The 57671-nt window shown below is 46.8% G+C and carries 48 protein-coding genes; 24 read left to right on the forward strand and 24 right to left on the reverse strand.

Features of this window, described 5'->3' with window-relative positions; genetic code table 11:
- Window positions 1–18: 18 nt before the first annotated feature.
- The 6 genes from nusB (at window position 19) to GWR21_RS11025 (ending at window position 6605) form a co-directional block, all read left to right on the forward strand.
- Window positions 19–948 carry a transcription antitermination factor NusB gene (nusB, locus tag GWR21_RS11000; protein ID WP_162331794.1) on the forward strand — a complete coding sequence of 310 codons (930 nt, stop codon included), beginning with the start codon at window positions 19–21 and terminating at the stop codon, window positions 946–948.
- Between the two features lie 28 nt (window positions 949–976).
- A complete protein-coding gene (locus GWR21_RS11005) occupies window positions 977–1423 on the forward strand; it encodes a DUF1573 domain-containing protein (protein ID WP_162331795.1) in 447 nt (148 codons plus the stop codon).
- Window positions 1424–1468: 45 nt separating this feature from the next.
- Window positions 1469–1810 (forward strand): preprotein translocase subunit YajC, encoded by a 342-nt coding sequence (gene yajC, locus GWR21_RS11010; protein WP_238430299.1) that lies wholly within the window; start codon window positions 1469–1471, stop codon window positions 1808–1810.
- A gap of 69 nt (window positions 1811–1879) precedes the next feature.
- Window positions 1880–2473: a dephospho-CoA kinase gene (coaE, locus tag GWR21_RS11015; RefSeq protein WP_162331797.1), complete on the forward strand. Its 594-nt coding sequence runs from the start codon at window positions 1880–1882 to the stop codon at window positions 2471–2473.
- A 43-nt stretch (window positions 2474–2516) separates the two neighbouring features.
- Window positions 2517–5396 (forward strand): DEAD/DEAH box helicase, encoded by a 2880-nt coding sequence (locus tag GWR21_RS11020; RefSeq protein WP_162331798.1) that lies wholly within the window; start codon window positions 2517–2519, stop codon window positions 5394–5396.
- Between the two features lie 96 nt (window positions 5397–5492).
- The gene (locus GWR21_RS11025; protein WP_162331799.1) at window positions 5493–6605 is read left to right on the forward strand and encodes a glycoside hydrolase family 5 protein; all 1113 of its coding nucleotides are present in this window, start codon (window positions 5493–5495) and stop codon (window positions 6603–6605) included.
- Between the two features lie 304 nt (window positions 6606–6909).
- On the opposite strand, the gene secDF is transcribed toward GWR21_RS11025, so the two are convergent.
- Window positions 6910–10074 carry a protein translocase subunit SecDF gene (gene secDF, locus GWR21_RS11030; RefSeq protein WP_162331800.1) on the reverse strand — a complete coding sequence of 1055 codons (3165 nt, stop codon included), beginning with the start codon at window positions 10072–10074 and terminating at the stop codon, window positions 6910–6912.
- A 155-nt stretch (window positions 10075–10229) separates the two neighbouring features.
- On the opposite strand from secDF, the gene GWR21_RS11035 reads away from it, so the two are divergent.
- The 4 genes from GWR21_RS11035 to GWR21_RS11050 all read left to right on the forward strand — a co-directional run bounded on the left by GWR21_RS11035 (window position 10230) and on the right by GWR21_RS11050 (window position 14302).
- Window positions 10230–11507, forward strand: a complete 1278-nt coding sequence (locus GWR21_RS11035) for a serine hydrolase (RefSeq protein WP_162331801.1) — start codon at window positions 10230–10232, stop codon at window positions 11505–11507.
- Between the two features lie 38 nt (window positions 11508–11545).
- Window positions 11546–12262: a DUF4397 domain-containing protein gene (locus GWR21_RS11040; protein WP_162331802.1), complete on the forward strand. Its 717-nt coding sequence runs from the start codon at window positions 11546–11548 to the stop codon at window positions 12260–12262.
- Window positions 12263–12511: 249 nt separating this feature from the next.
- Window positions 12512–13651, forward strand: a complete 1140-nt coding sequence (locus GWR21_RS11045; RefSeq protein WP_238430301.1) for a pyridoxal phosphate-dependent aminotransferase — start codon at window positions 12512–12514, stop codon at window positions 13649–13651.
- A gap of 117 nt (window positions 13652–13768) precedes the next feature.
- Window positions 13769–14302 carry a DUF7935 family protein gene (locus GWR21_RS11050; protein WP_162331804.1) on the forward strand — a complete coding sequence of 178 codons (534 nt, stop codon included), beginning with the start codon at window positions 13769–13771 and terminating at the stop codon, window positions 14300–14302.
- Window positions 14303–14306: 4 nt separating this feature from the next.
- Here the strand turns inward: GWR21_RS11050 and GWR21_RS11055 are convergent, their stop codons facing one another.
- On the reverse strand, window positions 14307–15233 hold the full coding sequence (locus GWR21_RS11055; RefSeq protein WP_162331805.1) for a M23 family metallopeptidase: 927 nt from the start codon (window positions 15231–15233) through the stop codon (window positions 14307–14309).
- A 113-nt stretch (window positions 15234–15346) separates the two neighbouring features.
- Between GWR21_RS11055 and GWR21_RS11060 the strand changes: the two genes are divergently transcribed.
- Window positions 15347–16900, forward strand: coding sequence for an acyl-CoA mutase large subunit family protein (locus GWR21_RS11060; protein WP_162331806.1), 1554 nt, complete (start codon window positions 15347–15349; stop codon window positions 16898–16900).
- Between the two features lie 145 nt (window positions 16901–17045).
- Window positions 17046–17942 (forward strand): class I SAM-dependent methyltransferase, encoded by an 897-nt coding sequence (locus GWR21_RS11065; protein WP_162331807.1) that lies wholly within the window; start codon window positions 17046–17048, stop codon window positions 17940–17942.
- 264 nt (window positions 17943–18206) lie between these two features.
- Here the strand turns inward: GWR21_RS11065 and GWR21_RS11070 are convergent, their stop codons facing one another.
- The 8 genes from GWR21_RS11070 to GWR21_RS11105 form a co-directional block, all read right to left on the reverse strand.
- Window positions 18207–19034 (reverse strand): M57 family metalloprotease, encoded by an 828-nt coding sequence (locus tag GWR21_RS11070; protein ID WP_162331808.1) that lies wholly within the window; start codon window positions 19032–19034, stop codon window positions 18207–18209.
- A gap of 780 nt (window positions 19035–19814) precedes the next feature.
- Complete coding sequence (gene lpdA, locus GWR21_RS11075; RefSeq protein ID WP_162331809.1) at window positions 19815–21221, reverse strand: dihydrolipoyl dehydrogenase; 1407 nt, start codon at window positions 21219–21221, stop codon at window positions 19815–19817.
- A gap of 110 nt (window positions 21222–21331) precedes the next feature.
- Window positions 21332–22009 carry a LolA family protein gene (locus GWR21_RS11080; protein ID WP_162331810.1) on the reverse strand — a complete coding sequence of 226 codons (678 nt, stop codon included), beginning with the start codon at window positions 22007–22009 and terminating at the stop codon, window positions 21332–21334.
- 91 nt (window positions 22010–22100) lie between these two features.
- Window positions 22101–24755, reverse strand: coding sequence for an FtsK/SpoIIIE family DNA translocase (locus tag GWR21_RS11085; protein WP_162331811.1), 2655 nt, complete (start codon window positions 24753–24755; stop codon window positions 22101–22103).
- Between the two features lie 81 nt (window positions 24756–24836).
- Window positions 24837–26237 (reverse strand): alpha/beta hydrolase family protein, encoded by a 1401-nt coding sequence (locus GWR21_RS11090; RefSeq protein ID WP_162331812.1) that lies wholly within the window; start codon window positions 26235–26237, stop codon window positions 24837–24839.
- A 149-nt stretch (window positions 26238–26386) separates the two neighbouring features.
- The gene (locus GWR21_RS11095) at window positions 26387–26782 is read right to left on the reverse strand and encodes a DUF423 domain-containing protein (RefSeq protein WP_162331813.1); all 396 of its coding nucleotides are present in this window, start codon (window positions 26780–26782) and stop codon (window positions 26387–26389) included.
- 217 nt (window positions 26783–26999) lie between these two features.
- Window positions 27000–27512 (reverse strand): shikimate kinase, encoded by a 513-nt coding sequence (locus tag GWR21_RS11100; RefSeq protein WP_162331814.1) that lies wholly within the window; start codon window positions 27510–27512, stop codon window positions 27000–27002.
- Window positions 27513–27531: 19 nt separating this feature from the next.
- Entirely contained in the window at window positions 27532–28200 is a 669-nt protein-coding gene (locus tag GWR21_RS11105; RefSeq protein WP_162331815.1) for a 4'-phosphopantetheinyl transferase family protein, read from the reverse strand.
- Window positions 28201–28290: 90 nt separating this feature from the next.
- Between GWR21_RS11105 and dcd the strand changes: the two genes are divergently transcribed.
- A complete protein-coding gene (gene dcd, locus GWR21_RS11110) occupies window positions 28291–28827 on the forward strand; it encodes a dCTP deaminase (RefSeq protein WP_162331816.1) in 537 nt (178 codons plus the stop codon).
- Window positions 28828–29269: 442 nt separating this feature from the next.
- Here dcd and GWR21_RS11115 read toward each other — a convergent pair whose 3' ends face one another.
- The 5 genes from GWR21_RS11115 to GWR21_RS11135 form a co-directional block, all read right to left on the reverse strand.
- The gene (locus GWR21_RS11115; RefSeq protein WP_162331817.1) at window positions 29270–31243 is read right to left on the reverse strand and encodes a c-type cytochrome; all 1974 of its coding nucleotides are present in this window, start codon (window positions 31241–31243) and stop codon (window positions 29270–29272) included.
- A gap of 19 nt (window positions 31244–31262) precedes the next feature.
- Entirely contained in the window at window positions 31263–32711 is a 1449-nt protein-coding gene (locus tag GWR21_RS11120; RefSeq protein ID WP_162331818.1) for a 3-keto-disaccharide hydrolase, read from the reverse strand.
- A 382-nt stretch (window positions 32712–33093) separates the two neighbouring features.
- The gene (locus GWR21_RS11125; protein ID WP_162331819.1) at window positions 33094–34302 is read right to left on the reverse strand and encodes a multiheme c-type cytochrome; all 1209 of its coding nucleotides are present in this window, start codon (window positions 34300–34302) and stop codon (window positions 33094–33096) included.
- Between the two features lie 62 nt (window positions 34303–34364).
- Complete coding sequence (locus GWR21_RS11130; RefSeq protein WP_162331820.1) at window positions 34365–35477, reverse strand: AAA family ATPase; 1113 nt, start codon at window positions 35475–35477, stop codon at window positions 34365–34367.
- Window positions 35458–36171, reverse strand: a complete 714-nt coding sequence (locus GWR21_RS11135) for an RNA ligase family protein (RefSeq protein WP_162331821.1) — start codon at window positions 36169–36171, stop codon at window positions 35458–35460. The genes GWR21_RS11130 and GWR21_RS11135 overlap by 20 nt, the downstream gene beginning before the upstream one ends.
- Before the next feature lie 256 nt (window positions 36172–36427).
- Between GWR21_RS11135 and GWR21_RS11140 the strand changes: the two genes are divergently transcribed.
- Window positions 36428–37804, forward strand: coding sequence for a glucoamylase family protein (locus tag GWR21_RS11140; RefSeq protein ID WP_162331822.1), 1377 nt, complete (start codon window positions 36428–36430; stop codon window positions 37802–37804).
- Here the strand turns inward: GWR21_RS11140 and GWR21_RS11145 are convergent.
- A complete protein-coding gene (locus GWR21_RS11145; RefSeq protein WP_162331823.1) occupies window positions 37737–38921 on the reverse strand; it encodes an acyltransferase family protein in 1185 nt (394 codons plus the stop codon). The two genes, GWR21_RS11140 and GWR21_RS11145, sit on opposite strands and share 68 nt — an antisense overlap.
- Before the next feature lie 181 nt (window positions 38922–39102).
- Between GWR21_RS11145 and GWR21_RS11150 the strand changes: the two genes are divergently transcribed.
- Window positions 39103–39282, forward strand: a complete 180-nt coding sequence (locus GWR21_RS11150; protein WP_162331824.1) for a hypothetical protein — start codon at window positions 39103–39105, stop codon at window positions 39280–39282.
- 138 nt (window positions 39283–39420) lie between these two features.
- On the opposite strand, the gene GWR21_RS11155 is transcribed toward GWR21_RS11150, so the two are convergent.
- Entirely contained in the window at window positions 39421–40269 is an 849-nt protein-coding gene (locus tag GWR21_RS11155) for a 3-keto-disaccharide hydrolase (RefSeq protein WP_162331825.1), read from the reverse strand.
- Between the two features lie 147 nt (window positions 40270–40416).
- Here GWR21_RS11155 and GWR21_RS11160 point away from each other — a divergent pair, with 147 nt between their 5' ends.
- The 3 genes from GWR21_RS11160 (at window position 40417) to GWR21_RS11170 (ending at window position 42295) form a co-directional block, all read left to right on the forward strand.
- Window positions 40417–41055: a hypothetical protein gene (locus GWR21_RS11160; RefSeq protein ID WP_162331826.1), complete on the forward strand. Its 639-nt coding sequence runs from the start codon at window positions 40417–40419 to the stop codon at window positions 41053–41055.
- Window positions 41056–41196: 141 nt separating this feature from the next.
- Window positions 41197–41919 carry an SRPBCC family protein gene (locus GWR21_RS11165; protein WP_162331827.1) on the forward strand — a complete coding sequence of 241 codons (723 nt, stop codon included), beginning with the start codon at window positions 41197–41199 and terminating at the stop codon, window positions 41917–41919.
- Between the two features lie 61 nt (window positions 41920–41980).
- A complete protein-coding gene (locus GWR21_RS11170; RefSeq protein WP_162331828.1) occupies window positions 41981–42295 on the forward strand; it encodes a YtxH domain-containing protein in 315 nt (104 codons plus the stop codon).
- An 89-nt stretch (window positions 42296–42384) separates the two neighbouring features.
- On the opposite strand, the gene GWR21_RS11175 is transcribed toward GWR21_RS11170, so the two are convergent.
- On the reverse strand, window positions 42385–43626 hold the full coding sequence (locus tag GWR21_RS11175) for a TlpA disulfide reductase family protein (RefSeq protein WP_162331829.1): 1242 nt from the start codon (window positions 43624–43626) through the stop codon (window positions 42385–42387).
- A gap of 74 nt (window positions 43627–43700) precedes the next feature.
- Entirely contained in the window at window positions 43701–44060 is a 360-nt protein-coding gene (locus tag GWR21_RS11180) for a VOC family protein (RefSeq protein ID WP_162331830.1), read from the reverse strand.
- A gap of 224 nt (window positions 44061–44284) precedes the next feature.
- Between GWR21_RS11180 and GWR21_RS11185 the strand changes: the two genes are divergently transcribed.
- The 3 genes from GWR21_RS11185 (at window position 44285) to GWR21_RS11195 (ending at window position 46674) form a co-directional block, all read left to right on the forward strand.
- Entirely contained in the window at window positions 44285–45127 is an 843-nt protein-coding gene (locus GWR21_RS11185) for an alpha/beta fold hydrolase (RefSeq protein ID WP_162331831.1), read from the forward strand.
- A 201-nt stretch (window positions 45128–45328) separates the two neighbouring features.
- Complete coding sequence (locus GWR21_RS11190) at window positions 45329–45790, forward strand: carboxymuconolactone decarboxylase family protein (protein WP_162331832.1); 462 nt, start codon at window positions 45329–45331, stop codon at window positions 45788–45790.
- A 41-nt stretch (window positions 45791–45831) separates the two neighbouring features.
- Window positions 45832–46674 (forward strand): sigma-70 family RNA polymerase sigma factor, encoded by an 843-nt coding sequence (locus tag GWR21_RS11195; RefSeq protein WP_162331833.1) that lies wholly within the window; start codon window positions 45832–45834, stop codon window positions 46672–46674.
- A gap of 133 nt (window positions 46675–46807) precedes the next feature.
- Here the strand turns inward: GWR21_RS11195 and GWR21_RS11200 are convergent, their stop codons facing one another.
- The gene (locus GWR21_RS11200; RefSeq protein WP_162331834.1) at window positions 46808–47485 is read right to left on the reverse strand and encodes a YggS family pyridoxal phosphate-dependent enzyme; all 678 of its coding nucleotides are present in this window, start codon (window positions 47483–47485) and stop codon (window positions 46808–46810) included.
- A gap of 125 nt (window positions 47486–47610) precedes the next feature.
- Window positions 47611–48750, reverse strand: coding sequence for an acyl-CoA dehydrogenase (locus tag GWR21_RS11205; RefSeq protein WP_162331835.1), 1140 nt, complete (start codon window positions 48748–48750; stop codon window positions 47611–47613).
- A gap of 255 nt (window positions 48751–49005) precedes the next feature.
- On the opposite strand from GWR21_RS11205, the gene GWR21_RS11210 reads away from it, so the two are divergent.
- Window positions 49006–49953: an arginase gene (locus GWR21_RS11210; protein WP_162331836.1), complete on the forward strand. Its 948-nt coding sequence runs from the start codon at window positions 49006–49008 to the stop codon at window positions 49951–49953.
- Window positions 49954–50121: 168 nt separating this feature from the next.
- Here the strand turns inward: GWR21_RS11210 and GWR21_RS11215 are convergent, their stop codons facing one another.
- Together GWR21_RS11215 and GWR21_RS11220 are read right to left on the reverse strand one after the other, a co-directional pair.
- Window positions 50122–52731, reverse strand: a complete 2610-nt coding sequence (locus tag GWR21_RS11215) for an MGH1-like glycoside hydrolase domain-containing protein (protein ID WP_162331837.1) — start codon at window positions 52729–52731, stop codon at window positions 50122–50124.
- 3 nt (window positions 52732–52734) lie between these two features.
- Window positions 52735–53820, reverse strand: coding sequence for a DUF3810 domain-containing protein (locus GWR21_RS11220; RefSeq protein ID WP_162331838.1), 1086 nt, complete (start codon window positions 53818–53820; stop codon window positions 52735–52737).
- A 34-nt stretch (window positions 53821–53854) separates the two neighbouring features.
- On the opposite strand from GWR21_RS11220, the gene GWR21_RS11225 reads away from it, so the two are divergent.
- Complete coding sequence (locus GWR21_RS11225) at window positions 53855–54718, forward strand: fructosamine kinase family protein (protein WP_262888497.1); 864 nt, start codon at window positions 53855–53857, stop codon at window positions 54716–54718.
- A 171-nt stretch (window positions 54719–54889) separates the two neighbouring features.
- Here the strand turns inward: GWR21_RS11225 and GWR21_RS11230 are convergent, their stop codons facing one another.
- Window positions 54890–56911 (reverse strand): ATP-binding protein, encoded by a 2022-nt coding sequence (locus GWR21_RS11230; protein WP_162331840.1) that lies wholly within the window; start codon window positions 56909–56911, stop codon window positions 54890–54892.
- A gap of 168 nt (window positions 56912–57079) precedes the next feature.
- Between GWR21_RS11230 and GWR21_RS11235 the strand changes: the two genes are divergently transcribed.
- Window positions 57080–57616 (forward strand): YceD family protein, encoded by a 537-nt coding sequence (locus GWR21_RS11235; protein ID WP_162331841.1) that lies wholly within the window; start codon window positions 57080–57082, stop codon window positions 57614–57616.
- Window positions 57617–57671: the final 55 nt, after the last annotated feature.

Below are 57671 nucleotides of genomic sequence, written 5' to 3' on the forward strand. Positions count from 1 at the left end.
ACAGTTCTTGATTATAAGATGATTAGCAGAAGAAATATCCGTGTGAAGGTCATGCAGACCCTCTATGCACTGGAAACAATGGAACCGGAAACCATTAAGCCGGGAACCGCTACCAGTTTACTGAACGAGAAGCTGGACCAGACAAGTCAGATCTTTACATACGTATTATACTGCCTGACCCAGGTAGCTCAGTATGCAGAGATCGACTCTCAGACCCGTGCATCCAAACACCTTCCCTCAGCTGCGGACCTGCAGGTAAATACCAAAATAGCGGGGAATGAATTTGTTTTCCAGATCATCAATGACAAAGGGTTTCAGGTAAACCTGGAACAATGGAAACTCAGGCATCTTCCTGAACAGGACCTGATGCGTAAACTGTACAACTCTCTCACAGCAACAGATATCTATCAGAAATATATCCAGGAGCCTTCCCGTACCAAACAGGGAGAAAAGGAGATCATGGAATATATCTATAAAGAGCTCCTCTTCAAAAACGAGCTGTTCCTTCAGCATATGGAAGATAGCTTCCTGCACTGGGGTGACGATGCCGAAATGATGGACCTCCTGGTAGCTAACTACATGCATAAACCGCATTTATTCAATTTCCTCCAGCTCATCAGCCGGGAGAAACTGGAATATGCACGTGAACTGCTGCTGACAGTGCTCGATAAGAAAGAATATTGCCTGGAACTGATCAAGCCGAAATTACAGAACTGGGATCCTGAACGTATCGCCGCAGTGGATATGTTATTAATGGAAATGGGAGTATGCGAATTCCTCTATTTCCCGACTATTCCTACCAAGGTGACTATCAACGAATATATCGACCTGGCAAAGGCGTACAGCACGCCTCAGAGCGGTCAGTTCGTCAACGGTATACTGGATAATATCCTGAAAGACCTCGATCAGGCCAATATGATAAAGAAGGTAGACCGTACAAAAAAATAGCTACTTTTGGGTCGAACCCGATACAATTATGAAAAAGATATTCTTTTATCTGATTGCCGGTAGCCTCCTCGCTGGCGCCTGCAACAGTTCAGATGCCAACAAAAGTGCCGGACAGGATACAACGACTGCGGCCACTGCTGCCAGTACAAAAGGTACACCTGTCATCACCTTTGATGAGATGACGCACAATTTTGGCAATATCACTGAAGGCGAAAGAGTAGAATACTCCTTCAAATTCACCAACACCGGAGACGGAGACCTGCTGATAACAGATGCTACCTCCTCCTGCGGTTGTACAGTGCCTGACTGGCCGAAAGAACCTATCAAACCTGGTAAAACCAGCTATATGAAAGTAGTGTTCAACAGCGCAGGTAAAGAAGGATATACTGAAAAGGAAATCACGATCCGGGCTAACACAAAGCCTGAACAGGTACAGGGACCAAAAATTCAGTGTACGATACTGAAACAGAAATAACAACAACTAAACAACTAAATACAACTTAATACGATGTACACTAACATGCTGAACGTTCTACTGATGGCGGGTGGTGGAGCAGGTGCTCAAGGCGGCGCTGGCTTCCAGTTCATATTTATCGGGGGTATGATCCTGGTAATGTGGTTATTCATGATCCGTCCTCAGACCAAGAAAGCAAAATTGCAGAAAGACTTCATCGGCGGTCTGCGTGAAGGCGATAAAATCGTTACCATCGCAGGTATCCACGGTAAAGTGAAAAAGATCAATGATAACAATACCCTGCAGATCGAAGTTAGTCCTGGTACCTACTTCACTGTTGAGCGCTCTGCTATCAGTATGGAATATACCCAGGCACAGCAGAAAGCAGCTGAAACTGCAGCAAAATAATGGCTGTCTTCCGACAGTGCGTCCCAAATTCCCTCGCGGAGTTTGGGATTTTTTTTGGAATTTGGCGGTATGTTAAAAATTGGTATCACAGGCGGTATAGGCTCAGGAAAAAGTACGGTTGCAAAGATCTTCGCACTACTCGGCGTGCCGGTGTATTATGCTGATGATGCAGCAAAAACGATCATGCAAACTGATAAGCTGCTGATTGAACAGGTGAAAAAGCATTTCGGTGCACAGATCTATGACGCAAACAATGTACTGGACCGCGCCGCATTGGGTAAGATCGTTTTTAACGATAAAGACAAGCTGGAGTTACTGAACTCCCTCGTCCACCCTGCCACCATCCGACATAGCGACGAATGGGCAGATCAGCAAACAGCCCCCTACGTCATCAAAGAAGCGGCCCTGCTCTTTGAATCCGGGTCTTTTCAGTACCTCGATAAATGTATCGGCGTATACGCCCCCCAGCCGCTACGCATCCACCGCGTCATGAAACGCGACAATATAGGCCGCGCCGATGTACTGGCCCGCATGCACAAACAGATTGACGACAATATCAAAATGAAGCTGTGCGATTATATTATCCGCAATGATGATCAGGAAATGGTTATCCCACAGGTACTCGCATTGCATCAGCAGCTGCTTACACTCGCAGCCTCCTAATCATCCCTTACCCATCACCCGATCATTATAACCATTCTATTACATGGGTAAAACCATTACACAAGGCAGTAACAATAAAAATAAAGTCACCCCTGTGCTGCTGCTCGAACTGCAGTCCAATCACCCTGAACCGGTGAAGATCAGCGCAGGTATGCTCAAAGAAGATGTAAGCGGACGTACCTGTCAGCGGGTACCGCTTAATGATAAAAAATCACTCGCTATTTTCAATACACTACCTGCTGGTGTGCAGCATCTGCTGCAACCCTGTACGCAGGAATCCATGGTATATAAAGAACTGCAGCTGAAAGAGAAATTCCGCGATCATCCGGTGAGATCGCTCACACAGCAGCAGTATGTGCATGAAGGTATGCAGCAATACCTCTATCACACACTTCAGCAATTGCGGCCACTGACGCCCGTATTGCCCTGGTATACCATGATCACCGACGACAGTATGCTGATGAAAAATACCCGTCCGGCTACTGTCAATAATTTCCCTCCCCTGCTTTCCTTCGAGCTGAAACGCTCCGCTACCGGCGCTTTACGCGTAGTGGCCATTGTAACGATCAATGGTCAGGTACAACCACTTACCAACTTCGAACATTACGGTTTTCTGCTGCGTAAGGAAGGTGAATTGTTCATCCTCCCTCCTGCTGCCGCTATCACACTGGAACAATTCCCCGGTGGTATAAAAGAAATTCCGGCAGGGGAAGAAGAACAGTTCATTGCCGATGTATTACCTGTATTAAGCACCCAATACACGGTCAATAAGAGCATCCTGTTACAAAAGGAAATACTGGATACTCCTCCCGCATGTAATATATGGCTGAGTGAACTGAATAAATCGTTCCTCGTACTCACACCACAATGGCAATATGGCGACTTCCATATCGAAGACAGCAAAGATCCCATCGTGCTGAAAACCGCCGGGGACGTGCAATACGAGATCAGGCGGGATATGGAAGCAGAGAAAGAAATGATCACCTTCATCCGTGGTCTGCATCCCCGCTTTGCGCAGCAGCGGAACGGCTATTTCTACCTGCCGTTCGCCGATGCCGAAAAAAGTCAGTGGCTGGTAAAGTGTTACCGTAAACTAACTGACCGCAACATAGGTGTGTACGGTATGGACCAGCTGAAGCACTTCCGCTACAATACCAGTATACCTGTTATGGATGTACGCTGGCACAGTGATGATAAAGATACTTTTGACCTGGAAATTGATGTGCGCTATGGCGATGTGCCAGTCGCACTGACCGATATTCAAAAAGCATTACAACACCGGCAACCACACCTCTTACTGAAAGACGGTACGATCGGTGTGATACCGGACGAATGGCTACATAAACAGGACCTTCTCTGGAAACTGGGACAGGTCAATAAAGACAGACTGAAACTGTCCCGTCTTCATTTCACCGTCGCCCAGGAAATGCTGGAAGCCAGAGAAACACCTGCGCAGGCACAGACACTGGAAAAACTGAAACGGCTACAAGCCCAGCCATCCGGGCAATTCCCGGTGCCTGCTGCTATTCAGGCACAACTCCGCAACTATCAGCAGGGTGGGTTTGAATGGATGTGCCTACTGGACGCGATGCGCTGGGGCGGATGCCTGGCCGATGATATGGGTCTCGGTAAAACATTGCAGACCATCACCTTTCTGCAACATCTTAGTGAGAAATATCCCGGAGAAACACACCTGGTAGTCTGCCCTACGTCACTGATATACAACTGGGAAAGCGAATTGCAGAAATTTGCCCCGGGCCTGCGCTACACTGTGTACCATGGTAGTAACAGACAATATTCGGCTAACAACTGGAAACAATATCAGCTGGTCATCACCAGTTATGGCACTGTACGCAGTGATACGGCTATCTTTAACAGCCAGGTATTCGGATATGTCGTGCTGGATGAAAGTCAGGTTATAAAGAATCCGGCGTCACAGACCACCAGAGCATTACAGCTACTGCAATGCCGTAACCGGCTGATATTAAGCGGTACGCCTATTCAGAATAATACCATGGACCTGTATGCACAGATGAACTTTGCAAACCCTGGATTGCTCGGAAATCAGTCGTTTTTTAAATCTGAATTTGCGCTCCCGATCGACAAATATGCGGACGCAGAAAAGGCAGGGCGACTGCGCAAACTGATCTATCCTTTCCTGCTGCGACGTACCAAAGAACAAATAGCACAGGATTTGCCAGATAAAACAGAGATCATCATGTGGTGCGAGATGGGAGAAGAACAGCGCAAGGCTTACAACCGCACCCGTGACATGTATAAGGAAAAGCTGCTGAAGCGGATCAATGAAGATGGGATGGCTGCCAGCACGATCTATGTACTGGAAGGTTTAACAAGGCTCCGCCAGATCTGTAATGCGCCGCAACTGGTGGAACAGGAGGCACATGTCACCGAATCTGTCAAGCTGGATGAGCTGATGCGCGAGATCAGTGAGAACACCGGTGCCCATAAAGTACTGGTCTTTTCACAATTCACCGGCATGCTGCAACTGATCTCCAAGTCTATGGAAAATGAAGGACTACCCTTCCTCTACCTCGATGGCAGTACAAAAGCAGAGACGCGGCAGCAGCTGGTACAACAGTTCCAGGCAGATGAGAAGGTCAGGGTATTCCTGATCAGTCTGAAGGCAGGAGGCGTCGGACTGACACTCACGGCCGCAGACTATGTATACCTTGTCGATCCCTGGTGGAACCCGGCGGCTGAGCAACAGGCCATTGACCGTACCCACCGTATCGGTCAGCAGAATAAGGTCTTTGCCTACAAAATGATCTGTAAAGACAGCGTGGAAGAAAAGATACTGGCCCTACAGGAACGGAAGAAAATGATAGCGGATGACCTGATCAGTGAAGATACCGGCTTTGTGAAGAAACTGACAGAAGATGACGTGGCATTCCTGTTTAGCTGATATTATTTACCTGACAACATTGCCTGTTTGACGGCAATCTATACGATCAGAGCGAGGAAGCTTGCCCTTATAGACTAATTTTTGAATATTTGTGTCATGTTAAAGATCTACAAACTACCTGTTATTACACTGATTGTGAGTCTGCTGGTCATTCCCTCTACCGCAGCGTTTGCCCAGACCCAAAAGATGCCCGAAGGATTCAACATCCAGCGGGGAGTGAATATTAGTCACTGGCTGTCGCAGTCAGGCGGCCGCCGGGGTGTAGCCCAGGCAGATTATTTCACAGAAAAAGACGTGGCATTGCTGGCAGAGAAAGGATTTGATCATATCCGCATTCCTGTAGAAGAAGCAGAGTTGTGGGATTACAAAGATGAAAAATACCAGGACGCCTTTAAGCTGATCCACAGGGCCATCCTATGGTGTAAACAATATCATATGCGGGCAATCGTGGATATGCACATCCTTCGCAGCCATCATTTTGATGGAAAGAAGAACCGGTTGTGGAACGAATCCGCCTCCCAGGAACGTTTCCTGCAATGCTGGCGGGAGCTGAGTGCGGAGCTAAAGAAGTACCCAACCGATCTGGTGGCTTATGAATTACTGAATGAGCCGGTTGCCGACAGTGCCTCACAGTGGAATGACCTGCTGGCCCAGGGCGTCTCCCTGATCAGGGAACTGGAACCAAAGCGGGTGATCATTGTCGGTAGCAACAGGTATCAGTCCTACGCTACCTTTCCTTTGCTGAAAGTGCCTGCTGGCGATAAAAGGATCATCCTGAGCTTCCACTACTATAATCCGTTTTTCTTCACACATTATAAAGCCAGCTGGACGGCGCAGAGAGACTTCAGCGGACCGGTACATTATCCGGGTCCGACCATTTCCCCGAAGGAAGTGGCCCAGCAACCCGCTACTATCCGGAACCTGCTGGCAGGTAGTACGGAGGAATATAATGCGGACGTGATCGAACAGCAGATGATGACGGCTGTGAAGGTGGCACAGAAGCTAAAATTACCGCTATACTGCGGAGAATGGGGCTGTCTGAGCAGTGTTCCCCGTAAAGACAGGCTCCGCTGGTATAAGGATGTAAAAAAGAATCTGGAGAAAAACAATATCGCATGGACCGTATGGGATTATAAGGGCAGCTTTGGTATCCTGACGGAAGATGGAGAACCGGATGATAAGCTCATCAAACTGCTGACAAAAGAATAGGCAGGCTTACCTTATGTTATTCAAAAAAGAGATCATTTGTCACTGGGCGGATGGTCTCTTTTTTATTGCCCGATCTGTACCTGGATGTTATGTTGGGCATATGGTTGCATTGAGGAGTAAGTTCTTCTCTATTAAGAAACAGCAACGAGGGCATTCTGTTACAACTGGCAGCGATGACAACGGCGCATTCACCGGTTTATCCTGAGCGGTTAAAGTGGGCAGCTGATCAGGCGGGACACCAGTAAAGAAAAAGCCCCTCGGTTAAACCGAAGGGCTCTTCATATCAAACATTTTAGTTAAACGCTTATTTGCTAGCCGGAGCAGCAGCTTCTTTTACAGGAAGTGCTTCGCTCTCGTTCATCAGCTGATTGTTCTTATCGAAGTCAACCAGCACCGGAGCAGCTACGAAGATAGATGAATAAGTACCTGTCAGTACACCGATCAGCATTGCGAATGCGAAACCGCGGGTTACTTCACCACCGAAGATGAACAGGATCAGGATGGTCAGGAACACTGTCAGGGAAGTCATCACAGTACGGCTCAGCGTATCGTTGATCGCTTTGTTGATGACCTGGTCTCTGCTCGCACCCTTCATAACTCCTGTACGGAAGTATTCGCGGATACGGTCGAATACGATCACGGTATCGTTCATGGAGAAACCGATAACGGTCAGGATCGCCGCGATGAAGTGCTGGTCAACTTCCAGTGCGAACGGAACGATATCGCGGCAGTAAGAGAATACAGCCAGGGTTACCATCACGTCATGCAACAGGGAGAAGATAGTACCGATTGAATATTGCCATTTGCTGAAACGCAGCAGGATGTACAGGAAGATTACGATCAGTGACAGTACAGTTGCTTTAACGGCACCTGCACGTAAGTCGTCAGAGATAGTTGGAGATACTGTCTGGGAAGCAACGATGAATCTTGGAGAAGAGAATGCTTCCAGGGTCAGACCTGGTTCATAGAACTTCTTCAGACCATTGTACATTTTCTCAACTACTTCTTTATCAACAGCACTGCTTTGTTCGTCGATCTTGTAGTTGGTAGTGATGCTCAGCTGGTTGCTGGTACCGATTGTTTTCACATATGGCTCAGTACCGAATTCGTGCTCGAGCACATCACGTACTTCGTCAGCTTTCATTGGCTGTTCGAAGCGGATGGTGTAGTTACGTCCACCGTCGAAGTCCACACCGTGACGGAAACCGTGGAAGAACGAAGATGCACCTAAAGCGATCATGACGAATGATACGATGTAAGCGTACTTTCTTTTACCTACGAAGTCAAAAGCAGCGTGTTTGAATATTTTACGGGAAACTGGCGTAAAGTACTCGAAGTGTCTTTTCTTGTTAGTCCACCAGTCAGTAACGATACGGGAGATCATGATACCACAGAACAGAGACAGCAGCAAGCCGAGGATCTGAGTGGTAGCGAAGCCCAGTACCGGACCAAGACCGAAGTAGAACAGGATGATGGCAGTCAGCAGGGAGGTAATGTGACCATCCAGTACAGGAGCGTAGGAGCGTTTGTAACCATCTTCTACTGCCTGCTGGTAGCTCTTACCGCGGCTGAGTTCATCTTTAATACGTTCAAATATGATTACGTTCGTATCCACAGCCATACCGATGGTCAGTACCAGACCAGCGATACCAGGCATTGTCAGCGTAGCGCCGAGTGAAGCGAGGATACCGAAAGTGAACAGCAGGTTGAGGATCAGTGCAATGTTGGCAACCCAACCAGCGGTATTATAATATACCAGCATCAGCACAAAGATCACAACGAAGGAGATCAGGAATGATTTAGCACCGGCAGCGATGGATTCAGCACCCAGGGTTGGTCCGACGATCTGTTCCTGAACGATTTTAGCAGGCGCTGGCATTTTACCTGATTTCAGGATGTTTGCCAGGTCATTTGCTTCTTCCAGCGTAAAGCTACCGGAGATAGAAGAACGACCACCTGAGATCTCACCCTGGATGGATGGAGCGGAATAAACGATGTTATCCAGTACAACGGCAACATAGTTCAGGGTCGCTGGGTTGGAAGGATCAGCGGGAGCCAGTTCGCCAGTCAGTTTTTTCCATTCTTTGGCACCCACCGGGTCCATAGTCATGGAGATTTCCGGACGGCCGCTCTGGTCGTAGTCCTGTTTAGCGTCTACCACTCTCTCACCACCTACACGGGGAGCTGGGTTGATAGGGTTTACTCTGATCGCGTAAACCGGCAGTGGCGCATGTTTATTTTCCTTGTCTTCAGCACCGTAAACGAATACGAGGTCTTTAGGTAATACGTTCCTTACTGAAGGGATTTCCAGATAACGTCTGAAGGTAGCGGTGTCAGAAGGCTGGATCATACCAACGGTAGGACCGAACGCAACACCCTGTCTTGGATCATATCTTGGGAAGAAGATGCTGAAGAAAGGCTCAGTTCTTGCCAGTTCAGCTCTGCGCTCAGCGTCAGTCTTCAGAGAATCTGCCTTACCGGATTTAGCACCGTTCTTGTCCAGGATAGCAGTGAGGCTACCGGTGGAAGTATCGCCGGCAGCTTTAGCAACAGCAGCAGAATCAGCTTTGGTAGAATCAGTTGCAGCTTTAGCAGGCGTAACACCTACTGCAGCTTTGATAGCTTCGTTCAGTGGCTGAATAACACCAGCGATGAACTGCTCATCATTCTTATATACTTCACGGAACTCCAGGTTAGCACTTGCCTGCAGGTATTTCCTTACACGCTCTGGATTGTCAACACCGGCCAGCTCTACAGAGATGATACCTTTGTTTTCGTCCAGGCTGATGTTTGGAGAAGCCACACCAAATTTGTCGATACGTTTCTGCAGTACCAGGTAGGTGTTTTTGATGGCTGCGCTTGCCTCACGGCGGATCACATCCAGCACTTTCGCGTTACTTGTATTGAAGTCGATGTCTTTCTGATAAGCGTTGGCAAATATTACAGAGAGACGGCCACCTGGCTGTACCTCTTCATATGCCTGCCCGAACAATGTTACGAAATCTGACTGGCTGGTCTTTTTACGCTGTACAGCGAGATCCAGGGCTTTGTTAAAAGCCGCGTCACGGGATTGACCGCTCAATGCGCGGATCACATCCTCCACACTCACGTCGAGCACGACGTTCATACCACCCTGAAGGTCAAGCCCCAGGTTCAGCTCTTTTTCTTTGGCCTTGTCATAGGTTACGTACCAAGGAAAACCCGCTATTTCTTTGTTGCTGGCACTATCCAGAATCCTTTGTCTTCTCTCTTTCACCAGCTCAGACAGTGAATCCTGATAAACAGCCTGCAGCTCTTTATTTCCAGGATACTTCTGCTCCGCAGTGGGATTAGATTTACTCACATCATTCAGCGCCTGAGTAACTACCTTCTTCTCGTAGTTACGTACCAGGAACGTAAACGACAAATAATACACAGAGATAAGGATCAATGCACCGGCAAAAAATCTAACCAGTCCTTTAAGTTGCATATTGTTTCGGGTTTATAAAAATTTTTTAAGAGTTGCAAAGATAGAATTTAAATTGATATATTAAAGCCGATCAAAGGCAGAAAAGGAAAAAGGTGGAAATAATTGATACTCAGCTAAATAAACCCTTACTTTTTCTTCAAAATTAATCTTCAATTATGCGCCGTGGTATTTTTCTTTGGTTGTCGCTCTTCTTTGCAGCCTGCAATACTAACAAAAATATGGGAACAAGGCATTATCAATCCGAAGACTCTTTTTTCAGCACATTCCTTCAGTCCCATTCCGACCGACTGGGCCCCATATTCAAAGACCCGAAGGCCTTTGGTTTACAGATCATTTATACCAGCATAGACAGGGATGCTGCCAATCGTCCCCACTTCACAGATCACTATTACCATGTAGATACGGGACAATACTTCTACCCCGCTTCTACCGTCAAACTACCTGCCACCGCCCTGGCGCTGGAAAAGCTGAATGACCTGCGCATCGCAGGACTGGACAGTCATACCCCCATGTACACGGACAGTCTGCCGGGTATCTCCCCGGCTGTACTGACTGACAGTTCAGCGGCAGACGGCCTGCCGGCTGTCAGGCAATATATAAAAAAAATACTATTAGTTAGCGATAATGATGCATTTAATCGCTTATATGAATTTATCGGACAGGAGACTTTTAATAAAAGATTATGGGAAAATGGCTATCCGGATGTACAGATCCTGCACCGGGTGGGCGTTACAGGTATTACGCCCGGGCAGAACCGGCATACGAACGGGATCACCTTCCGCCGGAACGGACAGGTCATCTACCAGCAACCGGCAGGATTCAGTCAGCTGAACTTTTCTCCGCGACATGACAGAATAGGGAAAGCCTATTATAATAATAGGAACGAACTGGTCCACATGCCAATGGATGCTTCTCAAAAGAACCGCCTCTATCTGGCCGACCTTCATAATATACTGCGCAGTATAATTTTTCCGGAAGCTGTAACAAAATCAAAACGATTCCGTTTAAAGGAGGAAGATTACAGGTTTTTATATTATTGTATGTCAGCACAGCCGGAAGAATCGGCCTATCCCCACTACGACACTGCGGAATTCCACCACAACTATGTGAAATTCCTGTTGTTTGGGGGACAACAACCAAACAGATATGATGCGAACATACGTAGTTTCAATAAACCCGGCTGGGCATATGGATTCCTGACTGATGCAGCCTATATAGCGGACTTCACTAACCAGGTGGAATTTATGCTGTCAGCCACTATATATGTAAACAGGGACGGAATACTGAACGACGAACATTATCAGTTTGAAGAAACAGGGAAACCATTTCTAAAGGCATTGGGAGAGATCATCTATGAGTACGAACTACAACGCAGCAGAAAACATCTTCCGGACCTGTCAAAGTTCAGGTCTGATTACACCAGCATTGAATAACCTTTTTATAAAAATCAATTGCACTAAAAGATAGCACAATGACAACTAAAACAATCCGTGTGTGGGCTGTACTCGCCCTTGTGACCGCTGTGACAGCATTCAGTTCCTGTCTGAAATCTGATAACGTTACTCCTACAAGACCTCAGGCAGGTGTTGCCATCATCAATGGTATCCTCACTGCCAGCCCAATGGATTTCTATGACCAGGGACAAAAGGTAAATCAGAACCCTATCAACACTGGCTTCCTGTATTCCGGTTATATCATTTATGGTGGCTTACGCACATTCGCTTTCAAAAAAGTAGGCCAGACCAGTGACTTCGTGAGCAGAACGGAACGTTATGATTCACTGACCTACAATACACTCATCGCCTTCGGTGATTCAACTGCACCAAGCATGATCGCTGTAAAAGACGATTTCACCACCGCAAAAGATAATCTGGTGAACTTCCGTTTCTTCCACCTGAGCCCTAACATCGGCGCTGTAGACCTGTACCTGGACAATCAGAAAGTAGACAGTAACCGTGTTTATGCAGGTAACGGCGGCTTGAGCTTTACTTTCAAACAACCTAAGAATACACTGTATTCCAACAATATTAAAGTGAAACTGGCAGGTACTGATTCCGTGCTCGTAGAGAACACCAGCCCTACCCAGACATTCACTGCCAACAGAGTATACACCATTGTAATGTGGGGTGATAAATCATTTACCGATGTAAGAAAATTACAGGTAAATAACCTTTACAGCCTCTATTAATTCAATATTTACGTATATCCGCATATAGTCAGCCGGGGCCACTGTTAAAGTTGGCCCCGGCTGCTTCTTTAATGCGGTGTTTCATTGTACATCCCGCATCTCCGGCACTCCTTTCCATTTTTTGTGCTAGGACACTTGCAAATTTATTGTAGGTTTGTCCCAGTTAACCCTACAAAACTGTTATTGTTTATGAAGCAAATGGAACTCGCCGAAAGGCTGTCGAGGATATCCGAGCCTCAAACGATTAAGATGGCTAAATTAAGCCGTGAGCTGAAAGCCCAGGGTATAGACATTGTAGATCTGAGTATAGGAGAACCCGACTTTGATACACCTGCCCATATCAGGGAGGCCGCTAAAAAAGCGATTGATGAAGGCTTTACGCACTATACACCGGTAGCAGGTATTCCTGACCTGCGCCAGGCGGTGGTACATAAGCTGAAACGCGATAACGGACTGGAATATACGCCCGATCAGATCGTGGTGTCTACAGGTGCGAAACAAAGTATTGCCAACACGGTATTGAGCGTGATCAATCCGGGTGATGAGGTGATCATCCCTACCCCTTACTGGGTGACCTACTCAGAACTGGTGAAACTTTGCCAGGGTGAAGTCGTGTTCGTACCATGCAGTATCGAAAATCATTATAAAATCACTCCCGCACAGCTGGAAGCGGCTATCACGCCGAAAACCAAGCTGTTCATGTTCTCTTCTCCCTGCAATCCTACCGGTTCCGTGTACAGCAAAGAAGAACTGAAAGCGCTGGCAGACGTTTTCGCTAAACACCCGCAGATCTACATCATGGCGGATGAGATCTATGAATATATTAACTATGTTGGTAAGCATGAAAGCATCGCCCAGTTTGAGGGTATGCAGGAACGCACCATCATTATCAATGGTCTGAGTAAGGGCTTTGCGATGACCGGATGGCGTCTCGGCTACCTGGTAGCGCCTAAAACGCTGGCCAAAGCTGCTGAAAACATCCAGAGCCAGTTCACGTCCGCTACCTGCTCTATTACCCAGAAAGCAGCTGTAGCCGCCCTCAATGGCGACCTCACCACTGCACATGATATGGTGGCAGAGTTCAGGAAAAGACGCGCTTTCGTATTTGAGCAACTGAGCAGCATTCCGGGACTGAAGCTGATCGAGCCGGACGGTGCATTCTATATGTTCCCTGATGTAAGCGCCTTCTTCGGCAAGTCTTATGAAGGCAATGTGATCAGCAATTCCGACGATATGTGTATGTATCTCCTGCACAAGGTGAATGTATCAACGGTAACAGGTGCCGCATTTGAACAACCTAACTGTATCCGTCTGTCTTATGCTACTTCCATGGCCAAACTGGAAGAAGGTATGAAACGACTGAAGGCGGGATTTGCTCAACTGGGCTGATAAGATATTCACGAAAGAGAAAGCTCCGGTGTCTGCCAGATGCCGGAGCTTTCTCTTTTACAGGATCTTTGCATATTAATTCATTTCCATATATTTGCATCGTAATAATCAATCCGAATGGACTTCTCAAATCGTACTTTACTCTTTATTCTGCTGGGCGCAGGTGCCATTTTCATCCTTTACACAATGGTAAAAGACATGATCCGTAAACCAAAGGATGCCGCTCACGTTCCTGCCCCGGATGCCGCTAAAGCACCGGTAGACAAATCTGTACTGCCTTTACAGCTGCAGGCCTATGAACGCCTGGTATTACTGGTGGAACGTATGAACCTGCAAAATATGATCAGCCGTATCTTCCAGCCGGGACTGACCGTTGCGGATATGCATGTTGGCCTCATACAGACCATTAAGGCCGAATTTGAGCATAATATTGCGCAGCAGATCTATGTATCTCCTACTGCTTGGGAAGCGGTTAAAACACTGAAAGAACAGACCATTACACTCGTGAACCAGGTAGCCAGCCAACTGCCTCCTGATGCGACTGCAATGGAACTGAATAAACAAATACTGGAAATATTAATGCAGGCGGAAACATCTCCTTCCGAACTGACCTCACAGATATTGAATGCAGAAGCTAAACGGTTATTCTAACCGTTTACTTCTGTATCATTTCCACCCGTTTTGGACGAATAACCTCATAGAGCAGGTAACCTCTTCCATTAAAATGGATATATCTTGGCGGGGACCGGAACCAGGGCTCTCCTGGTACTTTCATATGCGCCTGTATATGTAAATGAGGTTCTGAGCTGAAGCCTGAATTACCCACACATCCCAGCGGATCTCCCTGTTTCACAACATCCCCCTCCTTCACAATGACACTACCCTGTTTCAGATGTGCCAGGAAAACATAGCTGTTCGCTGTTTCTATCAGTACCTGGTTGGTATTGTGCGGCCCCCTGATCATATCAGGCGGAATATTATCCGGGTCCTCCCCTATTGCTTTAACAATTCGTCCGTTACAGGGGCTATATAAGGTATCTCCGAATATCTCATAATCCTCCAGGCGCTTGCTGAAAATAGCATTGGCCCTGCTGCCGTTTGGCTTCAGCTTGACAATATCCATTGCATATACCGCCCCGCGTAAACTATAATGGAAAAGATTGGTAGGTAACCCCTTCCCTCCCTGCAACACGAAATACCGGCCCGTCTTCAGCGGAAAGGCCAGTTCTATGGCTCTCGCCTTACCAGTAGTACCGGTGAAATAAAGAATGCTTAATGTGGTGAACAATGCGAAGAAGAATAAATTAGCTCCTACCCGCCAGTGCCGCGGCGCAGTTGTTTTCTTTTTCCTGCGAAAAAATCCACTGAGCAGGGTTAACAGGAATACAATCCCAAATCCCCACTTTGCTTCGACAGTCAGATAGATCCAGGTACCATAGAGATAGATAAAAAGTCCGAATGAGAGTCCCGCGAGCAATAATGACCAGCTATGTCTGAGCATACGGCCGGAGGCTACAAATACCAGAAAAATGCTAAGCAAGGCCAGGGCGAATGTGAGTAATAACAATACGTAAATAAACATGGCTTATCAGAAAATCTTTTTGCAAATTATCAATAATTTGAGCTCAACGGCAATAACGTAATAATTATGTAACATTGCTCTTACTACTACATTTATTCCACGAAAAACACATTATGGAAAATCACATCAAAACAGATGCCGGTATCGCCATTGCTCCTTTATATACGGAATCCGTGCCGATGCAGGAGCTGCCCGGCGAGTTCCCTTTTACAAGAGGAATCCATGCCTCCATGTACCGGGATAAGCTCTGGACGATGCGGCAGTATGCGGGCTTTAGCACAGCAGAAGCATCCAATGAAAGATATCATTACCTGTTACAGCAGGGTGTCATGGGGCTCAGTGTCGCCTTTGACCTCCCTACCCAGATAGGGTACGATTCTGACCACCCCATGTCTGAAGGAGAAGTCGGCAAAGTAGGTGTCGCCATCGATAGCATTGAGGATATGGAACGCTTGTTCAAAGGCATCAAACTGGAGGAGATCTCGACTTCCATGACGATCAACGCGACCGGGTTCATACTCCTTGCACTATATATTGCGCTGGCTAAAAAACAGGGCGCAGACCTCAGGAAGATCTCCGGTACTATTCAGAATGACATCCTCAAAGAATACGCAGCACGCGGCACATTTATCTATCCGCCCAAACCTTCTATGCGGCTGATCACTGATATCTTCGATTACTGCAGCCGTGAAGTACCAAAGTGGAACACCATCTCTATTTCCGGCTATCATATCCGCGAAGCGGGCGCTAATGCCGTACAGGAACTGGCGTTCACACTCGCCAACGGGAAAGCATATCTCAAAGCCGCACTGGAGAAGGGTTTAGAGATCAATGTGTTTGCCCGCCGCCTGTCTTTTTTCTTTAATGCACATAACCATCTCTTTGAAGAAGTAGCTAAATTCCGCGCTGCACGCAGGATGTGGGCAAATATTACCAAAGATATGGGCGCTACTGATCCTAAAGCTCAGATGCTGCGCTTCCATACACAAACCGGCGGTAGCACACTCACAGCACAACAGCCGCATAACAATATTGTACGGGTAACTGTACAGACACTGGCAGCTACGCTGGGTGGTACGCAGTCGCTCCATACGAATGGGTTTGATGAAGCACTGTCCCTGCCAACAGAAGCAGCGGCACGTATTGCATTGCGTACGCAGCAGATCGTGGGATACGAGAGTGGTATTGCTGATACGGTGGATCCACTGGCAGGATCGTTCTACGTCGAGGCACTGACGAATGAAGTAGAAGCACGCGCATGGGAGCTGATAGAAAAGATTGATGTAATGGGGGGTGCTGTAGCGGCGATCGAACAGGGATTCATGCAGGATGAGATAGCAAGGAGCGCGTATAGATATCAAAAGGAAATTGAGACGGGTGAAAAGGTGATTGTAGGCGTGAATAAATTTGCTGTGAATGAAGCTGCTACCGGTGAAGTATTCCGGATCGACGATAGTATCAGGCTGGTGCAGACGGAAAGGCTGCAGGCACTGAAGGCAAAACGGGATAATACAGTGGTGGCGGCGTTGCTGGAGCGGTTGGAAGCGGCAGCAGGAACGACAGAGAACCTGATGCCAATCGTCGTGGAAGCGGTGGAAAACTATTGTACACTCGGGGAGATCGCGGATGTATTGAGAAAGGTTTGGGGCGAACATAAAGGCGTATAAAAATTATTTACCATCAGCCGTACCTGATGTTTCACAATTCCTGACCGCTCATACTCAGTTTCTAATTTTCAACATACAAACAACTAATTATCAACTGATTCTCAATTGTCATACGTAATTCGTAATTGTATTGTATTTTTAGGCCATGTCTTCGATCTATTATAACGCCTGTCCTCTATGCGGGTCTGGCAATATACACAAAGTAATTACTGCCAAAGATCATACGGTATCGGGCGAAACATTCGACATTTATCATTGCGGACATTGCGGCGGCCGTTTTACACAGCATGTTCCCGGGAGTGCGGAAATAGGCCGTTACTATCAATCACAGGAATACATTTCACATTCCGAAACTAAAAAAGGTGTAGTCAACCGTTTATATCATAGCGTGCGGAAAATCACCATGCGCTCTAAACAAAACTGGGTGAAAGCAGCTACTGGCCTGAAAACCGGTACATTGCTGGATATTGGTTGTGGTACCGGCGCCTTCCTGCATTATATGAAACAGATCGGCTGGGAGGTAACAGGCCTGGAACCGGATGATATTGCCAGGAATAATGCAAAGACACTCTATGGAATAGAGCCACTCCCCTCTGCTGAGCTGTTTTCTCTTCCCACACAACAATATGATGCGATCACCATGTGGCATGTACTGGAACACGTACATGCACTGCATGATTATCTGAGACAGATCAGGACATTATTGAAACCGGAAGGTGCGCTCATCATTGCAGTGCCTAACTACACCTCACCCGACGCTGAACATTATCAGGAGCTCTGGGCCGCTTATGATGTGCCCCGTCACCTGTATCACTTCTCTCCCGATTCTATGGAAGCATTGCTGAAGCAGCATAAGATCAGAATCGTGAGAAAACATCCGATGGTGTTTGATGGGTTTTATGTAAGCCTCCTGAGCGAGAAGTATAAGACAGGCGGCAACGGACTGCTGAAAGGCTTCTGGAACGGATTCAGGTCTTACAGAAAAGGACTGAAAGATGTGAACAGATGTAGTTCTGTTGTGTATGAATGTAAGGCTGAATAGTTTTATAGCATCCTCTTCTGGGTAGTCATTATCATTTATAAAACAAAGCGGCGGTAATAGCGGACAGTTATTACCGCCGCTTTGTTTTTGTATCTCCTGTACGCCGCTGTTACTTGCAAAAGAGGATTGAATGAAGGTGCTATCATCATTGTAGTGATCATTTTATAAACTACAAGACGATAGTCATGGCAGCACTGCTACACAGTACACTGCCATGAACTATCGTCATTTGCTCATGCATCTGCTGATAAGGGACCTTATCAACTAGTATAAATAGGTAAGTGCAATAATGTCATTTGCATTGAATGTACGGTTACCACCATTGGAACAGGCCAGCATCCATGAGTTAGGATCAGCACCTGCTGGGGTACCCGGAATTTGAACAGCGCCAACGCCATTGGTTACCTGACCTTCGTTCACGTTCTGTCCGCAGCTGGAACGGGTAGCATAGTCTGTATGACGGAAGCCGATACAGTGACCGATCTCGTGCTGGATAACAGAAGCGATGTACAGAACGTTTGGATTGGTACCATAGGCCTGTGGGTGTGTGTTCATCAGGATGCTGTTGTACGGATTACCAGCAGCTGTAGGGAAACCAGCAGAACCCAGGGTGATAAAACCACCGCTTGGCCCCTGATAGAAGCCCTGAATAGTAATATCAGCGGTACCACTTGTGATACGGGAGAACGTGATGTTCAATCCCTCTGCATTGTAACGGGCAATAGCCTCATCAGTGCCGGTGATGAAAGCAGTGGACAATCCTGACACCAGTACGGTAATGTTACGAACACCGCCAAAAGTATTTACGGTATTGAATGTACGGTACTGTTCATCGTTCGCTACTCTCAGGAACGGACTGTTAACCTTTACGTTCAGGTTTTCGTCGGTGAGTACGATATCATTTTCTACCAGATATCCACCGGCTACTTTCCTGACATTGTCAGTGCCGAAACCTGCTGCATAGATCTTTGCTTTTACATCATCAGAGATCTCAGTGGCAACAGGAGCGTCCTTAACAGCCTCTTTTTTACAGGAAAAAATAAAGGTGCTTGCCGCAAGGCAACATAGGGCAATAAATACGTGCTTACGCATGTTAGTGTGTGTTTTGGGTTTACAGATTGTGCTCATGCACCTCCGCCTGCTACTGCATGATATAGCCGCGGGCAGATGCGATATAGTTTAATACAGCATATATGAATGCAGGGTGTCTCCAGCACCTGTCATCAGACAAAGGAGTGCCACTAATGTATGTGTACGCATACGTTTAGATGTAGGGTGCTGGAAAATGACGCTATGGTTAGCTGATCAGCTGACAACAGTTATTGTGGTCCATAGATAGCGCGTCCATTTCCTAAGGGAAACACGAATGCAGCAGATAGCTATACACAGCTATGCGTCATCCATTGTTTACTCATCCTCCGGAAAAAAGACTAATACCAGAAAGGTTATTCCTTTGGAATAATAACATTGTTCATCAGTAAATACAGCTAGTTCTGACAGATAGTTTACTTAATTCATGTGCTCAATTTTGGTCAACGCAAGACAGGCGGAAGCTAGTTGTTACCGCGTCTTTGCCGGATTTTCAACAACTAAATAATGCTGGTTAACCCGGGCATGCCGGTGATAGATTTTCGTTCGACTTAGTGCTCTTTGTTTAGATTTCAGTTGCGCTGTCTCAATATTACAACATTCTATGGTACTCAGAAAATAAATGTGAATGGCTGATAAAAGAACAGGGATTAACGAAGGAAAATGTCGGGAAAGTATGCAGAAGCTGCTGTGGGAAAGCGGGGAAGTGGAATTAGTATTCCTGATAAAACGAAAAGAGCGTACCAGCCGGCACGCTCTTTCCATTATAAGATCTTTTAACTATTACAGGTGAATTGCTTCGCCGTAAGCCACTTCTATCGCGTCTTTTACAGATTCGCTCATAGTTGGGTGCGGGTGAATAGAATCCAGTACTTCCTGATAAGTGGTTTCCAGTTTACGGGCAGTCACTGTCTGTGCAATGATCTCAGTAACATTCGCACCGATCATGTGTGTACCTAACCATTCGCCGTATTTAGCGTCGAAGATCACTTTTACGAAACCTTCGGTAGCACCGGCAGCGGTAGCTTTACCAGACGCAGAGAATGGGAATTTACCCACTTTCACTTCGTAACCGGCTTCTTTCGCAGCTTTCTCGGTATAACCTACAGAAGCGATTTCAGGCGCACAGTAAGTACAACCAGGAATGTTCATGTAGTCGATAGGCTCAGGTTTATGTGCGTATTTCTTCTCACCGTAAGCGATCGCTTCCACGCAGATGATACCTTCTTTAGATGCAACGTGTGCAAGTGCCTGACCAGGAACCATATCACCGATCGCGTAAACGCCGGCAACGTTTGTCTGATAGTATTTATCTACCAGTACTCTACCCTTGTCAGTTTTCACACCCAGTGATTCCAGACCGATGTTTTCGATATTTGCAGCGATACCTACAGCGCTCAGTACAACGTCAGCTTCCAGGAATACTTCACCGGTAGCAGTTTTCACTCTCGCTTTCACGCCTTCGCCGTTAGCTTCAACAGCCTCAACGGATGCGCTGGTCATGATATCAATACCTTTTTTCTTGTAGATCTTCTCCAGTTCTTTAGAGATATCTTCGTCTTCCACCGGAACGATGCGCGGCATGAACTCAACGATCGTTACTTTGGTACCCATAGTTGCATAGAAATATGCGAACTCAACACCAATTGCACCAGAACCTACAACGATCATGGATTTAGGCTGTTTTGGCAGTACCATTGCTTCACGGTAGCCAATTACCATCTTACCATCGATTTTCAGGTTTGGCAGTTCACGTGCACGAGCACCTGTTGCCAGGATAATGTATTTTGCGTCGTGTACCGCAGATTTACCATCCTTATCAGTTACTTCTACCTGATTTTTGGATTTCAGTTTACCGGTACCAACCAGAACGTCGATTTTGTTTTTCTTCATCAGGAACTGAACGCCCTTGCTCATCTTATCAGCCACACCACGACTACGCTTAATTACGGCATCAAAATCGGCGGAACTTTCACCTGCGTTAATCCCATAATTTTTAGCGTGCTGTATATATTCCATCACCTGTGCAGACTTCAATAATGCTTTAGTGGGAATACAGCCCCAGTTCAAACAAATACCGCCCAGGCTCTCTCTTTCAACTATTGCCGTCTTAAATCCCAGCTGAGAAGCACGGATAGCTGCCACATATCCACCAGGGCCGCTACCAATTACGATTACGTCGTATGCCATATTGCTTAATTTTAATTTAAACTTGCCAAAGGTAACAATAAAATGGAAAAAGCCCGGCCAAAAATAGCCAGGCTTTACTTTGTCTTCTGTTACGAAGATCCATCAATATTTTATCGGAGATCAACTACCTCTACACCAGGGTATTTTTTAGGATCGAAGCTAAAGGTTGCGTCGGTCACATTCCCGTTAGGGGTAAAATTGGTGATCTCATATGTATAGTGATTACCGTTTTTCTCGTAAACCTTCATTTTAGCAATGTTCTGGGCTTTTTTGTCGATAGAAACGATCACTTTGAATACGTTCTTTGATTTATCTGTCGGTGTCATCTCAATGTTCTGCAGCACTTTACCCTTTTCAGTGGTCTCACCTTCCAGGCGGTACAGATAATCCTTGTCATAGAAGTTTGTGAACAGTTTAGCCGGAGACAGGGAAGAGCTATTTGGGTCTACATTGTTGATTGTTACCTCGTTAGCATCTTTCGTATATGTCCAGGAAGTCTTATTATCACTGATCAGCTCCTGACCGTCCAGGTTCACTTTATATTTAGCTCCCTTCAGGTATACGGTACCTTTCTTGGAGTCTGTTACGCTATTATTGGCTCCCTCTACCTTCAACACGAAATTCGCTACCACTGATTTCAACTGTGCAAATTTCTTGCTCACTCCGTCCAGTATTGCTTTGGCCTTTGGATCGTTCTTACCGAGACTACCTACGGGTGCCTTGGTCTGCGCCATGCCATTCACTACTATTCCGCCCGTCAGCATGGCCAATAATAAAATTCTCTTCATTTTTCGTAAGTTTTGTTTCTTGCTGTTAATTTGACAAATGTTGTGCCGTTAGGTTTATTCTAAAGTTAATATAAAGCCAAAAGTACGACTATCAGCCGATATCGTTCAAAATCTCCTCCAGGTCCGCTTCTGTCTTGACATTCACTTCCCTCGCCTTGCTGCCAAGGTTCGGTCCGACAATACCGGCTGCTTCCAGCTGGTCCATCAGACGGCCTGCCCTGTTATAACCCAGTTTCATGCGGCGCTGTAATAAGGAGGTAGATCCCTGCTGGTTCTGTACGATGACCCTGGCTGCTTCTTCGAAAAGCGGATCTCTGTCCTGCAGACTGATCTCTTTTCCTTCCATATCCTTATCATCCACATACTCAGGCAACAGGTAAGCTTCCGGATATGAACGCTGTTCGCCGATAAACTCTGCTACTTTTTCCACTTCAGGAGTGTCTACAAAAGCACACTGCAAACGTACCAGTTCACCGTTAAATGATACCAGCATGTCCCCCTGACCGATGAGCTGCTCTGCTCCGCCGGTATCCAGGATAGTCCGGGAGTCGATCTTGGAAGACACCTTAAAGGCGATACGGGCCGGGAAGTTGGCCTTGATCGTACCGGTGATGATATTTACGGACGGACGTTGTGTTGCAATGATCAGGTGAATACCCACGGCACGGGCCAGCTGCGCCAGACGGGCAATTGGCATCTCCACCTCTTTACCTGCTGTCATGATCAGATCGGCAAACTCATCCACCACCAGCACCACAAAGGGCAGATAACGATGTCCACGCTGCGGATTCAGCCTTCTCTGTACAAATTTGTTATTATATTCCTTAATGTTACGGGTACCCGCTTCCTTCAGGAGGTCATAACGGAGGTCCATTTCAATACACAGGGCATTGAGGGTATGGATCACCTTTTTCGTGTCCGTAATAATGGCATCTTCCTCTCCTGGTAACTTGGCCAGGAAATGCTTTTCTATCAGCTTGTACAGGGACAATTCCACTTTCTTCGGATCGACCAGTACAAATTTCAGCTGGGAAGGATGCTTTTTATACAACAGGGATACCAATAACGTATTGATACCTACAGATTTACCCTGACCAGTTGCACCCGCCATCAGCAAGTGTGGCATCTTCGCCAGGTCAGCTATAAAGTTCTCATTATCAATCTTCTTACCGATAGCGATCGGAAGCTCCATGCTACTTTGCTGGAATTTCTCGGATGCCAGCAGGTTCCTGAGTGATACGATGCTCTTTTTCACATTCGGCACCTCGATACCGATGGTTCCCTTACCGGGGATCGGCGCAATGATACGGATACCCAGGGCGGAAAGGCTCAGCGCGATGTCGTCTTCCAGGTTCTTGATACGGGAGATACGCACACCAGCGGCCGGTACGATCTCATATAAGGTCACCGTCGGCCCTACCGTAGCACTGATCTTCTGGATAGCGATATCGTAGTTCTTCAGTGTATTGATGATCTGGTCTTTGTTCCTGTCCAGTTCACCGGCATCCTGTACGATCTTCTCTGTGCTATGGTTATCCAGCAGTTCAAGCGTAGGATATTTATAGTCGCGCAGGTCAAGGGTTGGCTCGTACGGATCCAGCTGAAGGGGCTGTCTGACAGGTTCTTCTTCCTGCTCGTCCTCCACCTCTTCCACTGATGGTTTGATCTCCCAGGCGACATCTTCTGTGCTGGGTTTCTTTTTATTGCGGGCAGCAGTCTGTTCCACGGTCTCTTCTATATATAACAATGGACCAGCATCTTCTTCCTGTTCTTCGTCTATCTCCTCCTCCATCGCTTCTACCGGAACAGCGGTATTGGCAGGCGGGATCAGTGTGATAGACGCATCTTCCCGTTCGATCAGCTGCATTTCAGGCAGTTCATCTTCTTCAGCAGGTGGCGGTATTACAGATACCCCGTTATCTTTCAGTGCATTTCTCTTTCTGGGGTCCTTATCTCTGCCAGTATCAGCATTGGCTGCGTTGGCGGCATTTGCCGGATTGGCAGCAGCGTGCGGCTTATTACCCATTGGCGTAACCGCGATCACCGCAGGTTCAGGTGTAAATGGCGCATCCACCACAGGTTTGGGTGTAGCCTTGAATTGCTGTTCCAGCCATTTGAAATCGAAGTTATACTTCCAGATCAGCCAGGACAATCCTGCAACCAGTAATAGCAATGCTGTACCTGCCCTACCCAGGAATCCGATCATCCAGTGATTGATCGCATCTCCCATCGCGCCTCCCCATGGAAAGTCAGAAAAAGAAGAAACGAAAGCAGCGGTTGCACTGATGAACAGCAAACCGAAAAGAACATATTTAATACTCCGCCACATGCGAAATACCCTGCGGCCTACTACGAAGTTGACACCGAGGATAAAGAACAGGTAGCAAAATAAATAAGAAGCGATTCCAAAACCCTTATAGAAGAACCAATGGGATACGAAGGCCCCTAACCTTCCCAGGAGGTTTTCCACTTTCACGCTATCCATATCCATCAGCAGGATGCTGGCGGAATAGCGAAATACTTTATCCTGGTCTTCTTCCCAGGTAAAGAGATAAGATGTAAAGGCGATAAAACAGTAGAGCGCCAGCAACAGACATATTACCCCCAGGACTTTATGGGTTCTCTCGTCCTTAACAAGTTCTTTTACTTTTACCTCTGCTTCTTTTTCCTGTTTAAGTACGTTGGGGTCATTGCCACGAGGCTTTTTACTCTCCGGTTTTTCTGTTTTCAGTTTATTTTTAGACATACACTATAGCCGTCCAAAATTAAGGACGCTGCTTGACATATTGAGAAATTAATTAGTAATTAATATTTATTAATTTCCTTCCTAATACAACAACTGTACCCATCTCGTCATAAACTCCAATACAGCAGGGTTTATTGTCTCATCCAGCGTGCCATATTCTTCAGGGGTACAGGTGTTACAACGCTGGAACAAATGGTTCAGATTGGGGAAGGCTCTTACCGTAACCAGTTCATTTCCACCCTTGACGAGTCCGTTCTCGATACCTTTCAGGTTAGAAGTGGCATCATTTACCACGTCTTCCTCCCCATTTATAGCCAGTACGGGACATTTAATTTTTGCCAGATAGGTGGCAGGGTCATATTGTAACAGGGACAATGCTTCGGGCTTCGTGTCCACTGCGTAGGTCGTTTCGATGAAATGCTGTTTGCCGGCTGTATTCGTCGCATCACCGAAATGATCGTAGATCATGCCCAGTTCTGTATAGGCTTTTTGCTGTCTCTCCGCAGGATTAGTGGTGAGTGCCAGTACGTTCAGGTAACGCTGGTAGCTGCTGACGTACCCTTTTACATAGGCTTCTTTTTCTCCATAGGCCAGCGCGGTTTGCACGAGGCGGCGGTTATAGGCTTCCCGGCCTTCCAGTCCGGGCGTTGCCATATTGATGATGAAGGCGATATTTGAATCAGCTGCGGCAACGATCTGTGCTACCACGCCTCCTTCCGCATATCCTAATAAACCGATAGCGTCCGTGTCTGCAAATTTATTCTTCCGCAACCAGCTAACCGCGGCTTTCGCGTCTTCTGCAAAATTGTAGATATTGGCAGAATCATATTTGCCGGTACTCTCAGCAGTCCCGCGATCGTCCAGTCTCAGGGTCGCAATACCATGTTTCACAAAATAGTCTGTCAGTACAGCGAATGGGCGATGGTCCAGCATTTCATTATCGCGGTTCTGCGGGCCCGCGCCTGATATCAGCACTATTACAGGGAATGGTCCTTTCACAGCCGGTTTGCTGAAGGTACCTGTGAGTAGTACCCTGTCCACCGGATTCACCATTTTTACTTCTTCCACATCGTATACCGGATTGGGAGAAGGGTCCTGGAAGCGAACGACACTGAGGTCTTTGACCGGCTCTCGGGAGAAGTTGATCGCTGTTTTATTACCTACCTGTTCAAAGTATCCTTCAAAGCGGCTACGGATACCATTCCAGTTGCCTGTATATTTTAAGCTGATACTCTTAATGCTAAAATTGAGATAGCCTTTGCTCAGATAGATCGTATCAAGTGCGATGCTGTCATATGCAACATCCGGACTTATCATTACCCCCATGAAACGGCCGCTCGTACGATGTTGCTGTACCTGCAGCTGTAAACGTTGTTTCTGTCCCTGTGGCGTAGTGAAGACACCATACCAGTTGCCGCCAATGTCCTGTGCAGTCACGGTTCCGGTTATACTGAGGCAAATGATGATCAGATATTTGAGCATGGTTTCAACTTTGTTGTTTATAAAATATCCTATTGGTGCTTTATGTGCGTGTCAGCATTGCTGGCATAAAAGCTGCGGAGCTAAAATGACAGGGGCTAAGCCTTTACGGCCAGCCCCTGGATAGTTAGTATTGATCGTAGAAAAAGTACTTATTTTTTGAGCAGCGCCAGTAACAAACATACCCAGCCTGCTATCAGGAATAAACCACCGATCGGGGTGATCACGCCTACCGATCTTGGTATACCTACTGTAGCGGTCATCTTCATCATGGTGAACAGATAAAGGGAACCGGAGAACAGTATAACCCCAATGATGAAGCAGCGGCCTGCCCACTCCAACAGATTAGATGCCTGCGGCAGGTGTGCGAACAGGATACCCACGGCCAGAAGTGCGAAGGTGTGATAAAACTGATAGGTAACGCCGGTCTGAAAGGTGGTTACTGACTCCGGTGGAACGAGTTCCTTCAGCTTATGTGCGCCGAATGCGCCCAGTGTTACGGCTAATGCGCCTAATATCGTTGCGATGATAAGAAATCCCTTATGCATTGATAGATGGATGTTTGTTTATGTATATGATTGATGTCCGTCCGCTGGCGGCACCTTTCTATGCCACCCGGTAGCTGCTGCTGTAGTATAATTGCACCTGTTATGACACGGTGGTATTGTCCGATGTATACCTGTACGCATAGTTACTGATGAACGCTGCGGATGCGTATAACAAAGGCCGGGTGAACTGTCTGACAGCGGCAGTACTTACTTCCACTCAGGCCTTGATATTATCAAGTCTTTGTGTGAAGGAATCGAGAGAGATCGTCTCTGATTCTGCAATGGTGATCTGGGCCTGTTCATAGAATGGGACACGTTCTGCAAGTTTCTTTTCTACGAAACCGAGCAGTTCATCGTCATCCAGGTCCTGGATCAGCGGGCGTTTAGACTTTTTACGCTTAAGACGTTCCACGATCAGGGACAGATTTGGGTTCAGCCAGATAGTGGTGCCGTTGTTGTTCATGATGTCCATATTATCCTGGAAGCAGGGAGCTCCGCCACCACAGGAGATAATGAAACTATCATTGCGGGATAATTCTTTCAGCCAGTAGTTTTCCTGCTGGCGGAAGTAGTCTTCTCCTTTAGTCGCAAAGATGTCGCTGATAGACATCGCTTCTGATTCAACGATCACGTCATCCAGATCATAGAAGGGTAATGACAGATGCTCCGCAAGCTGTTTTCCCCAGTAAGTCTTGCCGGCGCCCATAAAGCCGAGTAGGAAGATTTTCAAAATACCAGTTTTTAAAACTTTAATGTTCAGAAGCTGCGTTCTCTGCGGTGCCGGTCACTGTGAGCTCTTCAGACGCGTTCGTCCAGGTCAGGCACAGTCCGTCTTCCAACAGATATTGCAAATATAGCCGTGCATTTTTATCTGCTTTGTTAAAATTGCAGGTAAGAAAGCCACGGGGCTGAAAAATGAAAGGTGCAAGTTGCATATTTTCCTTAAAATCAACACTCCCGAGCCCGTACCATTTGTACACCGCCTCCTTGGCGCTCCAGCAGATGGTCTTGTGGGGCAGGGCATTCACCGGATCAATAAAGGCACTTTCCTCCGGCGACAAAAACTTATGTGAAACCGCCTCTATCTTAGGTTTTACCTCCTCAATATCAATACCTACCGCTCCTTCGCTACTGACAATAGCCGCGATATTATCTCCGCAGTGGGAGATGGAAAAATGCAGGGTATTACACTCCAGATAGGGCTTCCGGCTTTGCATGATCTGTATGCTGGATAGCGGGAACCCGGGAAATAATTCCTGCAGCAGATACCGTCCCGCAAAGTGCTGTAGGCGCTTATGGGGATGGTGTATGGCGGGAGAAATATTGACCTTCTCACGAAAAAACGCTTCGTCCTCTGCTATTCTCCACACACCCAGCCGGCATGCCGGGTTTATTTGTATGGTACGTATTAATGGCATATCTTGCCAAATTAATGCAAAAAGCTGAATGCAAAACGCATTTGGCCTGCATCTGCTAACTAACACAACAAAACTAATTACACCCGATCTATGATCCTGTCAGACAAAAGGATATTGGAGGAAATTGAAAAAGGCACTATTGTTATTTCGCCATATGACCGGAAATATCTCGGCACCAACTCTTATGACGTGCACCTGGGTAAATACCTGGCCACTTACAAGGACAGGATACTGGACGCCCGTGCCCATAACGAAATTGAACATTTTGAGATCCCTGAAGAAGGGTATGTGCTGCAGCCGGGCACACTGTACCTGGGCGTGACACTCGAATATACTGAAACCCATGCACATGTGCCTTTCCTGGAGGGTAAATCCAGCACCGGCCGCCTGGGTATTGACATCCATGCAACTGCCGGTAAAGGTGACGTAGGCTTCTGCAACACCTGGACCCTTGAAATATCCTGTGCACAGCCTGTACGCGTATATGCAGGCATGCCGATCGGACAGCTGATCTATTTTGTGGTGGAAGGAGACGTGGAAACGCTCTATAATAAGAAAGGAAATGCGAAATACAACGGCCGTACCATCAGACCTGTGGAAAGCATGATGTGGAAGAACCAGTTCTAAACGATTGTCAGTATAGTATCAGAAAATAATTAGCGAAAGGCCTTCCGGAAATATCCGGGAGGCCTTTCGCTTTAAGTTTATAATTGATTGTGATACAATTACACCAACCTATCTCTCCCGAACGCTCTTCTCTATTGGCATTGTACTCCCAACGCCTGCCGCAAGCGTCCCTACTTACCTTCCCACCGCATGCTACATACAAACTGCCAGCCTTTTTATCCCCTTCTGATACTGATACCAGCCGGTCACTTCAAGGGCACCAAAAGGGCACTTCAATATCCCGGGGATATTGAAGTGCCCTTTTGGTGCCCTTGAAGTGACCTTTTACTACCTTGTTAGTAAGCTTATCAGGCCCTCAATAACCCGGCATGTCCGTACACACAAAAGGGGTGTCTGCCAAAGACAGACACCCCCTGTTACGAATGAATTACTCAGGTATTATTTACTTCAGTGAGTTGATCCACGCAGCGATCTTCAGCCCATCAGCACGTGGTACCTGTGGCATTGGCGGCATTTCTGTCGCATAGTCAGGCCAGTTCTGTGGTTTAGGATTCGCCAGCAGTTTCAGGATCTGCTCACCAGTGTATTTTCTTTTCGCTACATCTGCGAAAGCAGGACCTACCTGGCGTTTGTTCGCCTGGTGACATGCATTACAGGTGTATTTTGCCAGCAGCGGCTTTACCTCTTCGTAGGTAGGTGCTTTTGCCGGTGTTGCAGCTGGTTTAGCAGCAGCGGTTGCTTTAGGATCTTTTGCAGCAGTCTTCGCTTTCTCAGCAGCGGCAGCAGCAGCTACCTTTGCAGAATTGAACGTGCTTGCCTGGCTTACAGGCAGCTTATCTCCTTCCGGCAGGTTGTGCAGGGTGTAGTAACCGGTCGGGTGGATCAGTGAATAAGAATTATCTTTTTCACGTACACCTTCCAGGGTGATGTTATGCACATAATCCAGACGCAGACTATCCACAATGATCCTTGCTTTCAGGCCATCCTCAGATACTTTCACACCTTTTACCGGACACTGTTTGATATCTACCATAGGGCTACCGTATACAGAATGGTATTTGTAAGTGAAGCTTTCTACGGAGTAAGACGCCAGGTCTTCAGCAGATTTCTTATTTACTGGTAATGTGAATTCGATCTCAAAACCATCCGGCATTGCCTTGATCGTCTTCATTTCGAAAGGCATTTTCTCGTTCCATACCAGGCGCTGTAAACCTTCGTTTGCCTCACCGGCAGAACCCCATCCACGGTTGGTTTCACCCACGAACAGGGTAGAACCGTCCTTAGACCAGGCCATACGCAGTACGCCTGACTGGAAACCATTACGCAGGTCGAAGGAAACACCCTGGTATTCACCTTTTATTTTCTCCATTACCACACGCATGATCTTACTCTGACCCTGATCGCCTACCAGCAACTGGCCTGCGAAAGGACCAAAAGAACCTTCTGGGATCTGTACGATCTCAGAGTTAGAGATACCCTGGATACCGTGCGGCAGCACTACTGCTGGCAAACGCAGCTCAGGGATCTTCTTTTTCACATCCATCAGCGTTACATAAGGTGCTGTGGTGCTATTCTCAGGTTTAGTGTAGTTACCGTTCGCATCTTTCGGACGACCTTCGTCTACCAGAGAGAAGAACTTTTCCTGTGTCAGTTTCAGCGGAGAGTTAGGCAGGTTGGTCCAGCGTAAACCAGCAGGGTGGCCTACGAAATCACCTTTCTTTACCTGCCATACACCACCCGAACCAAACCAGTCACCCTGGTTATCAGTGTAGAACATCTCACCGTTGATCATACCCAGACCGCAGGGAGAGCGGAAACCGGTAGCATATGGTTCCATACGGCCATCAGGGAAGATATGCATCATCCAGCCTCTGTATGGCACGCGGCTTTCACCACGCCACCATTCCTGGTTACCGAATGCCACGTTGCCAGATACGAAGAACGAGCCATCAGGCGCCAGTTTAGGACCGAAGCTATATTCATGGTAGTGACCGGACAATGGCCATGCGTATACGGTCTCATATACATCTGCCTTACCGTCCATGTTGGTATCTACCAGTTTGGTAAGCTCACCACGCTGCGCGCAATAGAAAGCACCATCTTTCCATACCAGGCCCAGTATCTCGTGCAGACCAGTAGCGAACTTACGGAAGTAAGGCTTACGGCTGGTCGGATTCTCCACTATATATACCTCACCACGACGGGTAGACACGCCTAAATCGCCATTCGGCAATACCGTCAGACCGCCCACTTCCAGCAGGGTTCCTTCCGGAGAAGTTACCTTGAGGATCTTGTAAAAATCTTCTTCTTTAGGCGTTTCCTGGGCACGAACCCCGGAAGTAACACCGGTTGCCGCAGCTAACAGCAGCGAATACAACGCGGTCTTTTTTATGAATGCCTTATAAATGTTTTTCATTTGTAATAGTCGAAAGGAATTAGAAAAGGATGGAATAGCTCAGTTTACTGCGTACAGGAATGATGAGTTCTTTCACGCCGGCGCCATCGCGGATGACAGGCTTTTCGCCACCGGCATCCTGCAGTTGCAGGTAGTAAGATTTTCCATCGATCACATACAGGTCCTTTGAAGGATTTTCTATGGACGCACCTTCCGCCAGTTTAGCATACAGTCCTTCTACAGGTGTAGCCACGGTCAGCTGACGGCTGATGCCACGACCTTCAGACAGTACACGCACCACATCAGATACAGCGGAACCATACACTTCATATTTGAAAGTAGGCAGGTCGCTGTCATCCAGTACGTATCCTTTAGGACGGAAAGATGAACCGGTGGTATCAGTCATCCAGGCTGTCTGCGGTGTAGCGAGTTTACCCAGCGTGAAGTATGACTTACCCAGGAACTGTACGGCACCACGCGGACGGGAGCAACCATTACCTCTTTCATGCCACATTGGGGTAGCATCCAGGAACTCACCACGCCATACCTGCGCGATCATTCCTTTATCCAGATCATAAGTGTAATGTACTTTTTCAGGAGAACCAACAGAGATACTGTGTACGATGCGATAGTTGTCTTTCACATCCATGAAGCTACGCAGCAAAGTGTTTACCGGCGCATCAACCAGGATCGGATCTGTTTGTCTGTCTCTGTCATTACCCTGATGGGCAACGCTCAGTTTATTGATGGTGAGATTGCGGAAAGCAACAGCACCATGGTCACCCTGTAAACGCAGCGGACCAGTAGCTTTTTCATCACCACCGCCGATAGCACCACGGGTAGGCCCCATCAGTTCCACGTTTTCCTGGATGGTAACACCATTCAGTTCTACAAGCAACATGCGTGCATTCGCGATCTTTTTACCGGCAGCATCAAAACGAGGCGCCTGGAAAGAGATCTTCATATGCTGCCACAAGCCTGGCGCACGGCTGGCATTTACACGGGGCGCATGACCATCATATCCCTGCTGACCATTAGGACGATTGTCATCCCAACGCTCATAGATACCACCGTTATCGCCTGCTTTAGGCACTTTGGTACCCCAGCTGTCCAGCAACTGGAGCTCATATCTGCCCTGCAGATAGATACCGGAATTGGAACCTGGCGCCATCATATAGTCCAGTTCAATATCAACATCGCCGTATTCTTCGTTGGAGAAAAGGTCTTTGCCAGGATGTTTTTTATCTGGCATGTTGAATAATACCCCTGTACCTGCAACAGCATCCAGTACATGTGGGTTGTCCAGTTTTGCGGAGGCGTCGCTGGTAATACTCCAACTCTGGCCGGGCTCGCGGAAAGCGGACAGGTCCTGCAATGGAAACTTGCCTGTCTGTGCGGCAGCTGGGTTGGCCAAAGCCATTCCAATACCAGAGAAACACAGGATTCCCATCAGAGACCGGCTTGCATGATTCTTCGATCTAAGTAACATAACGTTATTAATAAATTAAGTCAAAAGTGGAATAATAGAAAGTTGAGACCTTTTGACGTGGCGCTAATATATAGATTGTTTATTGGCAACACAAGCCAAAAGGCAAGAAAATGGGATGAACGGAAAGATTTAATAGCTGGAATATTTAACAGATTGTTAAGCTAAATCATATCTTCGCGCCTTCCAAGACGCTTGATACCACTAAATTACAACCAAAATAAAGCACAACCTCCATACGCTCAGTCATTACTGTTGTTTTTTCCTTACTCGTTGCCCATGTTTCCGCACAACAGCTCAGCGGGACTGTCTATGACAGAGAGAAAATACACGCTTCCAGGGCATCGTCCGGCGAATGAAAATAATAGTATCGTAGCCTTTTTTATCAGTGCGTCTTCCTTTGCAGGAACCGATCAGTTATGTCCGGATACACTCCCACCTTATGTGTACGCACCAGGTCTGGTGTGATGTCCTTCGCACTGGCGAGCTTCAAAGTGATCTTCTTAGACGGTTGCAAGGGCATATGACAGTCTACACAATTATCACTTAATAACACACCGTCAGGTGGCTTGAACGTACAACTATCATGTGCGATGCCATTTGCACTATGACAACTCATACAACGGCGGGAGAAAGTCGCCATATCATTTCTTTCACTGACATGCACATTATGACAAGAGGAACAATCCAGTTGTGCCGCCATTTTAAAACATTTACTGGCGGTAAGCAATCCATACTGATTGCCATGCACATCTAATCCACCAGCAGTATCCACATCATAATTAGGCACAGCATAGTCGTCCAGCTTTTGTCCAACGACAAACGAGAATGCAGGTTGCAGCTGCTTTCTCAGTCCGGAATGACACAAGGCGCAGGCATCAAGGCGCTGCTGTCTTGACAGGTTCCTGGTATTGATGATACTATGCGCGGTCTTATCATCCGGATGCTGCGTATGATAAGCTACATGGGCTGCGCCCGGGCCATGACATCGCTCACAGTCTATCCCATAGATAATAGATCTCTTATTGTAAGTGGTACTCCCATCTTTTCTTTCGCGGGCCTCCGCATAAGACGCATGGCATTCCAGACAGGTAGCAGGGATCTGTCTGTCAAAACGTATATAGTTTAGCGGATACCCAGGGCTGTTACACCAGTCGTCGGCGGGTGCGTAATAAGAAACGGGCAGTTGATATAAGCTATTCTTATTCCAGTAGAGATAAGTTTGTCCTTTTCTGCCGGAACCTATTACGATGCCAAACGCCTGTTGTTCAGTAGGAATGCCGTTCATGTAGGCCGTCTGCAAAAAATCGGCTTTCTTTTTCTCCAGTAGCACCACCATCCATTGATTATATACAAACTCATTTTTCCCATCAGCAAAACTTCCTTTGATATGGGCATCATCGGGCAAAGCGGAAGTAAAATGGTGAGCTGTGTGGCGGGTAGTATTAAAAATATCGCTATGACAGGACTTACAGGCTGCCGCCCCGGCAAAAGCAGCCGGCTCCTGATTCATAACAGGTGCATGCCAGGCTGCGCAGATAATACTGCCAGCCACTATGAATGAGAGGAGCAACAGGAGTACCAGACTTTTCATTGTTACGTATATCTTAGATAACAAAAAAAAGACCGGTAAAGTTATACCGGCCTTCTTTATTTTTAGCGTATCTGATACACTACCTCATGCGCTTCGGTCAGATCAGGCACCTCCAGCTTACCTATCAGTTTGTGCATAACAGGTACAGGCACGATAGCCTCTCTCCCACCGTTCTGACGGAATAGTTCCCTGAAGGGCACTTCGACATATACTACTGTCACGTGTGCATCGTATTGCAGGCAAAGCGCTATCAGCTGTTCACGCATCTGCTGAGTGGTGTTCGTCGCATTCCACACAAAAGGACGTTTGCTGCGCAGACACACCCTGGCCTGTTCTTTTGCAGCCTGCACCACTGTACCATTACCACTTTTATCAGTAGGACTGATCTTCATTTGTACGCGGATATCATCCAGCGAAATGATCTCCCACTCCGGCTGTTTAAAGTGCTTTTTTACGTATGTATCCTTACCGGCTCCCGGCAGTCCGCTCATGATCACCACCTTCACCGATGGCGGGTGATAAGGCACATAACCCGGCGCCACATCTTCCTTCGTTAAAAAATGCATACGGGCGTCTGCATTTTCAAATGGCCAGGTGGTTCCCCAGCACTGATGCTCTTTGCAGTATTCTTCGAAGCAGTCTATACGATAGAGCATCTCTTCTTTATCGGGTGCGATGCGTCCAATCATGTCGGCACGTGCCAGTAACGCCAGGTGTGCAGTATTGACCTGTATTGACGCATGGATGATTGTGCGTAGAGGATCCTGTCGTTCCAGTAACCACAGTGGCAGACTATGATACTTCACGAGTTTGGCGACCTGCTCCCGGATGTGAAAAGGTGTTTGTATCTCACTATAGAGTATATGCCGCACAGTCCCTTCGCCTTTGCGGGCATGACCAGCAGAGGTGATACGCCCATCGGCTTCTGTTATTGTTGTACTACGCTTTTCAACATCATGTAGTAAAGCGGCCGCCCAGAGTATTTCCTGATCCTGGGCAGATAAACTACTGTATGCCGGTTGCTGTTGTAAAGCATCCAGCACCATCTGTGTATGAATGGCCACATTGCCTTCTCCGTGATGAATAGGGTCCTGCGGCACATGCTGCATATCGCGGACCCAGTCATACTGTTGCTCCAGGTACGACCATGATCTGTTATTTGTGATTGTCCACATACTTACCTCCTTCATGTTGCAGGGCCGCTCTGCGCCAGTTGCGCGTCCAGTGTACGTCTGTCTTCACGTGCCCTTTACGTACATATTTAAATACGTTCTCCGCGAATGCAGCTACTGGGAATCCTGCGGCATTGCGTGTTACAAGTCCCTCCATTGTAACCGGCACACCGGTAGCAGCATCATGTGCGGCAAAGCTACCAGGGCCTTTCACAATAGATAGGATATCATGCTCAAAGTCTGCTTTATGCTGCGGGGCAGACAGTTGTTTAATAACAGGTACTGTTGGCAGATCGAGCATTGCTGCGTAAAAGCAGGTCTCTTCCCAGCTCAGCCAACAGCCATTTTCGCGTACGGCGAATACATAAAAATGATGATCCAGCTGTCTGTATTCAATAGAGTGTATCGCATACACGTTCTCCAGGAATATCTCCAGATCGCCCAGATCATGTTTTATAAGTTGCCAGTAACGGCGCAGACTTTCTGTCCAGGGAGATGTAGTTGGCGCTACATGCGAGCGGGCAAATACACCATAGCGGGACAGGCAATTATTTTCACCGTCCAGTTTTTCCGTGTGTATCAGCTGAGGTATTGCAGTGATACACTGCCAATAATCATGCTGAATACGATCATCGCTGGTAGTTCCGGGCGAGAACGGAAAATGATAGGTACGGCCATATTTTTCTGAGATAGCCATATCAGGGTTGTATTTAGTAAGAAAAAGAATTCACAGGCCAGTCCCGCAGGATGCAGGTGGCGTAGTAGGATTTAATATGCCTGTGATATTACATGACGCAAGGTTTGTCAGGTTTTGTTTTTAATTACGGCGCGAAGGTAGATAAAAATTACATTCCTACCGAAATAATCGTTTGCAAAATCACTGACTTACCATATATAACAATCCCTTCCATCAGCCTCCGGCACCTCTCGGCAAAAAGCCCTAAATTACAGATATGAGCAACTTACTATTCTTCAGTTTGCTGGCCGCGATACCAGCAATGATGTCATGTGGAGGTTCCTCCTCCCGTCAGCCGGCAAAGGACAGTACGGCCGCCGCTACAGATACCGTAGCACTATCGGCGGATTCCATTTTTAACATTGTGGAGGAACGAACCTTCCAGTACTTCTGGGATGGTGCAGAACCCAGCAGTGGTATGGCACGGGAGCGGTATCATGTCGATGGGGACTATCCGGAAAATGACATGAATGTTGTCACTTCGGGTGGTAGTGGGTTTGGTGTAATGGCTATACTGGCAGGTATTGAACGGGGATATGTCACCCGGGCAGCAGGACTGGAACGGCTGACCAGAATTGTTTCCTTCCTGGAAAAGGCGGATCGTTTTCATGGTGCATGGCCTCACTGGCTATATGGCGAGACCGGTAAAGTAAAACCTTTCGGACAAAAGGATAATGGCGGAGATCTGGTGGAAACCTCGTTTATGCTACAGGGACTTCTTTGTGTAAGACAATACTTCGCCAATGGCAATGAGGCAGAAAAAGCACTGGCCGCCCGCATCAATACACTGTGGAAAGATGTCGACTTCAACTGGTACAGAAATGGTAAAAACGTGCTGTACTGGCATTGGTCACCTAATTACCAATGGGAGATGAACTTTGCTGTAACCGGTTATAATGAATGTCTGATCATGTATGTACTGGCAGCTGCCTCTCCTACTCATGGTATTTCCGCGGATGTCTATCACAACGGTTGGGCCAGGCAGGGCGCTATCAGGGACAGCATTAACGCATATGGGCATACGTTAAAACTGTCGCACAACTTTGCCAAGGAGTACGGCGGACCATTATTCTGGTCACATTACTCGTACCTGGGGCTCGACCCGCATGGATTAAAAGATCGGTATGCGGATTACTGGGAAAATAATCTGAACCATGTACTGATCAACCGGGAATGGTGTATACAGAATCCGAAGCGGTATAAAGGTTATGGCCCCGATAGCTGGGGACTTACCGCCAGTTACTCTGTAAAAGGATATGCAGCACATGCACCCGGAGAAAAGAATGACCTGGGCGTCATTTCTCCTACAGCCGCCCTTTCTTCCATGCCCTATACACCCGAATATTCCAAACAGGCTATGGTACACTGGTACAATGACATGCGTGATAAACTCTTTGGTCCATATGGATTCTATGATGCATTCAGTGAGACGGACAACTGGTATCCGCAGCGATACCTCGCCATTGATCAGGGACCTATCGTCGTGATGATGGAGAACTATCGCAGCGGATTATTATGGAAACTGTTTATGAGTTGTCCTGAAGTACAGCAGGGCTTGAAGAAACTGGATTTTCAGAGCCCTTACCTGCAGTAACTTTCGGTGACAATATCCTTTGCCTTAGCTTCATAAATGGCTTTTCTATGATGAGGTGCAACAGGTAAGCCGCAAGTACACAATTGAGGATACAGATAAAAAAGGCAGGGGTACCGTCAGGATCAATACCTGTATTCCCCAGCGTCATCTGTGTGAGTTTAATCACGCCTTTGTGGGAAAGATAGATACCATAAGACAAAGTAGCAAGTGTAGTTGTAAAAGCGAGCTTTCGTTTATACAGAAAACTGCTTTCACTTACTGCACCTGCGACCATGGCACCATAGCCAATGGCCACCAGCGGAAATCCGAGAATGGAAGGAGCAAATGCAGCAGGTTCCTCACACAGGAACCATGCACCTGTTAATAATATCAACCCGATAAACAGTAGTTTATTACCCAGTGCAGTGATCTTTTGTTTCACAGCAGGCAGGAAAGCAAAGGCGGCTGCAATAGCCACCCCCGTAAGCAATCCATCAAGACGCGTGAATGTCGGATAGTATATCCATTTGTACCAGATCACCCAATAGTCATCTGCGTGCTGCGCAGGCACAGCGAATGTATACCAGCAAAACAGCCGTATGGCGAAACCCGCTGTAAAAAGTCCGCCTATCAGCCACGGACCAGCCCTCAATGCCTTCCAGCGTACAAGCATGATCAGTATGAGGGGCAGCAGGAAATAGAACTGCTCTTCTATACACAATGACCAGGCATGCGAGAAGGTACCCTTTTCCTTCAGATCCAGACCAAAATTCTGTGTAAAGGTGAGGAACTTCCACAATGGAGGCAGTGCTTCCTTTTCACGGAATAAGGGGATAAAAAAATACAGCGCCAATACTGTCAGGTAAGCAGGAATGATCCTGAAAAAACGCTTGAGGAAAAACTCCCTGAAGGAAAGTTCCTCCTGACGACTGATCTGTGCGAATAACTGAGAGGAGATCAGGAAACCACTCAGGACGAAGAACAGGTCAACGCCCGTCCAGCCGAAACCACCGATGGTATCGATCCAGTCAGGATGTTTAAATATACGGTAGTGATAAACGAATACAAAGGTGATCGCAAACGCGCGCAAATGGTCTAATCCGGCAAGATGTTTACCGGGTGCTGAGAGTTGTGACATGAAAGGAAGTGGCTGCAGATTTTGTGCGGCAGGTTATAAATTTAAGCACTTCTGTACATCTTTTACAACTCCTTTATGAATGGTCTTTTAATGGGCGCATGTGGTCTATGTACAGTAGGAATGTGGAAGAGAGTAACGGCATGCAATTTGTTTCTGTAACAGGGTATCCAAACAGGACAATATGAAACGGATAAAACTCCTTACAATGGTGCTGGGCTTATTAGTGGCAGCGGCTAGTTGTGTACCTCCTCGTGGTGGTCCTCCCCGTCCGCCAAGACCACCCAAACCACCAAGACCACCGCATGGCGCTGTGCAATTTAATATTCCGGACACTACGTTCCAGAGAGCCGTTATGGCCTGAGAAAATCAGGAATTAGGAATTTGTTAGCCCTACAGAATTTAAGTGGTCAACAGCTGGTATCCATCTTAACAGGAAAGACTGCTGGTATCATTTGGAGACGGTAGTTATAAAAAATTCCTAATTCCTGATTCCCAATTCTTATTTCCTGTTTCTTCCTTGTTGCTGCAGCTTCTTCAAGACAGCCTGCAGTTTCACCGGATCATTTACATAAGGGGACAGGTCAAATAATTCCACCTTTCTGAAATCTACAGGATGGCTTTCGCTTTGCAGAGAGATAGATCCTTCTTTTAATAACCGGCCTTCTGTGACCAGGGTCGGATCAGCATCTGCAACATTGCCACCACCGGTTTGCGGCTTATTGTATACGATCACGGTATCGCTGAACACGAAGTGTTTAATAACAGAATCACCGAGTACCAGTGCACCTGCTCTTACCCACTGCTCACCATGATAGGTTTTCGAGGTAGAGGAAATACAATGATCTTTGATCAGCTTTCCGTTCATCACCACATTGGTCCCGGGCGTACAGAGGTTAGCGGTAGAACGCGGGTCTTTACCGTTGCCACCTAACAATTGTTCCTCAAGAGAGATCGGGAAGTCCTGGTCTTTACCCATGCTGGCAGCTGACTGGCCATGCAGCATGATGCCACTATTGCGCGTAGCCCATCCTGGTCCGCCCTTCACCTGATCGCCCACGAAACGGTATTCCACCATCACTACATAGGCAGAAAAATTCTTGTTATAGAAGATATGACCATATTGCTCGTTAAAGTCGGCGTACTGGTCATAGCGTACTTTCAGCAACCCATCTTCCACCCGGAAGGTATTTCCATAGTTTTCGTTCAGGTTATGGCCTTTGATCTTGATATCCCAGCCAGTAAGGTCTTTACCATTAAAAAGCTGTATCCAACCGTTTTTTTTCGCCTTCTTTTGTGCCATTCCTGTAAGTGAGAGCAGCAGCAGCCCGCACGTGAATAGTTTTTTCATACGTCAGTAGTTTATCGCTTCAAGATAGGGAGTAAAATGGAAATATTACAGAACCAGACGCCTCTGTTGTATGTTATTATGCTTAGTGGTACCATGCGGTGTAGTGAGTTGGCATGTATTTAGGGTTACTCACTTCAAAGCATAGTTATGATCAGATTATTTACTACACTACTGTTTGCCCTGACGGCAACAGGCTTTATAGCCAGGGGGCAAACGGCCGACTGGCAGAAGCGCCTGAAACAGGAGATCAGGCAACTGGAAACTACTGCCGACTTTGACACCTGGCAGCAAGGAGCCGATAAGCTGGCTAAACTGGCCGGGGAGCATCCGGAGGAATGGTTGCTCCAATATTACACCGGGTGGGCCTATACACAGTCCTCTTTTAAGGCACCGGAAGGAAAGGCTGACCCCACCACCGAGAAAGCAGCGCCATTTGTAAAGAAAGCGCTGGAAATGCAGCCCAAAAACACGGAAACACTTACATTGATGGCGTACTGGCTATCTGCCCGTATCAATGCGAACAATTCCAGAGGCATATCCCTGGGAAAAGAAAGCCGTAATTATTCTGAACAGGCCATTGAAGCCGATAGCTCTAACCCTCGTGCTTACCTGATGAAGGGCTTGGTGATCTATCATACACCCGCCTTGTTTGGAGGCGGAAAAAAGAAGGCAGCTCCTGTGATGGAAGCGGCCGCACAGCGGTTTGCAGATTTCAAACCCAAGGATGAACTTGCCCCCAGGTGGGGTAGTGAGATCCTGAAAGAGGTGGAAGTAAGGATGAAATAAGACAACAAGACCGGCAACGCTCAGGTGAAATGGGCAATTTTATACGCAGTTCCACAATAGCCAAGCACTATAACTAATTGACTATAAATACTTTTCATTCAAGCAGGATTTTCGCATTATCTGATTAAAAACCCATTGTTTATGAGTACATACAAAAGTTTAAACGGACACGGCGAGCCCCGCGCTTCTATGCTCTACGAGCAGTCGAATGTCCTGAATGTAAGCAGGCAAGGGCGTATTGCGTCTATCGTCGGTGGTGCACTACTGACAAATTCAGCCATTAATAATGTGACCAAACATCCCATCAGAAGTCTGTTAAAGCTGGTAACCGGCGGTTACCTGCTCTACAGGGGAATATCAGGGAACTGTCCTATATCCGCCTATGCAGGAAGGCGGGCGGATGAGCGGCATACCAGTACTGTTAATGTGAGAGCGAAGTTCATCGTGGCCAAACCAAGGGATGAAGTGTATGGTTTCTGGAGAAGACTGGAAAACCTGCCTCATTTTATGCGGCACCTGGCGTCGATTACCGAGCATGACGATTATCATTCACACTGGGTGGTAAAAGGTCCCGGCGGCATTGGTACGCTGGAATGGGATGCGGAGATTATCAAGGATGAAGCAGGCGCATTGATCGGCTGGCGGTCTGCGCCAGGTTCCAATATAGCGACAGCGGGGAAGGTTACATTCTCTGACGCGCTGGGCGGTGGTACAGAAATAGAAGTGGTGATCGCCTACCGGCCACCGGCAGGTTATGTGGGTACCGGACTCGCCTGGCTGCTGAATGGCGCTTTTCACCGGATGGTAGAAAAAGATGTCATGCGGTTCAAACATTATGTGGAAACCGGAGAAATAACTGCCTAACTGGCCCAATATTTGAAAATTCTAAGTACACTTATTTGTTACACCTTAAAAAATCATAGTTATGAGCACTGCGAAAATTTTATGTGGAGCATTAGCTGGTGTCGCTGCAGGATTGGCTATCGGATTACTGACTGCTCCTGATAGCGGTGAAGAAACTAGAAGAAAGATCAGGAGATCCGCGCATCACCTGCAGGGCCGTGTTAAGAAAATATTAGGCAGAGGTGCAGACGGACTAACCGAGTTGAAGTATATTTTTGAACATGAAGTAACAGGCCTGAAAGATGACGTAAGAGAAAGGATACTGGCCTTACTGGATGAATCTATTGAGGCATTCAAAAGCTTCAAGAAAGACGCAAAAGAAGCAGCAGTTAACTGACAACGGATGACCAGCAATAAAAGAAAAGAGGCGGTGCAGCTATAAGCTTGTCACCGCCTCCTTTTTAATGGGTTAGTTAGTAGTTAGTATTATGATTTTTCAGACAGCAGGCTATCTACAAGGCTGTTGAACTCTTTCTTGAATGCCTCATAGTGTTCACCTGTACCAGGGCCGGAGAAGCCGGTGTGTACTTCTCTTACATTCCCTTTTCTGTCGATAAAGATAGTGGTCGGAAATCCTTTGATAGTGGTGATCTGTGGCAGGGTCTTCTCTGTTCTCTGTGGATCAGATACGGTTACACCAGTGATCAGCACGGGATAATTTACATCAAATCTCTTCAGGAAACCCTTCAGGGCTTTTTGTGATTTCTCAAAGTCAGTGGTCCGCTCGTAAGCCAGACCGATCACTTCTACGCCACGGGCTTTATTCTCTTTATACCAGTTTGACAGGAAGCCTGTTTCGTCCATACAGTTCGGACACCACGACCCCATGATCGTGATCACCACCACTTTATTTTCAAAGCGCTTATCCTTAAAACTTACTTTTTTACCATTGATATCCGGGAAAGTGAAGTCAGGACGTCCGCTGCCTTCTTTCGCAGAAGCCAGGGCCGTTGCATCCGGCAGGGCCGCTTTTTCGTCTTTCACAGCCGACCAGTGTTCCTTACCATCACCGATACCGGCATAGAAAACACCATTTTCCAGGCTGTTTTCTTTGACCAGGGCAGTGAAATAATAGGCATGAGAACCGTCAAAAGTAGACAGTTTCAGGGTATCGCCATCAACAATCCCTTCCAGGAAACGGTAATCACCGGTTGGTGTCAGAAACGTACCGTGTACGATATTCCCCTGTTGTTTAAACTCCCCCACTGCGAAGGAAGAATCGCTCTTACCAGGAGAAGTGAACCAGGTAGCATAACGACCGGTTACATTGCCTTTTGCAGGCGTATGTTGCTCAAAGCGTTGTTTTACATTATGTTCTGCCGAAAAAGGAATGCTCACGTCCCTGTCAGCCAGGTGACGGATCCAGCTACCTTCGATGCGACCTGCTTTAGTGAAAGCAGCTTTGAACTCGGAGTCAAAAAAAGGCATCTTTATAAAGAGGGAGTCTCCCTGGATCTTCACATCATCTACCAGCAGACGATCATTTGCGTTCAGCACATACACGAGTTTTTTACGCGCGCTGTCCTTTACTTCAAAGTTAAAAACGATGTCAGCACCGTCTTTCCTGTGCAGGCTAGCCTGCCATACACCCTTCTCCAGGTCCCATTTTTCAAGCTGTGTGCCGAAGATAAATGCCGGAAGGCATAATAAAAGCCAAAGTTTCTTCATATTGTTATTTACCTACTTATGTTAGTTTTCATTTATCCTACAATATTAGTAGAGTATGCGAAGATAACAAAAGTTTATTTTATCATTTTTTCAACCAGCTCAATTCTGCGGCCATCCATGTCTTTTACAACGGCAGCATAGCCCCATTCCGTACTGGCAGGCGCCTGTACAGTTTCTACCCCCATTTCTTCCAGGCATTGAAGTGTGGAATTGAGACTTTCCACTGTAAATCCCAGGCGTGTGGTGGTATCGGGTTCGGCGACGCTCTCAGGTAGTGGATAAATTTCAAATGTTAGTCCTTCCAATGTGCTGGCATAGTGATAGGGTCCTTTGCCATAGCGATGATGCTCAAATGTTATTCCCAAAGTGCTGTAGAATCTGAGCTGTTCTTCCGGCCGGTTAGTTTTAATAACTACCAGATTTAGTTGTATCATACTTCCTTGCTTCCTTTATTGACCTTCCCAAAGTAAAAAACATAATCAGGAAATGCAAGAGCGGGGTCAGGAATTAGAGAATTAGGAACGGGAAATCAGGAATTGGTTAGTCTGACAGGTATTAGTTGTCAGGCGCTTGTTGATGGTAACAAGCATATGGTTGTTATTCGTATTGAAGGTTTGATAAGGTGAAATTCCTGATTCGTAATTCGTAACTTAATAGTATGAAAAAGTACCGGTTAGCCTTTTCACTCATTGCCCGTATATCTCCGCGGATGGCTGCAAAGACGTTCCTTCATTTCTTCAGTAAACCACCGAAGAGAGCCTTCCGTCATTACCATCTGCAACTCAGGGAGGCAGCACAGGAAAACAATATACCACTGACGGCCTACGCTTTCAGTAAACAACAGATCAGTGTCAAAACCTATACATGGGGAAACAGCGGCAAAAAGATATTGCTGCTGCATGGCTGGGGAGGCAGCGCGCTGGACTTCGGGCACCTGGTTGATATACTGGTAGGAAACGGATACCAGGTTATTTCGTTTGATCAGCCGGCACATGGCTTCTCCACCGGAAAAAACAGTAACCTGATCCAGTGGATGCATGTGATCAGAGCCTTCCTGGAACAGCATCGGGATATCTATGGCATTATAGGACATTCCTTCGGCGGACTGGCCGCCACCCTTACATTGGCCAGGGAACAGGTACATATATCGAAACTCATCATCATGGCAGCATCGATATCAGCTCCGGCTATCTTCGATGATGCCTATGATCAGATGGGACTGAACAAGAAAGTAAGGAAGGTCATTCCGGGCATTGTACAGGAAACATTAAAGGATGATCTTTCTACGATGGATATGCATCAGCAGTTCAGGTCCGTAAAAACTGACGGCGTGCTGTTTATCTATGATGAAAATGACGAGATCATTCCACCAACGCAATCCGCCTTTTTCCTTCAGCAGCACCCGGAAGTTGAAGGATTTAAGATCAGGGGTGAAGGACACTACAGGATTATTAGAGACAAGCAGGTACTTAATAAAATAGTTGATTACCTTCATCAGTAATCATTAATCTTAATTCCTGCTGAACGTATGAAATTTTACACCGCCCTTACCTGTGCACTAGGGCTGGCCGCCTGTGGCCCTGACACAGTTATCGTCAATTTAAAACATCCCAAAAAGTTTTTTTAGTTTTCTGTCACGTTTTGATTTCCTGACCTGTCATATTACCGTAAACAGTCTTTTAACTATTTAAAAACGATAATAATGACACAGAGAATTGCCTATCAGGAAATGCCTAAAGAACTATGGGCGGGTCTGACAAAAATCGGCGCCTATCTGAAAACCTGCGACATCGATCAGCAGTTACTATCCCTGCTATATTACAGGGCTTCCCAGATCAACGGCTGTACTGCCTGCCTGGACATGCACGCCAAGGAATCCATACACCATGGAGACACTCACCAGCGCCTGCATGGGGTGATCGCCTGGAGAGAAACACCTTATTTCACAGATAAAGAACGCGCGGCCCTTGCATTCACGGAAGCACTGACCAATGTCAATCAGCAGGACATTGACGATGCTACTTTTGATGCACTGACCGAACATTTCACTACAGCAGAGATCACAACGCTCACCATGGCCATCGCTACTGTGAATACATACAACAGGATCAACAAAACATTCAGACCTGTTCCAGGCAATTACAAAGTGGGCGAATACGCATAAAAAAGACTATCTTATTTTAGCAACGATCAACCGCTATCACTATGTTGAAGGATTATCAATACACCCTGTTCCCATATGCATATAACATTCTCGGCTCGGCGGAGGATGCGAAAGACACCATACAGGACGTACTGTCCAATTACGTATCGTCCAACAGGGATGGTATAGAGAATGAAAAAGCGTACCTGATACGCAGTGTGATCAACCAGTCGATCAACGCAAAAAATAAGCGAAAAACAGTCAATTATGAAGACGTATGGTTGCCGGAACCGGTAGCTACAGAAGAGGCAGATCAATCGCTGCATCTGCGGGATATCGGTTCCTATACAATGCTTATACTGATGGAAGAACTCAATCCCAAAGAAAGGGCGGTATTTATACTGAAAGAAGGCTTTGGCTATTCACATGATGAAATAGCCGATGTGTTGTCCGGAACGGTGGAACAGTCCCGTAAACTGCTTAGCAGGGCGAAAGCTAAACTCGACCAGCGGAAACAGGGTGCACCACTGAGTAGCAGGACAGTATCATCCGCCTTGCTGGATCAGTATCTGCATGCCATACGAAAAGGAGATACGGAAAGACTGGAGAATATGTTATCAAAGGATATCGTCTTTTATGCCGACGGTGGTAAAAATCTCAACGTGGCGAAGAAGATCTGCACGGGCGTACAGGAAGTATCACAGTTCCTGGTACATGTCTACGACAAATATCAGCAAAAGTTCAGGTTTGAATTTACCATGATCAATCATCAGCCGGCGTTGTTGTTTTATCTGGGCGAAAAACTGTATGGCTGCCAGGTATTCACGATCTCTGCTGAAGATAACAGGATCACACAGATCTCTACAGTACTGGACCCGGAAAAATTAAAGAACCTGGCGAACTAGCACTATTATTACACACTCCTTCCGCTATGAATAACGAAGCCGTCTTATGCAACTATATCAGTTAATGATACAATCAGCATAAGACGGCTTTATGTAAGAGAATATCTGCCGCGTAATAGCCGTATGAAAGCGGTTAATATCTTGCACCAAAGAGCATACTGCCAATGCGCACCATGGTACTCCCCTCTTCCAGGGCGATCTTATAGTCACCGCTCATACCCACTGACAACTCAGTGAAAGCATCTGTATCTGCAAAGAAGCGTTGTTTCATTCCCTGCTGTAATGTGTGCAGGTGATGAAATTCATTCTTCACCTGCTGCATATCGTCTGTATTGGTAGCCATCCCCATTAATCCGGCGATCTGGATATGTGCGAAACGGTCTTTCTGCGCAGTGTAAGTTTCCAACAGTTGTTCCAGTTCTGTATCATCCAGACCGAATTTTGTTTCTTCGGCAGCGATATGTACCTGTAGCAAACAGCGGATCACCCGGTTATGCTTAGCGGCCTGTTTGCTGATCTCTTCCAGTAACTTCAGACTATCCACCGCATGCACCATACTGACAAACGGGGCGATATATTTTACTTTATTAGATTGCAAATGTCCTATAAAGTGCCATTCGATATCTGCGGGCAGCTGTGGTTGCTTATCCTGTAATTCCTGCACATAATTCTCTCCGAAGATACGCTGACCAGCATCATACAATGCCTGAATATCTGATACGGGCTTGATCTTGGAAACAGCTACCAGCTTTGCGTTATAAGGCTTCAGCTGTTCATTTATCTGCTGATATGCGGTTAAGTTGACTGACATGATGCAAAAGTATCGCAATCAGCCACGAATTACAAATCCGTTCCCGGCTGCCCCGGCCTTTCTATAAGCACACATCCCGGAAGCCATCGGCCCGGGATGCATATAAATTGTATGAGTGTAGTTGATTAACCTAAGATAGCCCTTCCGATAACAATACGTTGTACCTCGCTGGTACCTTCGTATATCTGTGTGATCTTGGCATCACGCATCAGGCGTTCTACATGGTATTCTTTTACATATCCATACCCACCATGTACCTGTACAGCTTCCGTAGTAACCCACATCGCCGTTTCTGATGAAAATACTTTTGCCATAGAGCCGCTCAGTGTATAGTCCAGGTGCAGGTCTTTGTCTCTCGCTGCTTTCAGGCATAATAGTCTGGAAGCTTCAATCCGGGTAGCCATATCGGCCAGCTTGAACTGAATAGCCTGATGCTGACTGATCTCTTTACCAAAAGCCTTTCTTTCCTTCGCATATTTAACGGCGAGTTCATATGCACCGCTGGCGATACCCAATGCCTGAGATGCGATACCGATACGGCCACCGGCCAGTGTTTTCATAGCAAATTTAAATCCGAAACCATCCTCTCCTATTCTGTTCTCCTTTGGCACTTTCACATCCTGGAACATGATGCTGTGCGTATCACTACCGCGGATACCCATTTTATTCTCTTTCGCGCCTACGGTCACCCCATGTGTGCTCTTCTCTACGATCAGGGCATTGATACCTTTGCTGCCTTTTTCGGGATAGGTCTGTGCGATCAGCAGGTATACGCTGGCGCTGTTACCATTAGTGATCCAGTTTTTAGTACCGTTCACCAGGTAATGATCGCCCTTATCTTCCGCCGTGGTACGCTGTGAGGTGGCATCAGAACCCGCTTCCGGCTCACTGAGCAGAAAGGCACCGGTGATCTCACCTTTTGCCAGGGGAACAAGGTATTTCTGTTTTTGTTCTTCCGTACCGAAAGTCTCCAGGCCCCAGCATACGAGTGAGTTATTCACACTCATACATACCGAGGCAGAAGCATCTATTTTGGAAATCTCTTCCATGGCCAGTACATAAGATACGGTATCGAGTCCCGCACCACCGTATTTCGGGTCTACCATCATGCCAAGGAAGCCAAGTTCACCCAGTTTCTTAATCTGTTCTGCGGGATAAATCTGTTTTTCGTCACGTTCTATTACGCCAGGGAGCAATTCATTTACGGCAAAATCGCGTGCCGCCTTTTGTATCATGAGGTGTTCTTCAGTAAGTTGAAAATCCATGGAATTTGTGTTTTACGGGTTTTATGACTTATCAGTCTTTCAAAGCTATTTTTTAATAGTCAGGTAAAAAAATACCGTCTTCAAAATTCATTGTTATCCATTATTCTATGCAAAAGATTAAAGATTTTTTGAAGATACAGCGTCCTTATTGCAATTGATTTAGCTTTTACCGCAAGTGGATATACGCCTCGACAATAGGGTGCGGCAACCGTTCTGCCAAAATCGTGTAGCTTGGTAGCAGGATAACTTTCTTTTATGAAAAATATCAAGATCATTGAGGTGAAGTCGGAAATCGGAGCAGGCACCCGTGGGGCCAGCCTGGGAGTAGAAGCCATTAAAATAGCTGCGTTGGATTTCATGAGCAATTTTTTTGTACACTTCCCTACCGAAGCCATAGAAACCGAGAATAAGCTGTTGTTCGAACCGATCGAATCTCCCTATGCCAAAAGAATCAAAGGGACCCTGACATTATATGAAAGGATCAGCAAAAGTATTTGTGAGACGGTGAAAACGAACTGGTTCCCCGTGGTACTTTCCGGCGATCACAGTACAGCAGGAGCCACTATCGCCGGACTGAAAATGGCCCGGCCCAAAGCGAAACTGGGCGCCATCTGGATTGACGCCCATGCGGACCTGCATACCCCGTTCACCACCCCTTCCGGTAATATGCATGGCATGCCTGTTGCCATTTCTATCGCAGAAGATAATCTGGAATGTAAGGTGCATGAAGTGGATGAGAATACCCTTAAAACCTGGGATAAGCTCAAAAACCTGGGTGGAATTGCGCCAAAGATACTACCGGAAGATATTGTGTTCATTTCCCTTCGGGATTATGAGAAAGAGGAAGAACACCTGATCAAGTCATACGGCATGAAGGTGATCTCGACCAACGAGGTACGCCGTAAAGGCCCTGAGCAGATCGCCCGGTCCGTATTCCGTTACCTCAGCGATTGTGAGTACATCTATGTCTCTTTCGATGTGGATAGCCTGGATTCCTCTATATCCAAAGGTACCGGTACCCCTGTAACCAATGGGCTGCGGGAACGTGAGGCAGAGGACCTGATCTCTAAGTTCATGCAACACAGGAAGATCTGCTGCTTTGAGATCACAGAGGTGAACCCGACCCTTGATAAAGAGAACCTGATGGCAGAAATCGCCTTTAATATATTACAACGCAGCGTCAATGTGCTGCTTCTCAACTAGGCATACTTAAACAGGAAAAGGCCTGTTACAGGAGGAAGACTGGAACTTCCGGACTGTAACAGGCCTTTGATCTTGATATAGCTTTTACCCGGGTATACCAGGGTATAACAAGCGACGAACTAGCGACGAACTAGCGACGAACTAGCGACGGCGAAACGATGAACCTGATCAGGGGTTATTTTTCATCTTGATCAGGTTTGCCACCAGTCCTGTCCAGCCCGTCTGGTGTGCTGCGCCCAATCCCTTGCCGGTATCTCCGTGGAAATACTCGTGGAACTGGATCAGATCCTTAAAATAAGGGTCTGTCTGCAGTTTCTCATTATTCCCGTTCACCGCTCTTCTGCCATTTTCGTCTTTCAGGAAGATCTTCAGGAGGCGTTCTGCCAGCTTGGTACCAACTTCCTTCAGCGAATAGAACTGCCCAGTACGGGTCGGATATTCTATCCTGAAATCATCTGTATAGAAATAATGGAATTTGCGCAGACTTTCAATCATCAGGAAGTTCATCTGCATCCATACGGGGCCTCTCCAGTTGGAGTTACCCCCGTAAGTATAGCTGTCACTTTCTCCCGGGAGGTAGTGCACACTGAGTTCCACTCCATCATTCCGGAATATAAATGGCTCTTTTTCATACTGTTTGGAAAGGGAACGGACACCATAGTCACTTAAGAATTCCGATTCATCCAGCATCCTGCTGAGCAGGCGCTTCATACGGTGCCCGCGCAACAGACTAAGCAGATGTTTATTCTCTTTACCCTCTTCGAACCAGCGGGATACCAGTTGAGCGAGATCCGGCCGGTGACGCAGGAACCAGGACATACGTCTTTCGAAGGCCGGGTTATTCTTTAACGTTTCGGTGGATATGACTTCAACGGCAAATAATGGGATAAGCCCGACCATACTTCTGAGTCTGAGGCGCTCTACACGGTTGTCCGGCAGCCGGATCTGGTCATAATAGAACTCGTCCTTATCATCCCAGAGGCCATTCTGTACATCTCCCATGCTGGCCATCGCACCGGCAATGTACATGAAGTGCTCAAAGAACTTGATGGCCATACCTGTATATACCTTGTTATAGCTGGCAAGTTCCAGGGCAATGTGCAGCATATTGAGGGCATAGACTGCCATCCAGCTGGTAGCGTCGGCCTGCTCCTGCCTGACGCCACTGGGCAGTGGCATGCTACGGTCAAAGGCACCTACGTTGTCCAGTCCGAGGAAGCCCCCTTCAAATATGTTACTACCGTTACTATCCTTCCGGTTCACCCACCAGGTGAAATTGATCATTAACTTATGAAAGACGGTCTCCAGGAACTCGTAGTCCTTGCGGCCGTTGATAGCGGCGTCCTGTTTGAATACCCTATAGGTGGCGCCGGCATGGACAGGCGGATTTACATCCCCGAAAGCCCATTCGTACGCCGGGAATTCACCGGAAGGGTTCATGTACCACTCCTCGGTCAGAAGACGCAGCTGCTGTTTGGCGAAGTCAGGGTCTACCATGGCGAGCGTTACACAATGGAAAGCCAGGTCCCAGGCTGCGTACCAGGGAAATTCCCATTTATCAGGAACGGAAATAATGTCTTCGTTATTCAGCTGTTTCCAGTTCTTATTCCTGCCATTCAGCCTTTCGGGTGGCGGAGGAGGTCCTGCCGGATCCCCGTCCATCCATTGCTGTACTTTATAAGAGTAGAACTGTTTATTCCAGAGCATACCTGCCAGTGCCTGACGCTGTACCAGCCTCTCGTCAGCATCTGCTATCGTATCCTGTATGTCTCTATAGAATTCGTCCGCTTCTTCCAGACGGGCCTGGAAGGTAGCGTCAAAGTCGGCAAACGGATCACTGAGCTGTTTATCGGTGAGTCGTAGCCTGATAACAGCCAGGCTTTTTGCCGGTACAAATAAGTTATAATGTACCGCGGCCTTGGTGCCTTTCTTTTCCGGATTGACGGTGTTCATGTCATGTATGACGTAATCATTGATCCCATCCTTAGGGTATAATGTATTACTGTCTACATTGTAGAGACGGCGGTTATTGGTTTCATTTTCACAGTATACGATCTCTCCGCCCCCTTCCTGGTAGAGATATTGCACGGCCAGTTTTTCATGAGAAATACGGATCGTGGTATCATTTTCTGCCCAGAGGGATGGTTTGTAGGGATGACGGCCCCATACCCATGTATTTCTGAACCAGATAGTAGGTAACAGGTGCAGATCAGCCGCTTCATTACCGCGGTTATGAGCGGTGATAGTTACCAGGATATCATCCGGTCCGGCTTTGGCGTATTCTACGAATACATCAAAGTATTTATTATCCTCGAAGATGCCGGTGTCGATCAGTTCAAATTCCTCTTCCTGCTTGCTTCTGCGGGCATTTTCATCAACGAGGCGCTGGTAGGGATACTCCCGCTGCGGATACTTGTACAGCATCTTCATATAGGAGTGAGTGGGCGTTCCGTCGAGATAGTAATATAGTTCCTTTACATCTTCACCATGATTGCCCTGCGCGTTGGTGAGACCAAAGAAGCGTTCTTTGAGAATAGGATCTTTTCCATTCCACAGTCCGAGAGAAAAACATAACAACTGCTTATCATCAGAAATACCCGCAATGCCATCTTCCCCCCATCTCCAGGCTTTACTGCGGGCCATATCGTGTGTGGTATAGTCCCAGGAACTGCCGTCGGCGCTATAATCTTCCCTGACGGTGCCCCATTGGCGGTCACTCACATAAGATCCCCATTTCTTCCATCCATTCTGCTGTAATCTTTGTTGTTCCTTATTCATAATTTATCTGATCTTGAAATAAGCAATTAGCCAGCCCACAACCTCACTGTAGCTGCGGATACCTTTTTCCTGATTGTTCGCCTTAAGATACTGATCATAGATCATGGTAGTATAGTCATCAACCGGACTACTATACCGGTCGTAAAAGTCTCTGATCTGTCGCATATCGGCCCTGATGCCTGGTACAGCTTTGCGCCACATTTCTCCTGCCAGGGTTGTATCCTGACGGCGCAGTTGCCTGACGCTGTACATGAACATTTCAAAGTTAGCGGCATATCTGAACTGCGGGTCAGGTGAATTACCGGCTACAAGATAGCCCACAAAGTTGGCTTCTTCTTCCGGCGCATATCCCAGTTGATGGGCCACTTCATGGCAAATAGTGAAGGGCTGGAGAAATCCGGGGGTAGTGACATTCACATGTGCCTCTCCTGTAAAGGGATTGAGATAACCACCCACTCCCATGTAATTGATCCAGTGTCCATACAAGGAGGGCTTGATGCAGGTGTGTTTATAACGGAGGACAGGCCATTTTTGCACGGCTACGTCATACGCTTTGACTGCTTTTGTAAACATTAGTGCGCTGTCGGAACCGGGGTGTGTAGCATGCAATGTATCGCCCAGGGCGGTTTTATAGGTATTTGCCTGTTGCAACAAAGTATCTGTCAGGCGGTATAGCTGATCAGTGGTATATTCATTTACCTGCAGATGCAGGTCTTTTTCAAGGGAGTTACGTTCATAATTATATCCCCAGAATAACATAAATATCAGATATACAGTTAATAAGCCCTGTACACCTTGCAGAAACTGGAGTAGTAAAGCTTTCCATTGCTTTTTTACAATTTTATAACATATCTTTAACAAATAAATGACCATAGTTACGATCCAGGCGGCATAAATTACGTCGCCGATGCTAAATGGTACTTTCCCCAGTACCTGACGTACTAGTAAACTGATCCAAACGTATAACCTATGAAAGTAAAACTCAGCAAACCTGTCGCTGAATGCCATCTGAATAGAGAGTGCCAGTATAACGGCAACGATGATCAGTATACGTATAATAATGCCCTTTATCCTTATTTTCAAATCCATATCAACCTACTGAATGATGACCGATGAAATATTAATGGGTGAGCTCACATCTGCTCTTTCCCATCAGTCAGGAATGAAAATACACATTAATTACGCAGAAAGAATACCCGGTGGAGATATAAATGAACATTTTAAGTTGAATACGGACAACGGTCTGTTATTTCTTAAAATGACCGATACGCAAAACTATCCTGACATGTTTGAGCGGGAGTTCATGAGTCTTGAAACCCTGTACGCAACGAATACACTGGCTGTTCCGCGGCCGCTGGCAGCGGGTACTACGGGAAGCAAGGTATTCCTGATCACAGAGTTCATGGAGAAAGGCGGCGCCAATCCTGATTTCTGGGAGAACTTCGGCGGCAACCTTGCCCGTATGCACCGGCATACGCAACAACACTTCGGCCTACCACAGGCCAATTACATAGGAAATATCAAACAATATAATACTCCTTACAGCAGCTGGTCTGTATTTTATGCGTTCAATCGCCTGCAACCGCTTACGAAGGAAGCGTATGACCGGCAGGTTATCGATAAACAGATGGTGACACAGATGGAAAATCTGTGGAGACACCTCCCGCAGATCTTTCCCGAGGAGCAGCCATCATTGCTGCATGGAGATTTCTGGTCAGGCAATTATATGGTAGGCAGGGATGGTAAAGCCTGCGTGTATGATCCCGCGGTATACTACGGTAACCGGGAAATGGACCTGGCCACAGCAAGGTTGTTTGGTGGATTTGACACGCGGTTCTTCTTTACGTATCAGAGTATGTATCCCCTGGCAGAAGGCTGGCAGTCGCGTATAGGTATCTGCCAGTTATATCCGCTGCTGGTACATCTGTTGTTATTTGGCGGCAGTTATTACACAAGTGTGAAGAATGTGCTGGACAATTTCAATTAGGAATGAGTGAAAGGAACCAGGAATTATTGATAATAGGAGAAGGGCGCTTCGGTATGAGGCGCCCTTCTCCTATTTGTATAGAAAATTATTATTTAATTAGTACCTGACAGGAAATACATCCCGAATGATGCCACCGCATTGTCGATTCATCATGCGCTGATTCCTAATTGACTACTGCATGTGTTTCATGCGCTCATACTCCTGTTCTATAATAGGATAGAACTTTTCCAGATCTCTGGAAATACCGGCAAATACAGCGTCTACTTCTTCCGGCGGAGCGCTGTGATTATTATTGAGCGTATTTTCCAGCTGCTGCATTTTACTGGTGATCCAGGTGAGCCCGACCATGGCGAAGTTAGGTTTGAGCTTATGAACCTGAAATTTGAGTTGTTCCCAGTCACGTTCTTCCACCAGTTTTCTGATCTTCACCACTTCGTCCAGGATCGTTTTTAAAAAGATCTCAAAAAGGTCAGCAGCGTAAGAGATGTTGTTCTCGTATAAAGCATTGAGGTACTTTACGTCCAGTTCATTGTGAAATTCAAATCCGGAACTGTTTGTAGACTCTTCCATTATTAATTCTGTTTCGTCATCATTCAGGTATTTGTTCAATACCTGTAGTAATTGATCTGGTGTGTAGGGCTTGGTTAAGATATCGGTAATACCAGCCTGTCTTGCCTGGGTAAACGTGCTCTCCATTGCCAGGGCGGTAGTGGCGACCAGTGGCGTAGCCACGTTCGGTTTAGCTTCGTCCTGTCTGATCCGGGAGGCTAGTTCGAGTCCGTTCAGACCCGGAATACGAATATCGAGTAAAATCAGGTCATATAATCGGGAATCAAGAAAATAAAGGGCATCCGGCCCGTTAGTGGCCAGCTGGTGCTGAATACTATATTTTTCCAACAGACTGATAATATACCGGAGATTCATGGGGTTATCCTCGATCACCAGTACTTTGGCTGTCGAAAAGTTGGGTTGCCTTTTCATTTTTCCTGACCTTGCGTTAGTAACAAAGGGTTTACGGGTATCAATAAAGGGCAGTGTAAAGGAGAAACAGGTACTGAAGCCTTGCGCTTCTTCGACAACGATGCTGCCGCCCTGGAGTTCCACTAACTGTTTGGATATGGCTAAACCTAATCCTGTACCACCATAGATTTCCCTGATTTCCTGCTCGGCCTGTTTATAGTTCTGGAAGATCAGTTCCAGTTTATCTTTCTGGATCCCTATACCAGTATCGCATACCTTAAAGGTGATCCAGCACTTATCTTCCTGCCAGGATTGTAGCTTCACGGTAATGGCTATTTCGCCTTCGCGCGTGAATTTCTCTGCATTACCTAACAAGTTCATGAGTATTTGGTTCAGCAGCATGTCATCACCGACCAGCCAGGTCTGCAGCTGTGTATCAATGGAAGCGGATATTTTTACCGGCCGCTGGCCGATCTTGAGTTCAAAAGTATGGCGGAGAGATTTTACCAGTTCAATGAGATTAAATTCCCGTTGATTCACCTGGAGCTCACCTGCTTCTATTTTAGAAAGGTCCAGAATATCTGAGATCAGGCCCATCAGGATGCCTGAGGAGTGTTTAAGTATATTAATATAGTCCCGCTGTTTGTTGTCCAGGTTTGTCTCCTCGAGCAGGTGTGTCATACCGACAACAACGTTCAGGGGCGTCCGGATCTCATGGCTCATACTGGCCAGGAATTCTTTCTGGGCGCCTCTGGCCTCTTCAGCCTGGCGGCGGGCGAGGTCCATCTCGGAACGGGGCATTTTATGCCTGGAAACATCTACTATCTGCCAGATACTACCGACAAACTGCCCGTTATCGATGAGGGGATTATAGCTGACTTCATATATGCGTCCGTCCCGGAGGATGATCTCCCAGCCGAAATAAGGCTTCTTTTTCTGACGCAATTCCTTCATTTTCAGCTCAAAATCCTCGGCATGTTGTACGAGGCGGCTAAAATATTTAATAATAGCGGTGTAGGACATCCCAAAGATGAGATTAGCCTCGGAACCGGCATTTTCCTCAAATACATGGTTTACCCAGATAACCCGGTGATTACCATCGGTTACCAATATACCAGCATTGCTATTTTGCAGCAATACGCTGATAGGAAGTGAAAATATAGCGGGGTTGTCCGCAGATAAACTACGGGCAGTGGTATGTTTTCTCGTACCTTTGATCCGGGCTTTGGCCATTCTTCTATAGGACTGGTTGGGAGTTGGCGCTAAAGTTGGCGCTCCTTTACATAAATTTATACAGGAACAATATATAAATATTATGTTGGGAATCAACAAAATTAGGAAATTTTTGCAATTGCAAATATTTGGTTACCTTTGCATCCCTCTAAAAGTGAGGATTTTATTATGAAAGCACTCCGTCAATTTGATATTGCCTTTGTGGGACTGAAGCCCGGAGAGCATACATTTGAGTACCAAATTACGGATAGTTTCTTTGAGAACTATGGTCCGCAGGATTTCAGCAATTGCAACGCCAATGTAAAGTTGGTGATGGACAAGAAAAATACTTTTTTCATGTTGAAGTTTGAGATCGGCGGTACTATGACTGTGAATTGTGATCGTTGCGGACAACCCTTTGAATTACAGCTATGGGATGATTTTCATCATGTTGTAAAGATGGTGGACAATCCGCACGAGATGAATGAAGAGGATGATACAGATGTTTCCTTTATATCTTTGACGGAATCACATCTGAACGTGGCAGACTGGATCTATGAGTTTATTAATCTCAGTATCCCGATGCAGCGTATTCATCCTGAGGATAGTACGGGTAAAAGCGGTTGTGATCCAAAGATTCTTGAAATGCTGGACCAAATGAACCGGCAAGCCAACGAAAAAGAGAACCCGATCTGGAAAGATCTGGACAAATTTCGTGACAACTAAATATTTCAGTGTACGTCGAAGGCGGAGATTGATACTACATTATTAAACTTAAACA

The organism is Chitinophaga agri (assembly GCF_010093065.1).
In the GTDB taxonomy this organism is placed as follows: domain Bacteria; phylum Bacteroidota; class Bacteroidia; order Chitinophagales; family Chitinophagaceae; genus Chitinophaga; species Chitinophaga agri.

Excerpts from the sequence above, each read along its gene's own strand:
- nusB (WP_162331794.1), top strand. The coding sequence starts at position 19 with ATGATTAGCAGAAGAAATATCCGTGTGAAGGTCATGCAGACCCTCTAT.
- GWR21_RS11005 (WP_162331795.1), top strand. The coding sequence starts at position 977 with ATGAAAAAGATATTCTTTTATCTGATTGCCGGTAGCCTCCTCGCTGGC.
- yajC (WP_238430299.1), top strand. The coding sequence starts at position 1,469 with ATGCTGAACGTTCTACTGATGGCGGGTGGTGGAGCAGGTGCTCAAGGC.
- coaE (WP_162331797.1), top strand. The coding sequence starts at position 1,880 with ATGTTAAAAATTGGTATCACAGGCGGTATAGGCTCAGGAAAAAGTACG.
- GWR21_RS11020 (WP_162331798.1), top strand. The coding sequence starts at position 2,517 with ATGGGTAAAACCATTACACAAGGCAGTAACAATAAAAATAAAGTCACC.
- GWR21_RS11025 (WP_162331799.1), top strand. The coding sequence starts at position 5,493 with ATGTTAAAGATCTACAAACTACCTGTTATTACACTGATTGTGAGTCTG.
- secDF (WP_162331800.1), bottom strand. The coding sequence starts at position 10,074 with ATGCAACTTAAAGGACTGGTTAGATTTTTTGCCGGTGCATTGATCCTT.
- GWR21_RS11035 (WP_162331801.1), top strand. The coding sequence starts at position 10,230 with ATGCGCCGTGGTATTTTTCTTTGGTTGTCGCTCTTCTTTGCAGCCTGC.
- GWR21_RS11040 (WP_162331802.1), top strand. The coding sequence starts at position 11,546 with ATGACAACTAAAACAATCCGTGTGTGGGCTGTACTCGCCCTTGTGACC.
- GWR21_RS11045 (WP_238430301.1), top strand. The coding sequence starts at position 12,512 with ATGGCTAAATTAAGCCGTGAGCTGAAAGCCCAGGGTATAGACATTGTA.
- GWR21_RS11050 (WP_162331804.1), top strand. The coding sequence starts at position 13,769 with ATGGACTTCTCAAATCGTACTTTACTCTTTATTCTGCTGGGCGCAGGT.
- GWR21_RS11055 (WP_162331805.1), bottom strand. The coding sequence starts at position 15,233 with ATGTTTATTTACGTATTGTTATTACTCACATTCGCCCTGGCCTTGCTT.
- GWR21_RS11060 (WP_162331806.1), top strand. The coding sequence starts at position 15,347 with ATGGAAAATCACATCAAAACAGATGCCGGTATCGCCATTGCTCCTTTA.
- GWR21_RS11065 (WP_162331807.1), top strand. The coding sequence starts at position 17,046 with ATGTCTTCGATCTATTATAACGCCTGTCCTCTATGCGGGTCTGGCAAT.
- GWR21_RS11070 (WP_162331808.1), bottom strand. The coding sequence starts at position 19,034 with ATGCGTAAGCACGTATTTATTGCCCTATGTTGCCTTGCGGCAAGCACC.
- lpdA (WP_162331809.1), bottom strand. The coding sequence starts at position 21,221 with ATGGCATACGACGTAATCGTAATTGGTAGCGGCCCTGGTGGATATGTG.
- GWR21_RS11080 (WP_162331810.1), bottom strand. The coding sequence starts at position 22,009 with ATGAAGAGAATTTTATTATTGGCCATGCTGACGGGCGGAATAGTAGTG.
- GWR21_RS11085 (WP_162331811.1), bottom strand. The coding sequence starts at position 24,755 with ATGTCTAAAAATAAACTGAAAACAGAAAAACCGGAGAGTAAAAAGCCT.
- GWR21_RS11090 (WP_162331812.1), bottom strand. The coding sequence starts at position 26,237 with ATGCTCAAATATCTGATCATCATTTGCCTCAGTATAACCGGAACCGTG.
- GWR21_RS11095 (WP_162331813.1), bottom strand. The coding sequence starts at position 26,782 with ATGCATAAGGGATTTCTTATCATCGCAACGATATTAGGCGCATTAGCC.
- GWR21_RS11105 (WP_162331815.1), bottom strand. The coding sequence starts at position 28,200 with ATGCCATTAATACGTACCATACAAATAAACCCGGCATGCCGGCTGGGT.
- dcd (WP_162331816.1), top strand. The coding sequence starts at position 28,291 with ATGATCCTGTCAGACAAAAGGATATTGGAGGAAATTGAAAAAGGCACT.
- GWR21_RS11115 (WP_162331817.1), bottom strand. The coding sequence starts at position 31,243 with ATGAAAAACATTTATAAGGCATTCATAAAAAAGACCGCGTTGTATTCG.
- GWR21_RS11120 (WP_162331818.1), bottom strand. The coding sequence starts at position 32,711 with ATGTTACTTAGATCGAAGAATCATGCAAGCCGGTCTCTGATGGGAATC.
- GWR21_RS11125 (WP_162331819.1), bottom strand. The coding sequence starts at position 34,302 with ATGAAAAGTCTGGTACTCCTGTTGCTCCTCTCATTCATAGTGGCTGGC.
- GWR21_RS11130 (WP_162331820.1), bottom strand. The coding sequence starts at position 35,477 with ATGTGGACAATCACAAATAACAGATCATGGTCGTACCTGGAGCAACAG.
- GWR21_RS11135 (WP_162331821.1), bottom strand. The coding sequence starts at position 36,171 with ATGGCTATCTCAGAAAAATATGGCCGTACCTATCATTTTCCGTTCTCG.
- GWR21_RS11140 (WP_162331822.1), top strand. The coding sequence starts at position 36,428 with ATGAGCAACTTACTATTCTTCAGTTTGCTGGCCGCGATACCAGCAATG.
- GWR21_RS11145 (WP_162331823.1), bottom strand. The coding sequence starts at position 38,921 with ATGTCACAACTCTCAGCACCCGGTAAACATCTTGCCGGATTAGACCAT.
- GWR21_RS11150 (WP_162331824.1), top strand. The coding sequence starts at position 39,103 with ATGAAACGGATAAAACTCCTTACAATGGTGCTGGGCTTATTAGTGGCA.
- GWR21_RS11155 (WP_162331825.1), bottom strand. The coding sequence starts at position 40,269 with ATGAAAAAACTATTCACGTGCGGGCTGCTGCTGCTCTCACTTACAGGA.
- GWR21_RS11160 (WP_162331826.1), top strand. The coding sequence starts at position 40,417 with ATGATCAGATTATTTACTACACTACTGTTTGCCCTGACGGCAACAGGC.
- GWR21_RS11165 (WP_162331827.1), top strand. The coding sequence starts at position 41,197 with ATGAGTACATACAAAAGTTTAAACGGACACGGCGAGCCCCGCGCTTCT.
- GWR21_RS11170 (WP_162331828.1), top strand. The coding sequence starts at position 41,981 with ATGAGCACTGCGAAAATTTTATGTGGAGCATTAGCTGGTGTCGCTGCA.
- GWR21_RS11175 (WP_162331829.1), bottom strand. The coding sequence starts at position 43,626 with ATGAAGAAACTTTGGCTTTTATTATGCCTTCCGGCATTTATCTTCGGC.
- GWR21_RS11180 (WP_162331830.1), bottom strand. The coding sequence starts at position 44,060 with ATGATACAACTAAATCTGGTAGTTATTAAAACTAACCGGCCGGAAGAA.
- GWR21_RS11185 (WP_162331831.1), top strand. The coding sequence starts at position 44,285 with ATGAAAAAGTACCGGTTAGCCTTTTCACTCATTGCCCGTATATCTCCG.
- GWR21_RS11190 (WP_162331832.1), top strand. The coding sequence starts at position 45,329 with ATGACACAGAGAATTGCCTATCAGGAAATGCCTAAAGAACTATGGGCG.
- GWR21_RS11195 (WP_162331833.1), top strand. The coding sequence starts at position 45,832 with ATGTTGAAGGATTATCAATACACCCTGTTCCCATATGCATATAACATT.
- GWR21_RS11200 (WP_162331834.1), bottom strand. The coding sequence starts at position 47,485 with ATGTCAGTCAACTTAACCGCATATCAGCAGATAAATGAACAGCTGAAG.
- GWR21_RS11205 (WP_162331835.1), bottom strand. The coding sequence starts at position 48,750 with ATGGATTTTCAACTTACTGAAGAACACCTCATGATACAAAAGGCGGCA.
- GWR21_RS11210 (WP_162331836.1), top strand. The coding sequence starts at position 49,006 with ATGAAAAATATCAAGATCATTGAGGTGAAGTCGGAAATCGGAGCAGGC.
- GWR21_RS11215 (WP_162331837.1), bottom strand. The coding sequence starts at position 52,731 with ATGAATAAGGAACAACAAAGATTACAGCAGAATGGATGGAAGAAATGG.
- GWR21_RS11220 (WP_162331838.1), bottom strand. The coding sequence starts at position 53,820 with ATGGATTTGAAAATAAGGATAAAGGGCATTATTATACGTATACTGATC.
- GWR21_RS11225 (WP_262888497.1), top strand. The coding sequence starts at position 53,855 with ATGGGTGAGCTCACATCTGCTCTTTCCCATCAGTCAGGAATGAAAATA.
- GWR21_RS11230 (WP_162331840.1), bottom strand. The coding sequence starts at position 56,911 with ATGGCCAAAGCCCGGATCAAAGGTACGAGAAAACATACCACTGCCCGT.
- GWR21_RS11235 (WP_162331841.1), top strand. The coding sequence starts at position 57,080 with ATGAAAGCACTCCGTCAATTTGATATTGCCTTTGTGGGACTGAAGCCC.